Source organism: Streptomyces sp. NBC_00637 (assembly GCF_045161545.1).
GTDB lineage: Bacteria > Actinomycetota > Actinomycetes > Streptomycetales > Streptomycetaceae > Streptomyces.
Genome location: NZ_CP109049.1, coordinates 1 through 53,466, shown reverse-complemented (window position 1 = coordinate 53,466; position 53,466 = coordinate 1). Strand labels below are relative to the sequence as shown.

At 71.5% G+C, this 53,466-nt stretch carries 68 protein-coding genes and 1 pseudogene; 22 read left to right on the top strand and 47 right to left on the bottom strand.

The window, feature by feature from the left end; translation table 11 throughout:
- Window positions 1-676 precede the first annotated feature (676 nt).
- Genes OG440_RS41580 through OG440_RS41570 form a run of 3 tightly spaced genes read left to right on the top strand, consistent with a single transcriptional unit; the run spans window position 677 to window position 4,310 of the window.
- Window positions 677-3,193 carry a Helicase associated domain protein gene (locus OG440_RS41580; protein WP_331738036.1) on the top strand — a complete coding sequence of 839 codons (2,517 nt, stop codon included), beginning with the start codon at window positions 677-679 and terminating at the stop codon, window positions 3,191-3,193.
- Window positions 3,193-3,492 (top strand): hypothetical protein, encoded by a 300-nt coding sequence (locus OG440_RS41575; protein ID WP_331738034.1) that lies wholly within the window; start codon window positions 3,193-3,195, stop codon window positions 3,490-3,492. The genes OG440_RS41580 and OG440_RS41575 overlap by 1 nt, the downstream gene beginning before the upstream one ends.
- Window positions 3,489-4,310 (top strand): hypothetical protein, encoded by an 822-nt coding sequence (locus tag OG440_RS41570; RefSeq protein WP_331738032.1) that lies wholly within the window; start codon window positions 3,489-3,491, stop codon window positions 4,308-4,310. The genes OG440_RS41575 and OG440_RS41570 overlap by 4 nt, the downstream gene beginning before the upstream one ends.
- 167 nt (window positions 4,311-4,477) lie before the next feature.
- Here the strand turns inward: OG440_RS41570 and OG440_RS41565 are convergent, their stop codons facing one another.
- A complete protein-coding gene (locus OG440_RS41565) occupies window positions 4,478-6,115 on the bottom strand; it encodes a replication-relaxation family protein (RefSeq protein WP_331738030.1) in 1,638 nt (545 codons plus the stop codon).
- Window positions 6,116-6,802: 687 nt separating this feature from the next.
- On the opposite strand from OG440_RS41565, the gene OG440_RS41560 reads away from it, so the two are divergent.
- Window positions 6,803-7,246 carry a hypothetical protein gene (locus tag OG440_RS41560; protein ID WP_331738028.1) on the top strand — a complete coding sequence of 148 codons (444 nt, stop codon included), beginning with the start codon at window positions 6,803-6,805 and terminating at the stop codon, window positions 7,244-7,246.
- Here the strand turns inward: OG440_RS41560 and OG440_RS41555 are convergent.
- A complete protein-coding gene (locus tag OG440_RS41555) occupies window positions 7,210-7,371 on the bottom strand; it encodes a hypothetical protein (RefSeq protein ID WP_406011676.1) in 162 nt (53 codons plus the stop codon). The two genes, OG440_RS41560 and OG440_RS41555, sit on opposite strands and share 37 nt — an antisense overlap.
- Window positions 7,372-7,669: 298 nt before the next feature.
- The gene (gene mobF / locus OG440_RS41550) at window positions 7,670-9,640 is read right to left on the bottom strand and encodes a MobF family relaxase (RefSeq protein ID WP_331738026.1); all 1,971 of its coding nucleotides are present in this window, start codon (window positions 9,638-9,640) and stop codon (window positions 7,670-7,672) included.
- 296 nt (window positions 9,641-9,936) lie between these two features.
- Between mobF and OG440_RS41545 the strand changes: the two genes are divergently transcribed.
- Window positions 9,937-10,278, top strand: coding sequence for a hypothetical protein (locus tag OG440_RS41545; RefSeq protein ID WP_331738024.1), 342 nt, complete (start codon window positions 9,937-9,939; stop codon window positions 10,276-10,278).
- Between the two features lie 29 nt (window positions 10,279-10,307).
- Window positions 10,308-10,529, top strand: a complete 222-nt coding sequence (locus tag OG440_RS41540) for a hypothetical protein (protein ID WP_331738022.1) — start codon at window positions 10,308-10,310, stop codon at window positions 10,527-10,529.
- A 94-nt stretch (window positions 10,530-10,623) separates the two neighbouring features.
- On the opposite strand, the gene OG440_RS41535 is transcribed toward OG440_RS41540, so the two are convergent.
- The 33 genes and pseudogenes from OG440_RS41535 to OG440_RS41375 all read right to left on the bottom strand — a co-directional run bounded on the left by OG440_RS41535 (window position 10,624) and on the right by OG440_RS41375 (window position 32,257).
- Window positions 10,624-11,484: a hypothetical protein gene (locus OG440_RS41535; RefSeq protein ID WP_331738020.1), complete on the bottom strand. Its 861-nt coding sequence runs from the start codon at window positions 11,482-11,484 to the stop codon at window positions 10,624-10,626.
- Window positions 11,481-12,257, bottom strand: coding sequence for a ParA family protein (locus OG440_RS41530; protein ID WP_331738017.1), 777 nt, complete (start codon window positions 12,255-12,257; stop codon window positions 11,481-11,483). Before OG440_RS41530 ends, OG440_RS41535 begins: the two co-directional genes overlap by 4 nt.
- Before the next feature lie 236 nt (window positions 12,258-12,493).
- The gene (locus tag OG440_RS41525; RefSeq protein WP_406011675.1) at window positions 12,494-12,862 is read right to left on the bottom strand and encodes a hypothetical protein; all 369 of its coding nucleotides are present in this window, start codon (window positions 12,860-12,862) and stop codon (window positions 12,494-12,496) included.
- Window positions 12,859-13,266: a ParB N-terminal domain-containing protein gene (locus OG440_RS41520; RefSeq protein ID WP_331738013.1), complete on the bottom strand. Its 408-nt coding sequence runs from the start codon at window positions 13,264-13,266 to the stop codon at window positions 12,859-12,861. Before OG440_RS41520 ends, OG440_RS41525 begins: the two co-directional genes overlap by 4 nt.
- The gene (locus tag OG440_RS41515; RefSeq protein WP_331738010.1) at window positions 13,263-13,859 is read right to left on the bottom strand and encodes a hypothetical protein; all 597 of its coding nucleotides are present in this window, start codon (window positions 13,857-13,859) and stop codon (window positions 13,263-13,265) included. The genes OG440_RS41520 and OG440_RS41515 overlap by 4 nt, the downstream gene beginning before the upstream one ends.
- Window positions 13,860-13,922: 63 nt before the next feature.
- Entirely contained in the window at window positions 13,923-14,639 is a 717-nt protein-coding gene (locus OG440_RS41510) for a hypothetical protein (protein WP_331738007.1), read from the bottom strand.
- Between the two features lie 4 nt (window positions 14,640-14,643).
- A complete protein-coding gene (locus tag OG440_RS41505; RefSeq protein ID WP_331738005.1) occupies window positions 14,644-15,138 on the bottom strand; it encodes a hypothetical protein in 495 nt (164 codons plus the stop codon).
- Between the two features lie 2 nt (window positions 15,139-15,140).
- Window positions 15,141-15,980 carry a histone-like nucleoid-structuring protein Lsr2 gene (locus OG440_RS41500; RefSeq protein WP_331738003.1) on the bottom strand — a complete coding sequence of 280 codons (840 nt, stop codon included), beginning with the start codon at window positions 15,978-15,980 and terminating at the stop codon, window positions 15,141-15,143.
- Window positions 15,980-16,540 carry a WhiB family transcriptional regulator gene (locus tag OG440_RS41495; RefSeq protein WP_331738001.1) on the bottom strand — a complete coding sequence of 187 codons (561 nt, stop codon included), beginning with the start codon at window positions 16,538-16,540 and terminating at the stop codon, window positions 15,980-15,982. Before OG440_RS41495 ends, OG440_RS41500 begins: the two co-directional genes overlap by 1 nt.
- On the bottom strand, window positions 16,537-16,995 hold the full coding sequence (locus OG440_RS41490; RefSeq protein ID WP_331737999.1) for a hypothetical protein: 459 nt from the start codon (window positions 16,993-16,995) through the stop codon (window positions 16,537-16,539). Before OG440_RS41490 ends, OG440_RS41495 begins: the two co-directional genes overlap by 4 nt.
- Window positions 16,992-17,672 (bottom strand): GGDEF domain-containing protein, encoded by a 681-nt coding sequence (locus tag OG440_RS41485; RefSeq protein ID WP_331737996.1) that lies wholly within the window; start codon window positions 17,670-17,672, stop codon window positions 16,992-16,994. Before OG440_RS41485 ends, OG440_RS41490 begins: the two co-directional genes overlap by 4 nt.
- Window positions 17,673-17,760: 88 nt before the next feature.
- Complete coding sequence (locus tag OG440_RS41480) at window positions 17,761-18,063, bottom strand: hypothetical protein (protein WP_331737993.1); 303 nt, start codon at window positions 18,061-18,063, stop codon at window positions 17,761-17,763.
- A 101-nt stretch (window positions 18,064-18,164) separates the two neighbouring features.
- A complete protein-coding gene (locus OG440_RS41475) occupies window positions 18,165-18,593 on the bottom strand; it encodes an NUDIX hydrolase (protein ID WP_331737991.1) in 429 nt (142 codons plus the stop codon).
- Window positions 18,594-18,653: 60 nt separating this feature from the next.
- Window positions 18,654-19,451, bottom strand: a complete 798-nt coding sequence (locus OG440_RS41470) for a hypothetical protein (protein ID WP_331737988.1) — start codon at window positions 19,449-19,451, stop codon at window positions 18,654-18,656.
- A gap of 40 nt (window positions 19,452-19,491) precedes the next feature.
- Window positions 19,492-19,665: a hypothetical protein gene (locus OG440_RS41465; RefSeq protein ID WP_406011677.1), complete on the bottom strand. Its 174-nt coding sequence runs from the start codon at window positions 19,663-19,665 to the stop codon at window positions 19,492-19,494.
- 95 nt (window positions 19,666-19,760) lie between these two features.
- A pseudogene (locus tag OG440_RS41460) lies at window positions 19,761-20,003 on the bottom strand (AAA family ATPase); the annotation flags it as partial.
- Between the two features lie 88 nt (window positions 20,004-20,091).
- Window positions 20,092-20,661 carry a hypothetical protein gene (locus OG440_RS41455; protein WP_331737981.1) on the bottom strand — a complete coding sequence of 190 codons (570 nt, stop codon included), beginning with the start codon at window positions 20,659-20,661 and terminating at the stop codon, window positions 20,092-20,094.
- A 91-nt stretch (window positions 20,662-20,752) separates the two neighbouring features.
- Window positions 20,753-21,460: a hypothetical protein gene (locus OG440_RS41450; protein WP_331737978.1), complete on the bottom strand. Its 708-nt coding sequence runs from the start codon at window positions 21,458-21,460 to the stop codon at window positions 20,753-20,755.
- Between the two features lie 97 nt (window positions 21,461-21,557).
- The gene (locus OG440_RS41445) at window positions 21,558-21,938 is read right to left on the bottom strand and encodes a hypothetical protein (protein ID WP_406011674.1); all 381 of its coding nucleotides are present in this window, start codon (window positions 21,936-21,938) and stop codon (window positions 21,558-21,560) included.
- Between the two features lie 108 nt (window positions 21,939-22,046).
- Window positions 22,047-22,619, bottom strand: a complete 573-nt coding sequence (locus OG440_RS41440) for a hypothetical protein (RefSeq protein ID WP_331737974.1) — start codon at window positions 22,617-22,619, stop codon at window positions 22,047-22,049.
- A 2-nt stretch (window positions 22,620-22,621) separates the two neighbouring features.
- Window positions 22,622-22,753, bottom strand: coding sequence for a hypothetical protein (locus tag OG440_RS41435; protein ID WP_272924171.1), 132 nt, complete (start codon window positions 22,751-22,753; stop codon window positions 22,622-22,624).
- On the bottom strand, window positions 22,750-23,220 hold the full coding sequence (locus OG440_RS41430; RefSeq protein ID WP_331737969.1) for a Pycsar system effector family protein: 471 nt from the start codon (window positions 23,218-23,220) through the stop codon (window positions 22,750-22,752). Before OG440_RS41430 ends, OG440_RS41435 begins: the two co-directional genes overlap by 4 nt.
- 94 nt (window positions 23,221-23,314) lie before the next feature.
- The gene (locus OG440_RS41425) at window positions 23,315-24,004 is read right to left on the bottom strand and encodes a hypothetical protein (RefSeq protein WP_331737966.1); all 690 of its coding nucleotides are present in this window, start codon (window positions 24,002-24,004) and stop codon (window positions 23,315-23,317) included.
- A 12-nt stretch (window positions 24,005-24,016) separates the two neighbouring features.
- Entirely contained in the window at window positions 24,017-24,619 is a 603-nt protein-coding gene (locus OG440_RS41420) for a hypothetical protein (protein ID WP_406011673.1), read from the bottom strand.
- A 136-nt stretch (window positions 24,620-24,755) separates the two neighbouring features.
- Window positions 24,756-25,196 (bottom strand): RRQRL motif-containing zinc-binding protein, encoded by a 441-nt coding sequence (locus OG440_RS41415; protein ID WP_331737961.1) that lies wholly within the window; start codon window positions 25,194-25,196, stop codon window positions 24,756-24,758.
- Entirely contained in the window at window positions 25,180-25,674 is a 495-nt protein-coding gene (locus OG440_RS41410) for a hypothetical protein (RefSeq protein ID WP_331737958.1), read from the bottom strand. The genes OG440_RS41415 and OG440_RS41410 overlap by 17 nt, the downstream gene beginning before the upstream one ends.
- Before the next feature lie 145 nt (window positions 25,675-25,819).
- Window positions 25,820-26,002 carry a hypothetical protein gene (locus OG440_RS41405; RefSeq protein WP_331737956.1) on the bottom strand — a complete coding sequence of 61 codons (183 nt, stop codon included), beginning with the start codon at window positions 26,000-26,002 and terminating at the stop codon, window positions 25,820-25,822.
- Entirely contained in the window at window positions 25,999-27,405 is a 1,407-nt protein-coding gene (locus OG440_RS41400; RefSeq protein ID WP_406011672.1) for a hypothetical protein, read from the bottom strand. Before OG440_RS41400 ends, OG440_RS41405 begins: the two co-directional genes overlap by 4 nt.
- Before the next feature lie 290 nt (window positions 27,406-27,695).
- Window positions 27,696-29,837, bottom strand: coding sequence for a hypothetical protein (locus OG440_RS41395; RefSeq protein ID WP_331737952.1), 2,142 nt, complete (start codon window positions 29,835-29,837; stop codon window positions 27,696-27,698).
- On the bottom strand, window positions 29,837-30,298 hold the full coding sequence (locus tag OG440_RS41390) for a hypothetical protein (RefSeq protein ID WP_037663175.1): 462 nt from the start codon (window positions 30,296-30,298) through the stop codon (window positions 29,837-29,839). The genes OG440_RS41395 and OG440_RS41390 overlap by 1 nt, the downstream gene beginning before the upstream one ends.
- A 107-nt stretch (window positions 30,299-30,405) precedes the next feature.
- Window positions 30,406-30,606, bottom strand: a complete 201-nt coding sequence (locus tag OG440_RS41385) for a hypothetical protein (RefSeq protein ID WP_406011671.1) — start codon at window positions 30,604-30,606, stop codon at window positions 30,406-30,408.
- 254 nt (window positions 30,607-30,860) lie between these two features.
- Window positions 30,861-31,115 carry a WhiB family transcriptional regulator gene (locus tag OG440_RS41380; protein ID WP_331737944.1) on the bottom strand — a complete coding sequence of 85 codons (255 nt, stop codon included), beginning with the start codon at window positions 31,113-31,115 and terminating at the stop codon, window positions 30,861-30,863.
- A gap of 761 nt (window positions 31,116-31,876) precedes the next feature.
- Window positions 31,877-32,257, bottom strand: a complete 381-nt coding sequence (locus OG440_RS41375; protein WP_331737942.1) for a hypothetical protein — start codon at window positions 32,255-32,257, stop codon at window positions 31,877-31,879.
- A gap of 189 nt (window positions 32,258-32,446) precedes the next feature.
- On the opposite strand from OG440_RS41375, the gene OG440_RS41370 reads away from it, so the two are divergent.
- From OG440_RS41370 to OG440_RS41355, 4 genes are all read left to right on the top strand, one after another.
- Complete coding sequence (locus OG440_RS41370) at window positions 32,447-32,806, top strand: putative quinol monooxygenase (RefSeq protein WP_331737940.1); 360 nt, start codon at window positions 32,447-32,449, stop codon at window positions 32,804-32,806.
- Complete coding sequence (locus OG440_RS41365; protein ID WP_331737938.1) at window positions 32,803-34,056, top strand: helix-turn-helix transcriptional regulator; 1,254 nt, start codon at window positions 32,803-32,805, stop codon at window positions 34,054-34,056. The genes OG440_RS41370 and OG440_RS41365 overlap by 4 nt, the downstream gene beginning before the upstream one ends.
- Window positions 34,057-34,254: 198 nt before the next feature.
- Entirely contained in the window at window positions 34,255-35,292 is a 1,038-nt protein-coding gene (locus tag OG440_RS41360; protein WP_331737935.1) for an AAA family ATPase, read from the top strand.
- Complete coding sequence (locus tag OG440_RS41355) at window positions 35,289-35,858, top strand: phosphotransferase-like protein (RefSeq protein WP_331737932.1); 570 nt, start codon at window positions 35,289-35,291, stop codon at window positions 35,856-35,858. Before OG440_RS41360 ends, OG440_RS41355 begins: the two co-directional genes overlap by 4 nt.
- A gap of 7 nt (window positions 35,859-35,865) precedes the next feature.
- Here OG440_RS41355 and OG440_RS41350 read toward each other — a convergent pair whose 3' ends face one another.
- Together OG440_RS41350 and OG440_RS41345 are read right to left on the bottom strand one after the other, a co-directional pair.
- Window positions 35,866-36,705: a DUF1932 domain-containing protein gene (locus OG440_RS41350; RefSeq protein ID WP_331737929.1), complete on the bottom strand. Its 840-nt coding sequence runs from the start codon at window positions 36,703-36,705 to the stop codon at window positions 35,866-35,868.
- Window positions 36,706-36,709: 4 nt separating this feature from the next.
- Window positions 36,710-37,357 carry an HAD family hydrolase gene (locus tag OG440_RS41345; protein ID WP_331737926.1) on the bottom strand — a complete coding sequence of 216 codons (648 nt, stop codon included), beginning with the start codon at window positions 37,355-37,357 and terminating at the stop codon, window positions 36,710-36,712.
- A gap of 114 nt (window positions 37,358-37,471) precedes the next feature.
- On the opposite strand from OG440_RS41345, the gene OG440_RS41340 reads away from it, so the two are divergent.
- The 6 genes from OG440_RS41340 to tpg (OG440_RS41315) all read left to right on the top strand — a co-directional run bounded on the left by OG440_RS41340 (window position 37,472) and on the right by tpg (OG440_RS41315) (window position 44,707).
- On the top strand, window positions 37,472-37,780 hold the full coding sequence (locus OG440_RS41340) for a helix-turn-helix transcriptional regulator (RefSeq protein ID WP_406011670.1): 309 nt from the start codon (window positions 37,472-37,474) through the stop codon (window positions 37,778-37,780).
- 919 nt (window positions 37,781-38,699) lie between these two features.
- On the top strand, window positions 38,700-40,148 hold the full coding sequence (locus OG440_RS41335; RefSeq protein ID WP_331737922.1) for a helix-turn-helix domain-containing protein: 1,449 nt from the start codon (window positions 38,700-38,702) through the stop codon (window positions 40,146-40,148).
- A gap of 9 nt (window positions 40,149-40,157) precedes the next feature.
- Window positions 40,158-41,027, top strand: a complete 870-nt coding sequence (locus OG440_RS41330) for a DciA family protein (RefSeq protein WP_331737920.1) — start codon at window positions 40,158-40,160, stop codon at window positions 41,025-41,027.
- 395 nt (window positions 41,028-41,422) lie between these two features.
- On the top strand, window positions 41,423-41,692 hold the full coding sequence (locus OG440_RS41325; RefSeq protein ID WP_331737918.1) for a hypothetical protein: 270 nt from the start codon (window positions 41,423-41,425) through the stop codon (window positions 41,690-41,692).
- A gap of 249 nt (window positions 41,693-41,941) precedes the next feature.
- A complete protein-coding gene (gene tap, locus OG440_RS41320; protein ID WP_331738038.1) occupies window positions 41,942-44,143 on the top strand; it encodes a telomere-associated protein Tap in 2,202 nt (733 codons plus the stop codon).
- A gap of 6 nt (window positions 44,144-44,149) precedes the next feature.
- On the top strand, window positions 44,150-44,707 hold the full coding sequence (tpg, locus tag OG440_RS41315; protein ID WP_331737915.1) for a telomere-protecting terminal protein Tpg: 558 nt from the start codon (window positions 44,150-44,152) through the stop codon (window positions 44,705-44,707).
- Window positions 44,708-44,775: 68 nt separating this feature from the next.
- Here the strand turns inward: tpg (OG440_RS41315) and OG440_RS41310 are convergent, their stop codons facing one another.
- From OG440_RS41310 to OG440_RS41300, 3 genes are all read right to left on the bottom strand, one after another.
- The gene (locus OG440_RS41310) at window positions 44,776-45,270 is read right to left on the bottom strand and encodes a hypothetical protein (protein WP_406011669.1); all 495 of its coding nucleotides are present in this window, start codon (window positions 45,268-45,270) and stop codon (window positions 44,776-44,778) included.
- A gap of 68 nt (window positions 45,271-45,338) precedes the next feature.
- The gene (locus OG440_RS41305) at window positions 45,339-45,845 is read right to left on the bottom strand and encodes a hypothetical protein (RefSeq protein WP_406011668.1); all 507 of its coding nucleotides are present in this window, start codon (window positions 45,843-45,845) and stop codon (window positions 45,339-45,341) included.
- Between the two features lie 69 nt (window positions 45,846-45,914).
- Window positions 45,915-46,439 carry a DUF6233 domain-containing protein gene (locus OG440_RS41300; protein WP_331737907.1) on the bottom strand — a complete coding sequence of 175 codons (525 nt, stop codon included), beginning with the start codon at window positions 46,437-46,439 and terminating at the stop codon, window positions 45,915-45,917.
- An 89-nt stretch (window positions 46,440-46,528) separates the two neighbouring features.
- Here OG440_RS41300 and tpg (OG440_RS41295) point away from each other — a divergent pair, with 89 nt between their 5' ends.
- The 6 genes from tpg (OG440_RS41295) (at window position 46,529) to OG440_RS41270 (ending at window position 49,394) form a co-directional block, all read left to right on the top strand.
- The gene (tpg, locus tag OG440_RS41295) at window positions 46,529-47,119 is read left to right on the top strand and encodes a telomere-protecting terminal protein Tpg (RefSeq protein WP_331737904.1); all 591 of its coding nucleotides are present in this window, start codon (window positions 46,529-46,531) and stop codon (window positions 47,117-47,119) included.
- Window positions 47,120-47,221: 102 nt separating this feature from the next.
- On the top strand, window positions 47,222-47,995 hold the full coding sequence (locus OG440_RS41290; protein ID WP_331737902.1) for a hypothetical protein: 774 nt from the start codon (window positions 47,222-47,224) through the stop codon (window positions 47,993-47,995).
- The gene (locus OG440_RS41285) at window positions 47,992-48,264 is read left to right on the top strand and encodes a hypothetical protein (RefSeq protein WP_331737900.1); all 273 of its coding nucleotides are present in this window, start codon (window positions 47,992-47,994) and stop codon (window positions 48,262-48,264) included. The genes OG440_RS41290 and OG440_RS41285 overlap by 4 nt, the downstream gene beginning before the upstream one ends.
- A 288-nt stretch (window positions 48,265-48,552) precedes the next feature.
- Entirely contained in the window at window positions 48,553-48,825 is a 273-nt protein-coding gene (locus OG440_RS41280) for a hypothetical protein (RefSeq protein WP_331737897.1), read from the top strand.
- A 91-nt stretch (window positions 48,826-48,916) separates the two neighbouring features.
- Window positions 48,917-49,147 carry a hypothetical protein gene (locus OG440_RS41275; RefSeq protein WP_182854134.1) on the top strand — a complete coding sequence of 77 codons (231 nt, stop codon included), beginning with the start codon at window positions 48,917-48,919 and terminating at the stop codon, window positions 49,145-49,147.
- Window positions 49,137-49,394 carry a hypothetical protein gene (locus tag OG440_RS41270; RefSeq protein WP_188274014.1) on the top strand — a complete coding sequence of 86 codons (258 nt, stop codon included), beginning with the start codon at window positions 49,137-49,139 and terminating at the stop codon, window positions 49,392-49,394. The genes OG440_RS41275 and OG440_RS41270 overlap by 11 nt, the downstream gene beginning before the upstream one ends.
- A gap of 222 nt (window positions 49,395-49,616) precedes the next feature.
- Here the strand turns inward: OG440_RS41270 and OG440_RS41265 are convergent, their stop codons facing one another.
- The 6 genes from OG440_RS41265 to OG440_RS41240 all read right to left on the bottom strand — a co-directional run bounded on the left by OG440_RS41265 (window position 49,617) and on the right by OG440_RS41240 (window position 52,380).
- Window positions 49,617-50,006 (bottom strand): hypothetical protein, encoded by a 390-nt coding sequence (locus OG440_RS41265; protein WP_331737889.1) that lies wholly within the window; start codon window positions 50,004-50,006, stop codon window positions 49,617-49,619.
- 27 nt (window positions 50,007-50,033) lie between these two features.
- The gene (locus tag OG440_RS41260; protein WP_331737887.1) at window positions 50,034-50,222 is read right to left on the bottom strand and encodes a hypothetical protein; all 189 of its coding nucleotides are present in this window, start codon (window positions 50,220-50,222) and stop codon (window positions 50,034-50,036) included.
- A gap of 46 nt (window positions 50,223-50,268) precedes the next feature.
- Window positions 50,269-50,613 (bottom strand): hypothetical protein, encoded by a 345-nt coding sequence (locus tag OG440_RS41255; RefSeq protein ID WP_331737885.1) that lies wholly within the window; start codon window positions 50,611-50,613, stop codon window positions 50,269-50,271.
- A 28-nt stretch (window positions 50,614-50,641) separates the two neighbouring features.
- The gene (locus OG440_RS41250; protein WP_331737883.1) at window positions 50,642-51,124 is read right to left on the bottom strand and encodes a hypothetical protein; all 483 of its coding nucleotides are present in this window, start codon (window positions 51,122-51,124) and stop codon (window positions 50,642-50,644) included.
- Window positions 51,125-51,373: 249 nt separating this feature from the next.
- Window positions 51,374-51,769, bottom strand: a complete 396-nt coding sequence (locus tag OG440_RS41245) for a hypothetical protein (protein ID WP_331737881.1) — start codon at window positions 51,767-51,769, stop codon at window positions 51,374-51,376.
- On the bottom strand, window positions 51,763-52,380 hold the full coding sequence (locus OG440_RS41240; protein WP_331737878.1) for a helix-turn-helix domain-containing protein: 618 nt from the start codon (window positions 52,378-52,380) through the stop codon (window positions 51,763-51,765). The genes OG440_RS41245 and OG440_RS41240 overlap by 7 nt, the downstream gene beginning before the upstream one ends.
- Window positions 52,381-53,466: the final 1,086 nt, after the last annotated feature.

Below are 53,466 nucleotides of genomic sequence, written 5' to 3'. Positions count from 1 at the left end.
GGGCTGCGCCCGTCACAGCGAGCCGGGTCGCTGCGCTCCCCGGCCGCTCCCGCTCCGCGTGAGCGGATGCGGCTCGCTCCGCTCACCGCCGGGCGGCACGCGCTCCGCGCCCACCGTCAACCGCAGGGCATCCGGCCCGCGTTGCGGGCCGGGGCCGGCCTCCGGCCGACCCGTGGCCTCCGCTGCGCTCCAGCCACACCAGGCGCGCCCCGCTCTCCCGTGCGGGCCAGGCGTGCCACGCTCCGCGCGGCCCACCCACGGGCCTGCGGCCCGAGCAGCAGCAAGAGGAAGGGGAGGTGACAGGTAGTCGGGCGGGTGACGGATCGCGGGGGCCGACCACCCGCAGAAAAGGAGCGGACTGAGGGGGCGTCAAGGCGCTGGATTGGCTTGCGATAAGGCAAGACTAGCAGCTTTCGGCCACGTTAGAGGGAATCTTGCGATTCTATGTGCTTCATTTTTAGAGCCGAGATAAGCTATGGACTCAGAGCACACCACCCCGGACCGCTCCGAAGGGTTATCGAGATCCATCCCACGGCCTTGCTGGTGCTCCGGTGAGGCAAAGCAACCAGCCGATCGCGTCAGTCCAACCGTAGCCCTTGTGGCTCCCCTACGTGCAGGTTTCCCGTTTCCCGCCGCTCGAATCGACCGGACGGCATCCCAGCAGAAGGCAGGCGATATGTCGAGCACAGACCGCGTTGACCAGCGCGAGGCAGCCCAGCGAGAAGCCATTGACGCGGTCGTGCGCGCCCTCGAATTGCCTGCAAGATCGCTTGTGCCCGAACGGGGGCTTCGAACGCAGGTGATCATGGCGACCGGGTCCGGGAAGACCCGCGTGGCGGTCCGCAGCGCGGAGGAGCTCCACGCGGGCCGTGTGCTGGTGCTCGTGCCCTCGCTGGACCTGCTCGCTCAGACCGAGACCGCGTGGCGCGAGGGCGGCCGCCGGGGGCCGATGATCGGGGTGTCCTCGCTGCGGGGTGAGGAGGTGTCCTTCCCCAACACCACGGACGTGGACGAGCTGGTGGAGTGGACGCGGGGCCTGGACAAGGTGACCGTGTACGCCACGTACGCCTCGCTCGGTCTGGGCACGCTGGAGCGGGCGCACGCCGCCGGCCTTTCGGCTTGGGACCTGATCGTCGTGGACGAAGCCCACAGGGTTTCGGGCCGGATCGGGAAGCCGTGGGCGGTCGTCCACGACAACCAGAAGATCCCCTCCCTGCGCCGCCTCTACATGACGGCCACGCCCCGGCTGTGGCAGCTCGGGGACGAGGACGAGGCCGGCGCCCCCGGCGAGCTGGTCGCGAGCATGGAAGACGACCCCGAGGGCCCCTTCGGCAGCCGCTGCTTCACCCTGACCCTCTCGGACGCCATCGACAGGGGAATCTGTGCCCCCTACCAGGTCGTCTGCGTGGACGTCACCGACACCGCGCTCCAGGCCGCGCAGCTCCTGGGCGCCGAAAGCCGCTCGGCAGAGGTCCGCGGGGCCCGGCTCGCCGCGCTCCAGACCGCCCTGGTGAAGGCGTCCGCGGAGGAGAACTTCCGGCGCACGCTCGTCTTCCACCACGTCGTCAGGGAAGCCGAAGCCTTCGCGGCCGGCCTCCCTGACGTCGCTGCCCAACTGCACGCCAGCGACCCCGAGCTGTACCCCAAGACGATCTGGGCGGACTGGCTGTGCGGCGACCACAAGCCGCTCCACCGCCGTCGCCTGCTGGGCGAGTTCGCGGCCGGGATCGCCACGGACGGCACCGTGGTGGAGAAGTGCTTCCTGTGCTCGGTGAAGGTGTTGGGCGAGGGCGTCGACACCAAGAACTGCGACTCCGTGTACTGGGCGGACGTGCGCGGGTCGATGCCGGACCTGGTCCAGGCCGTGGGCCGGGCGCTGCGGATGCAGCCGGGCGAGGGCAAGGTGGCCTCGCTCGTGGGGCCGGTGCTGCTCGGGCCGGGCGAGACGGCGGACAACATGCTCACGAGCCGTGCCTTCGGCGGGCTGGCCAAGCTGCTGGAGGCGCTGCGGGCGCACGACGCGCGGATCGTGGAGAGCCTCGCGGAGCAGCAGGCCCCGAGCCGCTACAAGCCCGTCAGCAAGGACAACAGCGGGAAGAGCACGGGCGGGAGCGGCGAGGGCTCCGGAGGCGTCAGCGCCCCCGCCAAGGCCCTGCTGAAGTTCTCCACGCCCCGCGACCCGGCCGCCCTCGCAGCGTTCATCAACCTGCGGGTCCTCAACCCCGAGCACGAACACTGGCGGCGCGGCGTGGAGGCCGCCGTCATCTACGCCCGCGAGCACGGCGACCTCCGCGTGCCGTTCACGTTCCGCGTGCCCGCCGTCGACCAGGAGGCGGAAGCCACCGGGTGGCCGGCCTCACTCGCCAACTTCCCGCTCGGGCAGTGGACCGCCGACGCACGCCGGTTCTACGCCCGCGGCGACATGGACGAGGACCGCGTCGCGCAGCTGGAGAAGCTCGGCATGATCTGGAGCCACTTCGACGTCGCGTGGGAGGAGGGCCTGTCCGCCGCGCGCGGGTGGGCGGCCGAACACGGGCACCTCCTGGCCCCGCTGGACGCCACCTTCCAGGGCGCGAAGGTGGGCATCTTCCTGAAGAACGCGCGGGCCGCCGCCCGCAAGGCTGCCGAGAACGAGCAGCGGCGTGCCGAGGGGCTGCCGGTGGAGTCGTCGGCCGGGGCGCTGTCGGACGAGCGGCGTGAGCAGCTGGAGGAGATCGACGCGTCCTGGTGCCCGAGCTGGCCGGTGACGTGGCAGCGGGCCTTCCACCTGGTCCGGATGCACCTGGACGCGGGCGAGGCGCTGCCCACCGAAGTGGGCGACGTCGTGCGCCAGGGCGAGGATCTCGGACGGTGGGTGCAGTCGGTCCGGCTCGGCTGGGACGAGCTCACGGCCGTGCAGCAGTGGATGTGCGAGCAGGTTCTCGGGATCACACCCGCCAGCGAGGACGAGAAGCCCAAGCGCCGTACGCAGGCCGACAAGTGGGCGCTGAACTACGAGGCCGCCCGCCAGTTCTACGAGCGTGAGGGGCACCTTCAGGTCCCCAGAAAGCACGTCGAGCGGATCGTCGGCGAGGACCAGGAGGAGCGGGAACACAAGCTGGGCGCCTGGATCGGGAACCAGCGCAGCCGGGCGGCGACCCTGACGCCGGAGCGGATGGAGCAGCTGTCCGCGATCGGGATGCGGTGGTCCTGATGGTGGGCGTCCTCGTCACCGCGGCCGCCGCGCTCGCCGCCGGCTACCTGCTCGGGCGGCTGCGCCCGTGGCAGCGGCTGGGCGACTGGGCGGCCGATCAGGTCCGCTTCACCGGGACGTGGGTCCGGGGCGGCGCCGCCCGCCAGGCCGTCGTCGTCCTGGTCCACGCCGTCACCGCGCCGCGCACCAGCTGGCGCATCATGCGCGCCCCGGCCACCGAGACCCGAGCACCGACGCCCGTACGCGATCCGGACTGGGTCGCCCACCGCACCCACCACGACAAGGGAGGCACCGCGTGAGCACCGAGCAGCACGACGCCGACGCGTACGGCCAGGAGCTGGCCCGCATCAGCCACCACCAGCACGAGGCCACCGACGCCCGGTTCACGGTCTTCCAGGCCCTGGCCGCCGTCGGCATCGGGCACGAGCAGGCCGACGACATCGTGGCCAAGCTGGAGGCCGGGGCGGTAGCCGGCGCCCACACCTGGATCTCCGAAAGCAGTCCCCCGCACGGGTCCGAGCCGCGGTTCGAGGACGGCTGGTTCGCCGGTGTCCGCGACGTCGCCAGCTACCTGCTGCGCATCGCCGACACCACCGCCACCGCCGGGCGAGGGCGCGCCGCCTCCAGCGCCATGCTGGTCGCCCACCTTCAGCAGCCCGCCTCCCCCGCCCCGCAGGAGGCTCCCGAGCCGGAGCCGGAGCCGGGCCCGGCAGCCCCGGCGCTGGACGCGAAGGACGTCCTGGCGGCCGCAGAGCGCTTCCCGTGGGCCGTGGCCGCGCCGGGTGAGCGGCACTGGCCGGACGGCAGTGACTTCCTGGACGCCGCTCTGAGCGCAGTGCGCCCCGAGGAACGCGAGGGGTACATCGAGCGCCTGGAGGCGTTCGTGGAGCAGCACCGCGGCCGCCTGGAGGAGATGCTGCGCACACACGGGCCGGGCAGCAAGCCCGCCTCGCACGGCCGGTACGCGCTGATCGGACAGCCGGAGACCCTGGTCATCGTGGAGCGGATGGAGAGCGCCCCGTTCCTCCTGCGTGGCCAGTGGGAGAAGGAGCTGGAGACGGTCTTCCTGGACGACCTCGAGTTCGTGTGGGGGCCGCGGATCCGCCTCAGCCGGTGAGCAGCCGGGAACCAGCAGCGGGGCCGGGCAGGGTGATCCTGGCCGGCCCCGCTGTCGTCGGTCAGCGCCTCAGCCGCCCGCCGACTGCGGGCTTGCCCAGGGTCGCCTTGGGCTTGCCCAACACCGACCGTGCGGGCTTGCCCAGGGTCGCCTTGGGCTTGCCCGCTTCAGCCGCGCAGCCGGGAGAACCAGCCGGTGCCCTTCTGCTTGGGCACGGCCTGGTCCTGCTCCTGGTCCTGCTCCTCCTGCCGGGGACTCACACCCCAGGTCAGGTCCAAGTCGGCCTCGTACCGCTGGTCGCAGTCCCCGCACAGAGACGGGCGTTTCGCCGGGGACCGGGTCCAGCCGACGGGCTTGGTCGCCTTCCATCGTTCGTCGGTGAACGCCGCACCGCATTCGGTGCAGACGGGGCGCTGGGGGTCGGGCCAGAAGTCGTCCCGTCCTGCCTCGCTGCGCACCGGCTCCTGGCGCTCTCGCGTGTCAGCCGCTGGGCTGACGACGGCGCCGGCCTTCTGCTTGCAGGCGTCGCACAGGTGCGGGTGGGAGTCCTTCGGGGTGCCCCAGTCCGTCGCCTGTGCCGCCTCCCAGCGTTCGTCGGTGAACTTCGCCCCGCAGTCGGCGCACACGGGACGACGCGCCTCACGCTCGGCTGCCTTCTTCGCCGCCTGCTCCTGCGCCGCGCGCTGCACCTTCGCCTGGTACTCCCGCTGAGCACGCGCGGTCTCTTCCCGGGCTCGGGTGTCGGCGGCCTCGCGGCGGGGGTTGCCGATCGCCTCCCGCAGGGGCTCCATGTGGTCGCGGCCGAAGCGGAGGAAGACCGCGCCCGTCGGGCCGTGCTGGCTCAGGTTCTTCAGGCCGGTCGCGATGATCGGGATCCGCCCGTCATAGCGATGGTGGCCGGCCTTCTGCCGCTCGCCCTCCCACAGGTGCCGGGTGAGTTCCATCAGGCGCGGGACCGTGCGGTTGGGGTTGCGCTCGCCGACCCGGTTGAACACCAGCAGGACGGGCGGGTGCGTCTTGTCGCCGGAGATGGCGTCCGGCGCCGTCCAGCGGGTGCGCCACATCGGGCGCTCCTTGCCGTCGGTGTCCTTCACCTTCCGCTTGAAGAACCGGGCGTACTTCTCCAGCTTGGCGGCGAGCTCCTCCGCGGTCTCATGGCAGTTGTCGACCTCGATGAACAGCAGCGGCACCCCGTCCTGCGGTGCGGTGAGAACCAGATCGGCCTGGGCGCCGCCCTTGCCGGGCGCGTTCCACGTACCGGTCGCGGGCAGCGGGACCTCGGTCCAGTACGAGGCGATGGTGCCGATCCCGTCGGGTCCGTCGACGGCGGCCTGGGCGGCTGCCTGAACGTGCGGCGGGTCGTCGGCGAGCTTGGCCAGGTTCGGCTTCGGGCGCAGCATCGCGATCACCGTCTCGTTGACGGCCATCGGGTGGGAGGCGCCGCTGGAGCCCGCGCCGCGCGCGGTGGAGCCCATCTCCGTCGCCGGGCGCCGCAGCTCGTGGGAGGCGGCTTCCAGGCCCTTGGTGGTCAGGTTCCGCAGGGCGTCGCCCGTCTCGGTGGAGCCGCCGTTCTCGGACAGGCCGTGCTTGCGCATGTCGGAGAGCGCGCCGGTGTGCGAGGCGGTGCGGGCCTGCTTCTGCTTCGACGGGGTCTCCTTGTCGGCGTGCCGGAACGTCAGGTGCGGAGCACCGATCCGCTGGATCTGATCAGCCGTCGCGACCTTCAGCGCTCCGAGCACGCGCAGCACGTCGCCGCGGTAGCTGTTCGTCGACCCCGCCGGGTTGGTCTTCCTCTTCCCCGCCATCAGCTCTGCTCCCTCGTTGCTCGCGACCGGTCGCCGGCCGACCGGCGCCGCTGCTGGCCGCGCCTGGCCTGGGAGGGCGTCCGGGCCCCCCGGAACCCGATGATCTCCTCCACTACGGACATCAGGAGGAGAGAAGAGGGTTGTGACGACGCAGTTTTCGCGCGGATTACGGCCCTGACAAGGGGTTTTCCCCCGACCCCGGGTGCCGGGCACCAAAGGGGGTTCCCGAGTGCCCTTCGAAGGGGGCACCCAGGGAGTCCCCTTGGGCTTGCCCGCCACGGGCCAGCCTTCCGGTGTGATCGGCCCGAGCGGAGCCGGTGCCCGGCCCTCGGGTGGGTGTTCGCCATCGTCTCGTCTCCTTCGCTGCCCCGGCCAGGGCAGTCGTCGCGAAGGAGCAGCGTGCAGGGGACCCCCTTGTCCGCGGTCTAACCGTGGCCGGTAGCGAGCCTGGTCAAGGAGAAACGCGGCGGCGGTCGGGCGGTAGCAGAGGTGGACAAGGGGTCAGGGCCGGGTGCGTAGTCGGGCCGACCATGCTGGACAAGGGGGCCCGGTTTGGCCCTTGCAGCCCCAGTTCGTCCCGTTCTCTTGCAGCAGGGAGAAATCTCTGGCCTCTGTCCACAGGCCCGCACGCCAACCATGCGATGAGCACGCCGCGAGTCGCGCGGCGGCCATCGTGAGGAGAGCTTGATGCCGTACCTGATCCCGTCCCGTACTCCGCTGACGCCCGACCAGGTGGAACGGGGCTTCGACTACCTCCTGGCGCTCCAGATGGGTGGCGGCGGTGCCGTCGCCGGGCGGGCAGAAGCCGACCCGGAGCTGGCGTTCATCCTGCTGCGGCTCGCAGAGGACATCGTCTGGCCCGTCACGGCCGTGGACGCAGAGACCGACCTGTGCGCCGACTCCTTCGCCCTGGACGAGGTCGGGTGCGTACTGCTGTCCACGCTGCGCGACTGGGCGCGGGACTCTCCCACCACGGCGGTGCCGGGCATCGCCCGCAGCATCATCCGGTTCATGGTGAGCGTCGTCCCTGACCCCGACCACGAGGACTTCGCCGACACCTTGGAGGCGTCGCGCGACGCGCACCTGGGGGTGGCTCACGCGGTGCTCTCCGCACCCGGCGCGCACCGGTAACCGCACCACCGCACCAGCTGGGTGCGCACCGGTGCGGTGGTGCGGTGCACCGGCGCGGTGCGGTGGTGCACCCGGGTCCATCCGGTGCGCACCACGATGCGCACCACCGTCCATCCGGTGCGCATCCACTCGGTGGGCGGTGCGCACCGGGTGGGGTCGGTGCGGTGGAGTGGAGCATCTGGGGGCGGCGCGTTTCCCCTTGACACGGGCCGAGGTCAAGGGGAAATGCGGCAGGCGCGCACCGGGTGGATGCACGGCATCGTCCCCGGCGATGTTGTCCACTCCCGCCCGATGGCGTCCGCTCCACCGAGTGGGCTCCACCCGGTGGAACGGATGCCGCGCACGGTGGTCTCCACTGCGGTGCGGTGGCCTCCACTCGGTGGAGTGGGGTGCACCGCACCGGGTGCGCACCACCGGGTCCACTCAGTGGCCAGCCTCGCGGCCGCGGTGCGGTCCGGGCTCCTGCGGGCGGTGCGCCTGCTGGTCGTCCGGGCGCACCGGGCGCACTACGTCGGCGTCGGCCTGTGCGGTGTGGCGGTCCGCGCGGACGCGGGAGTCTTCGGCCATCTTGGCGGCCACCTCCTGGAGGCGGCGCAGTCGGTCGGCTGTGAGATCGAGGGCTTCCACGTCCGTACGGGACTCCCGCAGGGCCCGCACGGACGTCATGTCGATCGCCTCCTGGCGGCCCGGCTCCGGCTCCTGGTCGTCGTGCTCGGCTTCGGCGGCCGGGGGCGCGAGCAGCTGCTCGGGCATCGCCGCCTGCTGGTGGGCGACGACGTCGTACGCCCGGCCCCGCACGGCGGCGGTCGTGGTGGCGCGCAGCTTCTCCCGGACCACCGCACCGGCGAGGACGGCACGGTCGTACTGGAGCGGGATGCGGGGTATCTCCCACTCTCCCGCGTCCTGGCCCGGCGGCCGGAGCGCAGCCGGCTCGCCGGGATCGGCCGGGGGCTGCCGGTCCAGGTCGGGCGCGGGAGTGGGTGGGCGGGGCCGGGCGGGGAGGTCGGCCATGTCCCACCGGGCGGTGTAGAGGCGGTAGTCCGCCAGCAGACCGATCGTGGTCTTCGGCTCGCTGATGTCCAGGCAGTGCTTGGAGATGGCGGCGGCCACGATCTGGTCGTCCAGGCCGGGGTCGCGGCGGCGGCCGCGCAGGACCAGGGCGAGGTGACGTCGGGCTTCGGCGAGCAGGTGCCGACGGTGGAAGCGCCCGCCCTCGTTCATCACGAACACCGTCGCGGTGACGTCGACGGCCGCCAGGGCGACGTCGACCACGGCGGCGACCCGGGCCCGGATCGCCACGGCTGCGGCGCGGGCGTGCTCGAGGAGGGAGTTGATGACGTCGGCGGCGACCTTGGAGGTGAGGATTGCGCTCACCTTCCACCAGACGCGCAGCTGCGCGAGCGGCTGGGTCTTCCGCTTGGGCGGGCGGGTCTTGCGGGCGGCGATCTGGTTCATCTTGGCGCGGGCCCGCTCGGAGACCACAGGCAGGAACTTCAGCTCACCGTCGTCGTCGACGGCGGTGACGTACTCGTGCTCCAGCTCTTCCAAGCAGGCGGCGATCTGGTCACTGCGCCGGGCAGTCCAGCGGATCAGCTCGTGCGGCACCCCCGCAATCTCCATCACAGGCCGGCGCCCCGGGGTGACGATCCGCGGCTCGGTCGCCAGCCCCAGCGCCTCGCAGACCTCCGCAGCAACGAGCTCGTTGTAGAGCGCGGACGCGGCCACGGTGTTCTCGTACAGGGCCGTGGAGTGGATCGACCCCCACCTCCCGTCCAGACGCTGCCCCTTCACGGACAGCAGCAGATGGTCGTGGAGCAAGGGCCGCCCGGAGCGCGCCTCGTAGTGGCGGAAGCGCGCGGCGACCAGACCGCCCGGCGGCCGCACCCGGTAGATGCCGTCCTTGCCGTACCGGATCACCGCGACCTCGTCCTCGATCCACTCCAGCACCCGCTCGATCGCCCGCTCGTGCGCGGCCTCGATCACCCGCCGGGTCTCCTCATCCCCCAGAGCCCACAGGAGGTAGATCGTCGGCTGCGGCCGGAACACGAAGTCGACGCCGGTGACCGTGACCCGGCGTCCGAGGGCGCCGGCCTTGAACGCCTTCTTCGCGGAGTCGCCCGCGGCGAGCCGGTCGGCCTCGATCCGGTCCGCGTACGGGTGGCGGCCCCGCTCGCCGAACAGGTTCCGCAGCTGCGCCTCGGTGACCTCCTCACCCGGCGCCAGTCCGAGCACGGCCAGGCCGCGTCCCATCCATCGCCCGACCGGGACCCCGGCTTGCTCCTGGGCGACGCGCAGCGGTGTGCGGGCCGGGCGCCGGCCGTCGCCGACGACAGTCTGACGCAGGTAGTAGCGGTACATCTGACCTGCCCGGATCACCTTGATATCCACTGTCATGGAGACCACGCCACACGGCTCTGACCTGGAAGAAAAGGCCGATCAGCGGTACGTCCCGCCAGGCGGGAGCAGCAGCCGAACTTTCTTCTCGGGTGCCCGCCGGGCGGGAAGCGGCCCCGGGCCGAACGCAAATGTCATCGCTCTCCGGCAGCACTCACACCACGGCCCGAACGACACCATCCAGCACCGCCGAGCACCATCCAGCGCCACCGAACGAACACCACCAAGGAAGCACCGCCTACAGCAGCCCCCGGCACCCGCCGGGGGCTTCGTCGTGCTGCCCGGAGGAGACCACCGTGCCCACCTTCGAGACCTGCCCCCGCTTCACCGCCGACCTCCAGCACCTCACCCCCGCCCAGCGCCGGCGCTTCCGCCGCGTCGTCCTGGACGCCTTCGTCCCCGACCTGCGCACCGGCCGCCAGTTCCGCCCCGGCTTACGGATCAAGGGCGTGCGCCGCGCCCCTGGCGTCTACGAGCTCACCTGGGCACCGGACGGGCGCGCGACGTGGTCGTACGGCGGGGAGAAGGTCGCCGGGCTCCCCCACGTCATATGGCACCGGATCGGGACCCACAGCATCCTGGACCGCCCGCTGGCCGAAGGCCGTCTTGTGGGCGCGGGTCACCAGTTGGTTGGCTGATCGTCCCGTACACCAGGAGGGGACACCGCGTGGCAGCGAACGAGACCGTGACCGAGTCGGATCATCTGAAGTCGTTGATCATCAGCACCGCCCAGGAGCTGTGGGAGGACAAGGACGCGCTGGGCAAGTTCCTCAACGTCGTCCGACGCAGCGAGGGGTTCGCCCCGCTCGCCGACACGCTGGAGCAGTCCGAGGTCCGCCCCGCGAAGCCCACGTTCTACGGCGTCAAGAGCACCGAGTTCCAGGACTGAGCAGGGAGCGCACAGCTCCCCAACCAGCCGTACCCTCAACGCGACGGCCCCGCATCCTTCCTCGATGCGGGGCCGTTGGCGACTGAACAATTGTTTAGTCGCTCGGGGGCTGCTGAGGGAACGCAGCGGCGGCGGCCGCCATGTGTCCCCGGATTTCCGCGAGCAGCTTCTCAGCTGCTGGGGCGTCCTTCTTCGCAGCGTCGGCGTACGCGTCAGCGAGTCCTTGTACCTGCTGGGCGAAGGTCTCGACGTGGCCGACGTACCCGGCGAGCCGCCGGACAGGGTCGACCGGCGCAGGTGCCGGAGCCTTCCTGCTGCGAGGCACCGTCCGCTCAGCGTCGTCGACGGCGACCTTGATGTTGAGCTCATCGCGTGCGGCGGCCAGCGCCTTCGCGGTGACCTTGCCCTTGGACTCAGCCGCGCGCCAGATCTTCTGAACCGTGGCGGCGTCGTGATCGCGGGCGACCGGCGCGAGCTCGCGGCACTGCCCCTCGTTGATCTTCACGGTGGCAACACCCTTGAGGGCCGCTATCACCGGCACAGCCCTGATGAGCTGATACGCCCGCTGCTCGGTGTACTTCCACTTCTTCTCGAAGTAGTCCTTGAAGCTGGTGTACCCGCCCGCCTGCCACAGATCGTCTTCCTTGATCTTGATGAGGGCGGGGCCGGCCTGCATGACGAACTCGTTGTGCGCGACGATCAGGCTGGTCTCAGCTGCCGACTGCGCCGCGGAGATGAGCGCTTCGAGCTTGGCCAGCCGTTCAGCCGGGGAGCCCTGGTCGTACTCGGGAGAGAGGAAGACCGGGTTCTGGTGGCTCTTGGGACGGCCGCCGGGGCGGTGGGTGGCCACCGCCTTCTTCGCCGCGGCCTCGTCAGCCTTGTAGTCGGGCCGACGTCGGCGGCTACCGCGCCGCGCGGCGGGCGCAGCAGGCGCAGCAGTGTCCTTCTCGGTCACGCGTTGTTCTCCCGCGCCTTGGTCAGGTACGACACCAGCTCGTCGTAGGTGGTGTCACGGGTCTGCCGGATGCCGAGTTCGACCAGGAGCTGGTCGTACTCGCCGCCTCCGGCTTCGATGGTCTTGCCCCAGGCGCCCTGGAACTCGGTGACCATGGGGATGGCGGTATCGAAGACGTTCCACCCTCCAGAGACCAGGATGTTCCGGTAGAGCCTGTTGTGCCGCTTGGCCTGGGGGATGCAGCGGTTGAGCAGGACTCGGGCGCAGATGCCGTTGAGGGTCAGCGGGCCCAGGTCGTTGATCTCGTCACGGATGTCGCCCATCCGCTCGGTCTCCATAGACGACGGAGCGACGGGGATGACGCTGAGGTCTGCGTACCGCATGGCAGAGCGCGCGATGCCGGGCTGGTTCTCCAGCGGCGGGGCGTCGATGACGATGCGGGTCTTGGGGTCGGCGAAGGTCTTCGGGATGTCCTGGTGCAGGGTTACCGACGGCATCTGGAAGACGCGGAACGGGAAGCCGCCGATCGCGTTGTGCCAGCCCATGACGGACTTGCCGTTGACGTCGCCGTCGATGAGGACGACGTCCTGGCCGTCCTCGTGGAGGGCGAGCGCAGTGAGGACGGCAGAGGTGCTCTTCGCGGTGCCGGGCTTTTCGTTGACGAAGACGATGCTGCGCGGGCCGCCGTCGGGGTGGGTGTTGGGGATGGGCAGGTTACCCACGGGCTCGGCAGGCACCGGGGCGTCCTCTTCGGACGGGAATGGTTCGGTCATGACGGGCACGATAGCGCTGCTTCAAGGGCGCCAAGCCCTCCGCGGGCGGTGTCGATAGGAGCAGCGGCGGGGGCCGTGGCACGGGACAACCCGAACGAGGGAGAGCAGGGTCCAGAACTGCGGGACGCCCGTGCGGCGTTCGCGTCGGGGGCCGGTTCTTCCCCGTGGAACGCAAAAAAGCGGCCCTCGCCCGCCCGAACCGAGGTCCGGGAAGGCGAGGGCCGCTTCGTGTGCACTCAGGCGCTCAGGTCGATGCCGACCGGGAGAACGCGCCCGGCGAAGGCGTGGGTAAGGAGCCGGTAGGGGTCGGTCCAGGCGCCGTGGATTCGGGTCCGGGCGCAGTGGAGTGTGCTGGTGAGGGCGGTCTCGGTGTCGGGGTGGATGAGGACCAGGGCGAGCGGGTCGGTCTCGGGCTGCTGGTCGGGGAGCGGGCGTCCGCGCTCCAGGCCGCGCTCGCCGATCTGTACGGCGATGTCGCCGCGGCCGGTCCACGGGGCCGGCCGCTGGCGGGCGGCGAGCATGGCGGTGAACTCCGCGACGGCCTTCTGGTCGCCGGGGTGCATCGGTCCGCTGCCGTGGCCGCATCTGCGGAAGCGGGCGGTCATGAGCGCGCCTCCTGGTGGCACAGCCACTCCTGCCCGTCCGGTCCCAGCGCGTGATGCGGGAACGGCTCGTGCTCCACGACCTGGACGTCCGGGTCCCAGAACCACCGGAAGGGGAAGGAGCGCACCCCCAGTTCGAGGGCGATGACGGCCCGGTGGTGCCCCTCGAAGACGAAGACGAGCCGGTCGGCGGCGCGGACGCCCAGCAGGAGCGGCTCCCGGATCCCGTCCCTGGGGATCGAGGCCCGCAGCTTCTCCAGCACCTGACGGTCCCGCCTGTGCCGCTCGTGATAGCGGCGAGCACCGGCCCACGTAGAGAACTCGGCAGGCCGGACCAGCCCCGGCCGGAGCGCCGCAGTACGCATGCGCCCGGTCCAGGGCTTGCCGTCGACGACGCGGGCCGTCACGAGCGCATCCCCCGGCGCCGCAGCAACGTCCCGAGCCGGTAGCGGAGGGAGGCGCGCTCCTCGCGCTCCTCGATGGCGTCGGCGAGCAGTTCCTCGAGCTCGGTCATCTGCTCTTCGGCGAACCACTCCGGCTGGAAGTCGTCGCCGCGGCAGACCGGGCACACGTGATCGTGTCCGGCGAACTCAAGCCACGACGCGCAGCCGACTTCACCGCAGGTCGGCTGAGTGGGGTCCTCGCCGATGCCGGAGCAGTACGGGCAGCGGGTGAAGCGGTAGTCGATGCGGGCGCCCGCGTGGAGGTCGGAGTGGAGCTGGGCGAGGCCGCGGACTCCGAGCTCGCGCAGCAGGGCGTCGGCGGCGAGGACCTGGCGGTCGATGCCGGTGTGGTGGTGGTCGGCGAGCATCGTCACGGCGGTGCACCAGGCGAGGCTGGAGCGGTCGACCGGCACGGCGTAGTTGCTGGCCCACGGGTCGGCCGGGTTGAGGTCGGCGGGCGGCGGGGCCGGCGCGGTGAGCGGGATGCCGAGGGTGGTGAGCTGGGCGGTGACGTCGGCGGTGCGGCGGGTGAACTGGTCGAAGACGGTGGTGGGCATCGGCCCTCACATTCGACGGGGCCGCCGGGACCATGGTGGTCCCGGCGGCCGGAGCGGGTGGGGTCAGCGGGAGGCCGGGGCGAGGGCGGCCTTGTGGCTGTCGCGGTGCGCGCTCTGCGCCGGTTCGGCGAGGACGCGCAGGCCGTGCGGCTCGCCGACCGTGCCGCAGGAGCTGCACACCACGGCGTAGTTGCGGCGGCCGGCGCAGCCGGAGTCGGCGTCGCGGGGCTTGCCGGAGGGCCGGACCGCGTGGGTGCACTCGGTGCCGTCGGGGTGGAGCGGGGCGATCTTCACGCTGATGCGAGCCATGGGCTTCTTCTCCTGGTCGTGGTCCGGGAAGGGCAGCTGGTGGAGCGTGGCCGCAGGGGCGCGGCCCCGGGTGGGGCGCGGCGGGGTGGGCGGCTCGGTGCGGACGAGCGTGGTCTCGGGGAGGAGTCCGAGCTGTCCGGCGGCGGCCGCGCGGGCGGCGAGGGTGATCGAGCGGGTGACCCGGTGATGTCCGTGGTCGATCCGCAGGTGGCAGAGCTGGCAGGCGGCGAGCAGGTTCTCGTCTCGCACGTCTTCGGGGGTGTGGTTGAGGTGGGCGGTGGTGAGGCCGACCACGGACCCGGTGTCCGGGTGGATCTCCTCATGGACGGCGGGGCAGCGGCCGCCCAGGTGCGTCAGGCCACAGTGGCCCGTGCACTCGCAGCGGCCGCCCGCTCGCTCGAACCGGATCCGCGCGCTGATCTCGTTCCAGTCGCGCGGATAGCGGTGCAGGTTCTCGGGACGGATGGGCACGGGCTCACCCGCCGTCGGCGGCCTGGCGCTGCTCGAACGCCTCGATCAGTTCGCCCAGCGCACCCGGATCGCCGGCGGTGCCCACCCAGACTCCCGCCTCGGTCCACACCGGCACCTCACCGGAGTCCTCGGAGTCGAACCAGCAGACGTACGGGCCGTACCGCTCGATGACGGCCGTGGCGACGGCGGCCGGGTCGGACAGCTCCGGCGCGGTCTCCAGCACGGCGAGCGTGCTGACGGCCAGCCACATCGGCTCGTCCGGCGTGCGGGGCAGCCGGAGGTAGCCGGTGACGCGGAGCTTGTCGCCGGGGACCAGGTCGTGGATGACCGCGTGCGCAAGCTCAGAGTCGGTGACGCTGCAGGGCAGGATCATCTCGTCCGCGCGCTCGTCCGTCGGGGAGACGGTGAGGCGGAACCGCGCCGTCGACCCGTGCAGGTCGCCGGGCACGGTCTCCTCGTCCAGGAATCCGTCCAGGGCTATCGCGTCGTCGTCGGCCACGGTCAGCCGGCTTTCCGGACCGGCGCCTGGTGCGCGGCGTCGTACGCCTCCAGAACCCGCTTGGGCACCATGCCCGCGTCGGCGACCTGGTGGCCGTTGGCGCGCGCCCACGTCCTGATGGCGGCGAGCTCCTCCCGGCTGCGGCCGCTGCCCAGGCCCGCCCGGATCGGGGTGGGCGCGGCGGCCGCCGTGGTGGTGCGGGTGCCGGCCTTCACGGTGCGCAGCTCCTCCTGCGCCTTCTCCAGGTCGGCCTTGGCCTTGGCGACCTTCTCTTCGGCCTCGCGCTGGGCGGCCTCGCTGTCGCGGCGCTCGGACAGCTCGGAGAGGTCGGCGGTGATGCGGTTGGCGCGGCTGCGGACTCCGGCGGCCGGGTGCGCGGCCGCCCAGTCGAGCAGCTCCTGGACCGCGTTGGAGACGGGCAGCGCGACGACCGGGACGTCGATGGCCGGGGCGTCGGCGGCCGCGCGGGGCAGCCCGAGGACCCGGTCGGCGATGAGGTCGCTGAGCTCGCTCTCGCTGAGGCCGGTGGCCTCGCGGATGGCCTGCTCGCTGTCGCCGTTGTTGTGCATGGAGATCGCCATGGCCTCGTGCGCGGACAGGGCCGGGGCGGCGGGGGTGTTCGTCATGGTGGGTGCGTCTCCGGTTTCCGGGATGAGGGGGAGCAGGGCGGTGACGGTGTCGGTGTCGGTGGGCAGCCCGAGGACGTCCAGGAGCAACGCCATGTCGTCCTTGTCGCGGGAGCTGCGGGCGGTGACCCGGGCCGCGGCGGCGAGCTGCTGCGCCGGGTTCGGGTCCAGGGGCAGCGATTCGGCTTCGAGGGCCTCGGTCCAGTCGGTGAACATCACGCGGCCTTGCCGCTGGCGACCAGGGCCAGCACGCGCAGGTTGGACGCCGCCTGTGCGGGGGTGATCGGCTGCTTCCAGCGGTTGTACGGCGCGGGCCGGGTGGGGATGGACTCCAGCTGCAGCCGGGCGAGGGCGATGTCGCGGGCGGTCGGCGGCACGACGCGCGCCGCGCGCTGCCGCTCCCTGCGGAGCCGGTCCTGTTCGGCGACCACGCCGACCCAGTCCTCACCGAGCCTGGCCACGAGCTGCTTGCGCAGCTGCGTGCGGTCGCGCTTGGTGGTCGCCGCCCACACGCCGGTGTTGGTCAGGCCGGGGTTGGCCAGCGCCCACTTCAGGCAGTCCTTGACGATCGGGCAGCCGGAGCAGGCGTGCTTGGCCTGGACGAGCGCCTTCTCGCGGGCGCGGGGCTCCTTGTCGGTGTTGTGGACGTCCTCGATCGCGAACAGGTCCGGGCTCGTGCGGCAGCGCAGGACCTGGTCGGTCTCGGGGAAGGGGATCCGGTCGTCGGCGAGGACGATGGCCGGCGAGTTGGCGACGCCGGTGCGGTTGCCGCTCATGAGGTGCCCTCCGGAGCGAGGTGGGGGAGCTGGAGGAGGACCTGGTCCACGAGGTCCTGCGGCGGGCGCCACGGCCCGAGCTGTCCGCGCAACCACGGGATGGGCAGCGCGAGCTCCTGGACGTCGGCGAGGACCAGGTGGAACGCGTCGGCCTGCGCCCACTTCGAGCACGGGGCGGTGCCGGCGGCGTCCTGGTGGCAGTCGGTGAGGCGGGCGACGCCGATGACGGCCCGGGTGTGCAGGGCGCGGCCGCGGATGGCGGTGGCGACCAGCGGGTCGCGCATCGGGGCGCGCTCGGTGGCCTGCCCGGCGTGCAGCAGCACCAGGCCGCGCCAGGACCAGGGGGCCGGACGGTTCTCCACGTCCTTCCCGGCGAGGATGCAGGTCGTCCAGGGCTGGCGGATCGTGATGCCCCGGATCCAGGTGCCCGGGTCGACGGTCGGGGTCTCGCTCATGCCGCCCGCCCCAGGGAGTTGGTGCCCGGCCGCCCGGCGCGGCGACCGTTGATGGAGGGCACCGTGGCGTGCTGCGGTCCGGCGAGGACCGCGCGGCCGGTGTGCTTGCCCGCGTACATCGCGGCGTCGGCGGCCCGCTGGAGCACGGACAGGTCCGTCGTGCCGAGCACGTCGGGACAGGCCGCGCCGACCGACGCGGCGACGTCGACCAGGACGCCGCCCTCGACCTCCACCGGCTGCGCGAGCAGCTGCGTGAGCTGGGCGAGACGGAGCTCGCGACGGGCCGGACCGATCCGGACCGCGACGGCGAACTCGTCCCCTCCGAGCCTGCCGACCGCCCCGCGGCTGCCCGCCCATGCGGTGAGCCGGGTCGCGGTCGCGGCCAGGACGCGGTCGCCAGCGGCGTGCCCGCCGGGCCCGTCGTTGATCGCCTTGAAGTGGTCCAGGTCCACCAGGACCACCAGGGCGCTGTGGCCGTACCGGTCGGTGATCTGCCGGGCCTTGGCCGTGTAGCCGTCGCGTCCGAGCAGCCCAGTGAGCGGGTCGCGGCGGGCGGCGGACAGCTTCCGGTGCAGCGCGAGCGCGTGCACGGTCCAGCCGGTCAGCGGCACGGCGAGCGTGGTGATGAACAGGGCGCGATTTCCCGAAGGGGCCTGTACGCGCACGGTGGAGGCCATACTGGTCTCTCCCTCTCGTCTTGTACGGGATGGGTGGCCCGAGGCAGGCGACGGTTTCCACACCTGGTGCGCCTGCCTCGGGGCGTATCTACAGCTCGTAGGGCTTCGTGCGGGTCCAGCTGTCCGGGTTGGACCAGCGGCCGGCCTTCGCCGCCGCCCAGTCCAGCTCCCAGCCGTCGCGGACCCCGCGCGCTCCCCAGCCCCCGTCCTGCTGGCCGGGGATCTCGAGTCCGGCCTGCCGCGCGGCGTTCGCCGCGTCGTAGACCTGGTGGGCGCGGGCCAGGGCCTCGTCGACCGAGGACGCCTTGCCGGTGAAGACGTGCACACCGTGCTGCGCCCGGCTGGTGTCGTGTATCGGGACGTCAACCTCGTAGAACTCCAAGTGCGGCATGACGCCCTCTCCTTCCTGTCGCTGGTCGTGGCGGAACACCGCGACCGCCCCGGCCGGGAAGGCCGGGGCGGCACGGAGGAACGCCGCGTGCGCGGGAGGGGTCAGCGCTTCACGGCCTCCGCGACGATCAGGGCGTGGTCGAACGCGAGGTCCGGGAGGGCGGCCAGCGGCCACCAGCGGGCGGCGGTGGCGTCGTCCCCGGCCGTCGGCTCGACCAACTCGGGCAGGGTGGCGGTGTAGGCGACGCTGACGTAGCGGCCGCGCGGGTCACGGCCGGGAGCGTCGTAGGCGCCCACCTGCCGCAGGTCGGCGGCCGGGACGCTGATGCCGGTCTCTTCCTCCAGCTCGCGCGACCCGGCGGCCAGGCTGGTCTCTCCCCTGTCCACATGACCACCCGGCAGCGCCCAGCTGCCCTTGAACGGGTCCCAGCCCCGCTCGATCAACAGGACGTGCCCGGCGGCGAGCAGGACGACGTCGGCGGTGTAGCGGATCGTCTCGTCGGTGGTGACGGTGGTGGTGTCGGTGCTCAAGAGGTGTCTCCTGGTTTCGGGTCGGGGCCCCGGCCTGGTGGCCGGGGCGGGGCAGCAGCGTCAGGCCGGGACGGGGGCCGGGGTGTCGAGTGCGGCACCGAGCAGCAGGGCGCGGATCGACTGCTCGTACTCGCCGTTGCGGATCCGGTCGAACATGAGCTGACCGGCGACCAGGCAGCGGGCCCGCAGCTGGATCAGGGCGACGGCGTGCGGGTCGGCGCCGGCAGCGGTCGCGGCCTGCGCGGCGGCGTCCCCGGCGAGCTGGTTGGCCGCCTGGAGGCCGGCCTCGCGCCGGGAGTACTGCGCCCGGCAGTACGCCCAGGAGGTCAGGGCCCGGGTGTCGTCCACCCGCGTCTCCCACGCCTTGTACGTGCGGCGGGTGCCTTCGGGGTCGGCGGCCCACTCTTCGGCCCACTGCCGGGCGAGGTCGGGCAGTTGGGCGAGGACGGCCAGGGTCTGCGCGCCGCGGTGCCCGAACGCCCGCCACGCCTCGGTCTCCTCGACGACGCGGATCTGCTGGGACATCAGCCAGTACGGGTAGTAGTCGCCGCCCCAGTTGCCGGTCTCCCCGAGCGGCTCCACGATCCAGAGCCGGACCGGCCAGCCGTCCTCGATGCGCTCCAGGATCTCGCCGGGCCGGGTGTACATGTGGAAGTAGCTGAACGGCTTGTCGGTGTACCACTTCTGGCCGGGGCTGGGGTGGTCGATGGTCTCGCCGATGTGGTCGGCGAGGTTGACGGTCGGGATGGTCTCGCCCAGGCCGCTGTAGTAGCGGGCGAGGTGGTTGTCGGTGGGCGGGACAGTGCCGTCGGGCCGGGTCGCCATGTAGTGGACGACGGGGCGGGCGCTGCGTGCCATGGGTTCCTCCAGGTCGGTCAGGACGTGCAGGTGGGTGGGGTCAGCGGCGGGTGCCCAGGCGCAGGGCGCCGGACGTGGCCAGGAGTTCGGAGATCGGGTGCACCGCGGTGAAGCCCTCGCGGTGGAGCTGGTCGGCGTCGGGCAGCAGCTGGTGGTGCTCGCGCACGATGTGCAGTGGGACCACGCGGTCGCGTCCGGCGTTCTGGGCTTCCACCGTCGGCAGCGGGACGTCGAACAGGACGGCGACGGCGGGCCGCTGCCAGTAGCGGGCGCGGGCGAGCAGACCGGCCCTGACGTGCGGAACACGTTGGTTGAGTCCACCAGCGCGTTCAAGCCTCGGGAGAGGCGGGCGTCCAGGAGCAGGTTCTGGATCTCGGCGGCGACCGGGGTCGCGGACTGGTCGGCCTCGGAGTCGGTGGCCAGGCGCCGGTAGACGTCCAGGCAGACGCGCCAGCTGTCGGGGTAGCGGGCGGCGAAGGTGGACTTGCCGCTGCCCGGAGGCCCGACCAGCGTGCAGAGGACGCCGTCGGGGAGGTTCAGCAGGTCGTTCATCACAAGGGGCCTCCTGCGGGACTGCGGCTGATGGGTCACCGCGCCGTCCCGGCCGGGAAGGGCCGGGGCAGCACGGTGGCGCGTCAGATCACAGGCGCCGGGCGAGGTCGGCGGTGATGCGCTCGGCTTCGGCTCCGTCGACGAGGATCTGCGCCTGGAGCTTGTTGGCCTGCCGCTTGCTGAGCGGGTTGACGTTCATCTCGTGCCGGACCCAGGCGATACGGCGTTCGCGGGCGCCGGAGCGGATGAGCTGGTCGACCTCGACGAAGCCGCGCAGCAGGCTCAGCTTGAGCTGCTTGGGGTCGCGCATCTTCGGGGCGTTGATCAGCATCCACATCGCGCCCTTGGGGGCGATCACCGTGGCGACGCGGAAGTCCTTGGGCTTGCCGATGATGCTCTGCTGCACGCCGACGGACTTCCACGTGTTCTCCGGGACGCCGGCGGCTTCGCCCTGCGCCTCGTTGGCGAGGGAGAGCAGCAGGCGCGGCTTGGTCAGGATGATCGTGACCGCGCCCAGCGGGCGGCGTCCGAATTGGTCGTGGACCAGCTTGCGGACGGACGGCGCGTAGGAGGTGACGCGCTGTTCGGCGGTGCGGGAGACGAACGCGCCGTAGCGCAGCACGCTGAGCTGGGAGGGCCTGCTCTTGGTCGCGGGCATGGTCGGTCCTCTCGATGGCGGGGCAGGGGGTGGGCTGATTGGCCACCGCACCGCCCCGGCCGGGAAGGGCCGGGGCGGAACGGGTAGCCCGTCAGGCTTCGAGGGCCTTCAGGTGGTTGTCGAGTTCGGCGATCGTGTCCGCGACCGTGTCCTCGGTGTCGCCGGTCACCGGGACTGCGGGGAGACCGGCGGCGCGGGCGGCGAGGCGATGGCGGATCTGCTCGACGTGGGTGATCGGCACCGGCTGGTCGCCGTCACCGGTCAGCAGCGTGAAGCGCGCCGCGTCGCGGCCGTAGTCGTTCTTCTCGGTGCGGTAGTGCAGCCAGACACCGGGGGCGAGGAAGAAGGACGCCGTGGCGTCCTCGTAGCCGCGCCACCGGTCCTCGGTCCGCAGGAAGCCGTCACCCTTGTCGATCCCCCACGCGTCGTCGGCGGCGCGGGAGGCGGCGTCGTTCTCGGTGGCGGTGGCGACCTGCGCCAGGCCCTCGGAGAGGGTGGCCGGCGCGGCCGGGGCGGTGCGCCTGCGCGTGGTGATCGGCTGGGCGGTGCTGCGGGCCTTGGTGAGCAGGCGGCGCAGCGGGGTCAGGAACAGTTCGGCCAGGGAGTTGACGGCGACGGCGGCCACGACCGCGACGCCGCCGGCGAAGGCCAGGCGCCAGTCGCCGGACCAGGTGTCGGGCGAGTAGGTGTAGCCCGCCCAGGCGCCGATGGCGCCGCCGATCACGACGGTGACCATGTCCAGGCCCTCGGTCGCGGCGTCGGCGACGGTGAGGGTGGCGCGGCGAACAGCTCGGTTCATGATGGTGGGGCTCCTTCTTCTGTCGGATGCGCTCTGGTGGGGGAGGGGGCGTTGCTCCGGGGCGGCCGGGTTCGATGCCTGCGGCCGCCCCGGGCGCTCAGCTGGCCGCGTGGAGAGCGGCGGTGGTGCGGACGGTGTCGGCGAGCAGCACGGTCATCTCGTGGCCGTGGTCGACGGCGTCCTCCAGGCGCTCGATGAGCTCCGGGGGCAGGCCGCGGTTGCGGGCGCCGACCAGCAGGCCCTCGAGGTAGAGGACGTCGGCCAGGACGCGGCCGCGGACGTCCAGGACGCAGGGCTGCACGTGCAGGACGTCGCCGTTCTTCGCGGTCGCCAGCTGCGCGTGGTCGGCGGCCTCGGTATACGCGGCCTCGGTCTGCTCGATCAACAGGCCGTCGGCGTCGGTGGTGTCGGCGTAGGCGCGGCGCCAGCCGAAGCGGGCGGCGGCGGCTTCCATGAGGGAGCGGCGGGCGAGGGACACGGTGACCTCCGGGGGAGGGCCGGTCGTCCGGTCTCTGCTGACCGGACGGACACCGCGTCGCCCCCGGCCGCCGTCGTGCGGCGGGCGGGGACGCGCGGAGAGCGCCGGTCAGTTCTCCGGGAGGCGGCGGGCGTAGTAGGAGACGTAGTCGCTGTACTGGCTGCGCTCGATGCGTGCGATCTCCGGCTCGTCGACGACCAGCTGGTTGAGCACGGCCACGATCCAGTCGTTGGTGCGCTGGAGGGTGAGGCGGATCAGGTCCAGGTCGGACACCCACAGCTGCGTGTCCTCGTCCCGGCGGCGGGACCTGCGGACCCAGGCGTGCAGCTGCTCGCGGACGGTGTCGTCGTCCGGGCGGGCGGGGATGTCGCGGGGCAGCGCCCGGCAGGCCGTGGCGTGCTCGTTGGCCACCGTCGCGGCGTCGGGGAGGCCGTAGCGCGTGCTGCAGGTGCGCTTCCGCTTCGCGGTGGCGTAGTGGCAGCCGAGGCAGGCGACGGAGTAGTAGGTGCCGGACGGGCCGTCGTCGGTGGTGTACACGAGGACGACCGCGTGCGCCTGGTTGTAGTACCGCTGGGCGATGGTGACGCCCTCGGGCTTCCAGGTCTCGCCGATCTCCGGCCACGGCTCGGGGGCCGGCGCTTCGACGGGCTCGGGGCGGCGGGCGAACAGGGCGAGGGACATGGTTACTGCTCCTTCTGGTCGGCCTGGGCGTGGATGCGGGCGGCGGTGCGGCGGGCGGCGGCGATCACGAACGGGATGGCGAGCGCGCCGGCGATGCTGGCGTAGCTGATGACGAAGCTGGCGGCGGTGCTCACACCAGCACCCCGATCGCGGCGACGGTCAGCAGGGCGAGCGCGGCGAGGATGACATCGACCGCGAGGGCCAGGCGCCGGAACTTGCGGACCGCGAGGGTCGACAGCGCCTTCACACGGGCGGGGCGGTGGTCCTGGCCCATCGCCTCCTGGAGCTCGTTCTCCTCCAGGCGTGCCCACTGCGGGAAGGTGCCCGGCGCGGGGCGGCCAGGCACGGTCAGGCAGGGCCGGACGACCAGGAGCAGTAAGACCGCAGCGGCGGCGAGGGCGAGGACGGCCAGGGCGCCGACGACCTTCGTGAACACGGGCAGGTCTTTGTCGGCGACGCTGGCCAGACCCGCGAGGACCGCGCCGTTGAAGGCGAGCAGCAGGCTGGCCTTGCTGTCGGTGCGGGCGATCTCGCCGCTCACGGTGGCGCAGGCGGCGTCCAGGTTCCGGTCGCCGCTGATGGTGAGGGGGGCGGTGGTCACGTGCGACTCCCATCCGGGCCGGGCTGTCCGGCTCCCCGTCACCACCCGGCCCGCAGCGTGCGGGGCGGGTGGATCAGGCAGCCGTCAGACCAGGTCAGGCGGCGCGCTGGAGAGGGAGGGCGACGGCCCGGCATGTCTCCGCGTGCTCCTGCGCCCAGCGCTTGAGCTTCCCGCCCTCGTACGTGTTCTCCAGGAAGCTGGTGCGGGCGTCGGGGGAGTCGCAGACCTGCTCGCGGGTCTCCTCCTCGCGGTAGCCGCAGCCGGAGCAGAGGCTGATCAGCTTCAGGTCGACGCACTTGGAGGAGTACCCGTAGCTGGGGGCCTCGTTGGTGTCCTCGGTGACGAACAGGGTCAGGTCGATGGGCGCGCCGACCAGGTTCTGGTACCGGGCGACGACTCCCTGCGGGTTGGGCGTCGGGTGGGGCAGCTTCGCCTTGAGCTGCTCGATCTCCGCGTTCAGCTCCCGGACCTTCTGGTCGGCCCGGCGTTCGATGTCCTTCGCCCGCTTCGCAGCCCCGTCGATCAGGGCGGTGGCCTGCTGCTGCGCTCGTTGCACCGAGGTCCTGGCTTCGGCGACGCGGGCGTCGGCCTGCTGGTTGAGGTCGGCGAGCTCCTGGTGGAAGCGGGCGGTGTCCTGCTCCGCTTTCGCGGTGATCTCCTTGGTGCGGCGCTGCGCCGTCTCCAGGTCCTTCTCCAGGCGGTCGCACTTGCTCCGGACCGTGGGGAACGCGGAGGCGAGGTTGTCCAGCTCAGCGAGCCGGGCCGTGCTGATGATCCGGAACATGACGACGTCCTCTCAGCGAGCCGGGTGGTTGTGGTTGTGGTTGTGCAGGTTGATCAGCGGGCGCAGGGACAGGCCGCGCAGGGCGAAGAGGCTGCCGATCGTCCAGGCCAGGACCGCGAGGGCGGCGGCGACGGGGCGGCCGGCGGCGGGGGCGGCGTCCCAGACCATGAACACCGAGCAGGCGCCGTGTGCCGTCCAGGTCAGCCGGGCACCGACGGCGCCGGTGATCCAGGACAGGACCAGGGAGACGATGCCGACGCCCTGCCAGATGACGAACGCGCTGCTCGCCGTCAGCGGCAGGCCGACCGTGTGCGCGCTCAGGTAGGCGTGGACGGGGTCGGCGACGGTGGCGGTCCACTGTGTGAACCACGCCCAGTCCTGGTGGTGGTACCAGTCGATGCCCTTGGGGATGCCCCACTTGAGGGCGAGCAGCAGGGCGACCAGGGCGACGATGCCGAAGGCGGCGATGGCGCCGGGCGGGACGTCGGCGGTGGCCTTGATCGGCTGAGGCCGGGGCGGGGCCGGCCGCCGGGGCGGCGGGATGCGCTGGCTGTCGTCGATGGTGTCCAGCGGCGGGATGGCGGGGTCGGGCTCGTGCTTGTCGGGCTCGCTCACCGGGTTCTCCTTCACGGTGGTCGACGGCTGCGGGGTGAGGTGGTGCTGTATGTGGGCGGGCCGGGCTCACCGACTCCCCTTCACCACCCGCCGACGGGCGGGTGGATCAGGCAACCGGCAGACGCGGGAGGGAGGTTCAGGCCGCGGCGGCGAAGTGCTCGCCGGGCGGGCGCATGTAGCTGCCGGGCGCGGCCGGGGTGCCGTCGTGGCACTCCAGGCACGAGCCGAGGGTGCGCAGAGGGAGGCAGTGGTAGTACCGGCGCGAGCACTTCGGGCAGGTCTGCCGGGCAGCCATCGCCTTGTCGAGCGCGACCTCCTTAGCGAAGGTCATCGGCCGTATCGGCTTGGCCTTGGCGATCTCGTACAGGAAGGCCATGCGCTTGCCGCCCCGGCACTCGATGACCGCGACCGGGTCCTGGCCGCCGGGCCGTAAGCGCCGCTCCCTGAGTTGCCGTCTGGTCGCGAGCCCTTTCGGGGCCTGCCTCCAGCGGTGTACGGGGAGGGCGCCGGTGGGGTCGGCGTAGATGTCGACGTCCCGGACGGCCGGCGGGGACGCAGGGTCAGCGGCGGCGGCCACGGTTGTGCCCGCGGCCGGTGTGGACCTGCACCTTGGCGCGGCCCCGGGCGTTGACGTTGATCGACCGGCCAGCGCCGGGCCCGGTGACGAGCATCTTCAGCAGGACGAAGCCGACCAGGGCGACGCCGACGATGATGGCGAGCGCCTTGGCGAGCTCGAGGATGGCGGCGGCCAGGAAGTAGACGCCGACCCCGGCGACTCCGACGATGAACGCGACCAGCGCGGCCTTCACCAGGAGCGGGGAGATGTAGGGCTGCGGGGCCGGGGCGGGCGGCGGCATGTAGTACGCGACCGGCTGGCCGTTCGGGCCGGGCATCATGACGACGCCGTCCAGGCCGGCGGTCGGCGGGTAGACGACCGCGCCCTGGGGGAGCGGGACGACGTGCTGCCCGTACGCGGGGGCGGGCGGCTGCCCGTACTGGGGCGGCAGCGGCGTCGGGTAGTAGGTGGGCTGGGGCTGCTCGCCGTGAGACGGCATGATGGGGTCTCTCCTCTGCTTGGGGAGCTCGGGCGAATGTCATTTGGCGTGAGATCGCCCGGGGAGGCTTCGGCCTCTTCACCGGCCCCCGAGGTGCTTGATTCATCTCGGGGGCCAGTGGAGCCGTCGAAGCTCGGGGGCTGCGTCAGTCGGTGAGCTGGCGCCACCGCGTGGGCAGCAGCGCGTCCCGGCGCAGCAGGATCGTGGGCGGGTGCTCGGGGCCGGCCTTGGGGAGCAGGGCGACCGGCTCGGTGCCCAGGTGGGTGAAGTCGAACTCGAAGTCCGTGTCCACGGTGTCCTCTTCCTCTTCTTCGGGCCGGTGGGTCATGCCGCACCGGCGCTGTCGCTGTCGTCCTCGAAGACGTCCAGGGCGTCGGCGATGACCGACTCCTCGAATCCGTCCTCTTCCGCGAGGCGGCGCTTCGCGGTGCGGACGCGGTCTCCGACCCACGTCTCGCCCTTGCCGTACTGGTTTGCGAGGCGCTCCAGGTCCGGCGCGATGCCGGACAGCGAGCACTTCGCGATGTACCGCTCGGCTTCGTCACGCTGCTTCTCGCGCACTTCGCGAGGGACCCGGCCGCCGTTTTCCGAGGCGGTCAGGGCGGGCACCGCGCTGAGCGCGACCCCACTTTCCGAGGTACGACCGGAAGAAATCGAGGCGCGGGCGCCTGCACTTTCCGAGGTTCCGCGAGACTTGGCGGCGGCCCGCTCCAGGGCGCGCTGCCGCTTGATCTTCTCGGCTTCCTCCAGGGCGCGGGCCTCAGCCTCAGCCCTGATCCGCTCAGCCTCAGCGGCGGCTTCGGCCTCCTTGCGGAGCGCCTCTGCCTGGGCTTCGGCTTCCTTGCGCAGCGCCTCTGCCTGCGCTTCTGCCTTGACGATCTCCGCCTGGCGGGCGGCCTCACGGTCCCGTTCGGCCTGCTCCCGCTCCCACTGCTCGCGGAGGCGGCGGTCCTCGATCTCGGCTTCGGTCTTGCGACGCGTCGCCTCGATTTCTGCGGTGCGCTCGGTCAGTGCGAGCCGCTCGCGTTCTGCCTCGATTTCTTCGCGGCGGGCGCGGGAGGCGGCCTCGATTTCTGCCTGTCGACGCTCGTTCTCGAGCCTCGCGTTTTCCGCGCGTTCACGGCGGTCGGCCTCGCGTTGTGCCTCCTGACGCTTCGCGGCGGCCTCGCGTTCTGCCTCCTCGCGTTTGGCGGCGGCCTCGCGTTCTGCCTCCTCGCGTTTGGCGGCGGCCTCGCGTTCTGCTTCCTCGCGGGCTCGCTTTTCGGCGGTCTCGCGTTCCGTGGCCTTCGCGCTCTCGAACGTCGCGATGATCGCGGTCAGTTCGCCCCGCCGCCGAGTCGCGTACTTGCGGTAGCCGGTGGCGGCCTCCGCGAGCAGGATCAGCAGGGCCGGGGCGACGGAGTGGAGCAGGATGCCGCCGGCGTCCGGCTTCTGCGGGATGAAGTGGAAGTGGCCGTCGGGGTAGAGCGACGTCCAGCAGTTCATCACCCAGGTGGAGAGGCCGGCGGTCCAGCGCAGCAGGAACGGCCAGCCGCCGGGCTTGTAGTCCCCGCCGTGCTCCGCGAGGACACCGTCGACGTACAGGACGGTGATCAGGGCGAGGCTGGCCAGCGGGTCCAGCATCCAGGCGATGTACCAGGGGATCTCGTGGGAGACGCCGAACCGGGTCACATTCACACAAGTGAAGATCAAAGCGCCGCCCCCGAGGGTCAGCAGCGCCTTGGTGACCATGGCCAGGACCTCGTCCAGCTTGGCGATGGACTTGCGGGCCTTGTTGGCGTCGTCCGCACTGACGGGCGCGGCGATTTTGGGCGGCCCGGCCTGCTTCGGCCGGGGAGCGGTCGGGGCGCTCATTGGCTACCTTCCGTAGTGTGCGGAGGGAGTGTGCGGCGCACACTGCACAGGGTGCAAACCGGGATCAATCACCTGTGTGCGGGTCTGCACACTGGAAATTCCCTAGGGGAGGGAGGGGCCGCACAGTGCGGTGTGCGCTGTGCGACCCCTCCCGGGGATGGTGACTCTCAGTTGCCGTTTTCGAGCGGGGAGCGGATCAGGTCGTACGATCCGTAGCCCTCCTCGGACTCGTCCTTGGCGATGACGCCGTCGTCCAGGAGCTGCTTCTTCAGGCGGTTCCACCAGTCGCGGGCGCCCTTCTTGTTGACCCGCATCCACAGGTCGTTGAGCTCCTTGGGCTCGAAGTTGTCTTTGCCTTCGCGCACCCAGGAATCCAGTCGGGCAAAGATGGCGTCCCTGGTGTCCTCGGGGGAGAGCTTCTCCTCGTCGGCGACCGCGCCGGGCAGCTGGAAGACCGGGGCGTCGGCGGCCGGGGCCTCGATCTCGGTCTCGACGCTGAGGTGGTCGTACGCGCCGGGCTCGGGGTCGGCCTCCAGGATCTTCCGCAGTTCCTCGTCCAAGTCCTCGGTCTCCTTCGCGAGCAGGTCCGGGTCGATCTCCACGTCCTCGTCCTCCTCGTACTCGTCGGCGTCGTACTCGGAGGCCGTGTCCGTCGCCGGGGTGGCGGGGGCGGCCGGCTGCTGGGGGAAGGCGCCGGATCCGTCGGCGTCGCCCTCCAGGAGCGGGGTGGTGTAGAAGGTGCGGTTGGTCCACAGCGCGCCGAACGCCTCAGCGGTCGTGGCGTCCATGGGGGTGCGCACGTTCATGCCCGCGGTGACGGCGGCTGCCAGGGTGGGGCGGTCGGCGTTGTAGGTGCGGGCGGTGACCGCCCAGCGGTCTTCGGCGATGCCCATCCCGGCCGCGTACAGGTAGCCGGGCTTCCTGTTCGCCCAGCCGGGGAAGGCGCCGGCGTCGATCGCCTCGGGCGGCAGGACGTACTGGGCTTCCGCGCCGTCGGACAGGCCGTAGGCCATACCGGCGGGGTGGTTGGAGCGCGCCGTGGTGTCCATCTGGTCGTGCGTGGCGCGCTGGATGGAGGAGAGGAACCAGCCGCCGGTGGAGCGCAGGGTGCGCAGCACCTTGCCGTACGCCTCACCGTCGGCGAAGTCGGCGGCCTCCTCACCGATGATCAGCAGGAAGTTCAGGCCGCAGCCCGGCTTCCACTTCGCCAGGCCCTTGGCCGCGAGGTACTCGCCGCGGGCCTTGATGACGGTGTGCATCTGCTTGAAGAACCGGCGGGCGTCCTTCTCGTTGGTGATCACCATGTCGGCGGCGTGCCGGACGTGCCCGTAGTCCTGCATGAACTTCGAGCAGTTGATGACGATGACGGACACCTCGGTGCGGGTGGCGGCCTCGGTCACGATGATCGAGTTGCCGACCGTCTTGCCCGCGCCGTTGACGCCCTGGGCGACGCAGTGCTCTACGTTCTCGCCGCCCTGGACCTCCTGCGGGTCGTTGAGGATGCCGGGCAGGTTGAGCTTGAGCGTCTCGCCGTCCTCGTACCGTCCGAGGTTGATCGGCAGGTCACCGAAGCCGGCGCCGAACGCGGACGGGCCGGGCCAGGCGAAGCCCTCCTTGAGGAGGTCGGCGACCTGGACCCGCATGGTGATCAGCGAGGCGTCGTCGTCGTCGACGGTGTGGGTGATGCGGCCCTGTCCGAGCTTGAGCGCGGAGGTCATGGCGGGGATACGGCGGGCGAACTCGTCCGCCGTGGCCCCGTCCTTCGCCTCGATCTTGGCGACGACCGTGCCCTTGCCGTTGGACTTGGCCTCCTGGAGCTCGTGCTTGGCCAGTCCGATCTCGGATTCGAGCTTGGCCCACTTGCCGTCGGCCTTCTCGCCCGAGCCCTTCTTGTACAGCGCCGACCAGAGGTGGTTGGCGATGCACAGGCCGGACCCGGCGAGCATCCAGGCGCCCATCGTGGCGCCGGACTCCAGGCCCACCACGGTGCCCAGGGTGACCCCGGCCGTGGTGGCGACGGCGTTGACCTGGTGGAGGTAGCGCACGTCCTTGTCGCGCTTGGCCTTGTGGTCCATGTGGTTGATGAACTTCGACAGGGCCGCGCCGGTGCCGGCCAGACCGAGCGCGGCGAGCGCCAGGGAGGCCGGGGTGGTGGCGAGCAGCACGTGGGCGGTCTCAGCGACGATGCAGCCGCCGATGTTGATGCCCCACGGCCCGCCGTAGGTGACCCATGCCTTCTTCGAGGACTCCTGCTCCTCTTCGGTACGGGTGTCGATCTTCTTCGCTCGTGCGGAGATACGGCGAGCCATCACGCTGCCCTTCCGGCCTCGCCCGGACGCCCGGCGGCGCCCTTGGGCTTGTCACCGATGGAGAATCCGGGCTTCTTCGAGCCCTTGCCCTCGCGCGCCTTCCGCTCAGCCTCGATCTCGGGCTGGATGAAGTGCTTGACGAAGGAGGCGTACATCTTCACGCCGCTCAGCCCGAGGACCTTCGCGGCGGACGCGCCGCCCTTGAGGTGGGCGGAGACGAGCTTCGCGCGGATCTTGGACTGGGCACCGAAGGTCCACCACTTGCCCTTGTACTGGGCGAGGATGGCGCCGACCATGTCCGCGTCCATGCCGATCCGCATGTGGAGCTCCAGGCCGATCGCCCGCAGGATCCGGGCGTACTGGTAGAGGTCGCGGTCGCTCGTGAACTCGATCTTCTCCAGCTGCTTGATGAGCTCCGAGAGGTTCGAGCCGAGCTTCTCGCCGCTGTCGCTGTCACTCATGTCGGGGTGGTTCCTTCCAGGTCGGGAGTTGTGCGGGCGGGTCGGGGGCTGTCACCTCCCCGCGGTCCCGCACCTCGCGGTGCGGAGCCACGGGCAAGCGGCAGGAATCACTTGCTGTCAGCGGCGTTGGCGTTGGAGATCGCCGTACCGATGCCGTGGCCCATGCCGTCGATCGCAGCCGCGAGCGGCGACGTCGCCAGGGCGTAGCCGCAGATGAGCGCGGCGATCAGGACGCCCGCTCGCATGTCGGAGCGCCAGAACAGCCAGGTGGCGCCACCGGCGAGCAGGAAGAGGGGCAGTGCAATCACGAGGTCCTCCAAGGACGGGGAGTCGGGGAAGTGCTCTCCAGCCGCGAGGGCCGAACAGAGCTGGGGAAGCGGGTGCTCCTTCGCTCTCCACCGCCACCGGACCGCGCGGGGCGGGCCGGTGGCGACTGGGCAACGCAGGAAGCGGAGCGGGGTCAGCGGGCCAGGAGGACCGCGGCGATGACGATGAACGGCCCGGCCATGCCGAGCAGGTAGAGGAACCGCATGTCGCCTTCTTCCAGGGGGAGTTGACGGGGTCAGGCAGCGGAGCGGGCCCGGTTGCGGGCGGCGCGGCGCTTCATGGCGCGGCGCTCGTCCTCGGACAGGCCGCCCCAGACGCCGTCGTTCTGGCCGGCCTCCAGCGCCCACTGCAGGCACTGCTCCATGACCGGGCAGCGGCGGCAGACCGCCTTGGCCTCCTCGATCTGCAGGAGCGCCGGTCCGGTGTTGCCGATGGGGAAGAACAGTTCGGGGTCTTCTTCGCGGCAGACCGCGTTGTGGCGCCAGTCCATCGCGGTCACTTCCCGCTGCGGGCCCGGCGCAGGGCCTCTTCGATGATCGGGTCGGTGGGCTGGTCGTTCTGTGCGACGCTGAGGGAGTTCAACAGGGCCTCCATACAGGTCCTGGACAGCCCCGGGGGGTCCGATCCCTGGGGCTGTCGCGGTTGGTAGAGCGGGGTTCCTCCGCGCTCTCCACCGCCCACCGAACGACCCGAAGGCCGGCGGTGGGCGACTGGGCAGCGCGTGGCTGCAAAACAGGGGGCGCGGCCTCTGCCGCCGCGCTGCTCGCCTTGTGTGCTGAGAGGGAGAACGAGGTTCCCTCAGTCCCGACGCGGCTCCTCGCCTCGGCTGGGACCGGGTGCCGAGGGTCTGGGAGTGTGTCGCGTCGTTCTTTTACGTCGTGGGGATGTCTGCCCTCCGTGCTCTCCATCAGTAATGAGCGCCCGGTTGGTACTGCACCGGGCCGCCCCCAGGAACTGAGCGCCTGACGGGTCATCGCACGTGCTGACTGCCACCACCAGCGGTAATGGCGCCACACGACGGGTTTCCACTCACCTCCGGCCGGTGTGGACACGGCCGGTACTGCGGTGGTGGATCACGCTGTTGAGTTCTCAAGGACCAGCCGCTGCCTTCCAGAGCCAGCCCAAGGGCTGGATGTCCGGGCGGATGTTGTCGGGAGTCGCGCTTCCGGCTCCCTCATCCGGCGCCGCCCGCAGGGGCGGTTCCGGGTGGGGGAGCCGGGTCCGAAGACCCGGCGGGTGGGGCGGGGAGGATCAGGCCGCGATCGGCAGGGGGGCCGCGGCGGCCGGCCGCGTGATGCGCAGCTGCGCGGCGTAGGGGAGGAGCACGTCGACCAGGCGCTCGCGCACCAGCTCGGTGGCGGTCGGGTCGGTGGCGAGGATGTCGCGGGCGGCGAGCATTCGGTTCTCGCGGGCCTCGATCGCGGCGACGGCGGCGGTGATGTCCAGGCCGTCCAGCCGCTCGTGGGGGAGGGGGCCGGCCTCGAACATCTCCAGCGGCGTACCGAAGGCGACGTCCAGGTCCAGGTCAGCGAAGTCGGGGAGCGGCACCTCCACCGCCTCCAGGAGCGCGAGCGTCTCCGCGTCGAAGGTCTCGGTGGCGAGGCTGGCGGCGGGGCGGCTGGTGGTGTTCATGGGGTGGTGCTCCCTTCGGTAGGAGCCCGCACAGAAGCGGGTCAGGTGCGTTTGAGCAGGCCAAATAAGCGCCTTCTGGCGGTCCATCCCTTGCGGGGTGGAACACCTTGGACAGTAGTAGCACTGCGAGTGCGAGTCAACACTATGGCTGCGACCTAGCACCCTGGCTTTAGGTGTGAGAATGTGTGCATGCTTACGCGACGTGGAGAGGACGACTTCGTGACCAGCGGATACGCACTCGTGGTGCGCTTCACCCTCCGAGACACTTCGGCAGCCCGGCAGTTCGACGACCTGGTCGCCCAGACCATCGAGGGGATCCGGACCGAGGCCGGCACGCTCGTCTACGCGGTGCACACCCCGGTGGACGAGCCCCTGGTGCGGGTCTTCTACGAGCTGTACGCCGACCGCGACGCGTTCCAGGCACACGAGGACCAGGCCCACACCCAGCGCTTCCTCGCGGCCCGGGAGGAGCTCCTGAGCAACGTCGAAGTGACGTTCCTCAACGAGCTGGAGGCTCTGAGCAAGCGCCCCGGAACGGAGCAGTCGTGAAGCCGAGCGGCAAGGACGTCGATCCGCAGGATCGGGCCTTCGGGCAGCGTGTCCAGAGATTCCGGAAGGAACGGGGACGCACGCAAGCCGAGTTCGCGGCATCGCTCGGGAAGACCAGCAGCTGGCTCTCCCAGGTCGAACGCGGTGTGCAGCCGGTCCAGCGAATGGACCTTCTCCAGCAGATCGCAGACGAGCTGGGCGTGTCCGTCCAGCAGCTGCGTCCCGGCGTTCCGGCAGACGGGCCATCACAGGCACCCACCGCCCAGTCGCTCTCCAACGATCTGGACGAGACGCGCCGGCTGCTGTCCGGCCACCCCGCGCTTCAGACTCTGCTGGCCGACGCGGACGATTCCGGGCCGACGCGATCCCTTGACCTTCTGAAGAGCGACGTTGATGACCTCTGGGACCTGACCCACGCCGGTCAGCTGGCGCAGGTCAGCACCCTTGCGGTTCAGCTGCTTCCCGAGTTGGAGCGCACGGTCCGGATTGATTCCGGCGAGCACCAGGGCGAGCTGTACCTGCTGCTGTCCCGGGCCTACCAGGCTCTGTCCGCGGCGTTCGTGCGACAGGACGAGGCGGATGCCGCCTGGGTAGCCGCTGACCGCGCGGTCCTCGCGGCCGAACGGTCCGGCGATCCCCTGCACGTCTGTGCCAGCGTGTTCCGCATGGTGCAGGCGTTCGTCCGTCTGCGCAGCCTCGGCCAGGCCGAACACGCTGCCCAGACCGCGATCGACGCCCTGGGAGAGCAGGGCAGCCAGTCGCCGGAGTCCTTGTCCGTCCTTGGCTCCCTCCACCTGGCCCTGGCGCTCGTCCGAGCCCGTGCCAGCGCGCGGACCGAAGCCAAGGAAGAAATCGACAAGGCCCGCGCCATCGCCGCGCAGCTCGGTGAGAACCGCAACGACTTCAATCTGGAGTTCGGCCCGGTCAACGTCGAGATCCAGGCCGTCAGCACCGCGGTGGATCTGGGCGACGCTGGCGAGGCACTGGACATCGGTCTCGCCATCGACGCCACCGAACTCTCGCCCGAGCGTCAGGGCCGACTCCTGATGGACTTGGGTCGCGCCCACGCGCAAAGGCGACACGGCGGCGAGGCTCTCCGCTGCCTGCTGGACGCTGAGACCATCGCTCCCGAGATCATCCAGACCCACCAGGCCGCCCGCGCAGCCATTCGAGAGCTCGTCTTGGTGGCAGGTCCGAACGCATCGCGTGAACTGCTGGAACTCGCGGAGAGGGCGGCCGCCTTGGACTAGTTCGGATCCGCTGTGATGGTCGATAGCCACTGGTCTGCACCCCCTGCCAACCGCGTCGTTGTGTGGGGGCAATCACACCGGCGGCGGCAGAGATGGAACATCACAGAGGCTTGTCGAAGCCCGTGCACACTTCCGTTCACGGGTTTTCAACATCCACGTACACATGGGATTTGGGGCCCGAGCTCTAGGCTCGCGCCCATGACGATGACGGAGGGGCAGAGGGTGGGGAAGCAGCGAGCAGGGTGGAGGCCGGACCGGCTTCGAGAGCAACGTGAGGCCCACGGCCTGACCCTGGAGAAGGCCGGCGAGCGCCTCCGGGCGGTTGCCGAGCAGGCCAAGCTCAAGGGCATCCCCGCCGCGAATCCTCAGACCCTGTGGCAGCACGAACAGGGCGAGGTCTTCCCTGGCCCCCACTACCGGCGCGCCTACTGCCTCCTCTACCGGGCCACGGAACCCGACTTGGGGTTCCGCACTGCCTTGCCCGGTGAGGAGTCCTCCTTCAAGCTCACGCCGCTGGACGACCGCCTCAACGGATCGCACGTTTTGGCTGTTGAGCGCGCAATTCATCGCATCGCGCCGGGCTCCGACGAGGCCGACCACTTCGACCTGCAGCAGCGAATCATCGACGCATGGAAGCGCCGGCACACGGGTGGGGACCCGCACCGCCCCGTACTCATCCTGGTCGGTGGCTTCGCCGGGAGCGGCAAGACGGAGCTGGCGAGGTTTTTCGTTCAGCTCACCGGCTGGCCGCTGCTCGACAAGGACCCGCTCACCCGCCCGCTGGTGGAACGCCTCCTGGTCGCGCTGGGCGGCGACGCGAACGATAGGCACACCGACCTCTACCGCGAGAAGGTCCGGCCGGTGGAGTACGACTGCCTGATGCAGTCGGCCATGGCCAACATCAAGTGCGGCATCTCCACCGTGCTGACCGCTCCGTTCATTGCCGAGATGACCGACCCGGACTGGATGCAGCGCCTGGCCAACCGCGCGGGCTCGATGGGAGTCGACGTCTTCCCCGTATGGGTCCGCTGCGACGAGGAGTCGATGCGCGAGTACATCGGATTCCGCTCCGCAGCCCGGGACGCGTGGAAGCTCCAGCGGTGGGATGAGTACATGGCCACGATCGACCTCGACCTGCGCCCGGCAGTTCCGCACCTGGTCGTCGACAACCGGCTGGGCACCGCGGTGACGCTCGCGGACCAGGCCCGGCAGGCGATGGGGGCGATGTACTCATGACCGGACGTCAGGGCGTGATCCTGTACGGCCCGCCGGCGGCGGGCAAGGACACCGTCACCGCCGCGCTCACCGAGCTGAACTCGCGGTACGCGCAGTTCGCGCGGCTCAAGGTCGGGTCCGGCAAGTCGGCCGGCTACCGGATGGGCACCGCGGAGCAGCTGCACGAGCTGGAGGCCGCGGGCGACGTCGTCTATGCGAACACCAGGTACGGCAACACCTACGTGATCGACCGGCCCGGCGTCGACGCGGCGCTCACGGCCGGGGTGCCCGTGGTGCACCTCGGGCAGATCGACGGCATCCGTGCGCTGGTCGACGGCTACCCGGCCGACTGGTCGGTGGTGCTGCTGTGGTGCCCGCGCGAGGTGACCGAGCAGCGGTCGGCGGGGCGCGGCGACAGCGACACCGCGGCGCGCTTGGCGGCGTGGGATGCGACCCGCGAAGACCTGGATGCACACCCGGATACGGCCTGGGACCTGACCGTGGACACCACGGCGGCGGCCCCGCAGGACGCGGCTCGACTCATCGACCAGCTGCTGGCGCAGCGAGCGGGGGCCGCGTCGGCATGAGCGCGGGCTACGGGTGGGCGAGTCGGTCCAGGGCGTCGGTGAGCGTGAGCTCGCTGTCGTCCTTGACCTCATGCCACCGTGCCAGCGTGGACGCGGCCGCGCGCAGCATCTCCGGGGGGAGGCCGGCGGCCGCGAGGGCGTCGGCAGCTTCCTCGAGCTCCGGCCCCCAGCGCCAGGCGCGGGCCGCGGTCTTGGCGACGTACTGCGGCTCGGACAGGTACGAGTCGGTGCGCTTCGAGGCAACCTCGATGAGCTCCTGGTCGACGCCGTGCTCGCGCGCCATCCCGATCGCGAGCGCCACCAGTACCCGGCTCGTCTTCTGGAAGCTGGCGTACGCCAGCTTCAGCGCGGATGCCTTCCCGATCTCCGTGCCCAGCACCGTCGTCTGGACGGCGGTGCCTGTGAACAGCGCCTCGATGCGCTCCGTCGCGGCGGCCGGGCCGGACAGGTACAGGGTTGGCGTCTTGCCGCGCACCGGCGGGGAGCCGACGACGCCGCCGTCCACGACGGTCGCGGTCGGTTCGAGCAGCCCGGCGATCCGCTTCACGCGTTCGGGGTTGATGGCGTTCGCCTCCACGTACACCCCGGCGAAGCGGTGCCCGGCGACGTCGCGGGCCAGGTCCTCGGCTGCGGCCGGCGGGCAGAGGCTGATGGCGATGTCGCTGCGGTCCAGCAGGTCGGACAGCGTGGCCACGGGCGTCAGGCCGAACCGGGCGGCGCGCTCTTTCGACGCGGCGCTGCGCCCGGTCTCGCACCACAGGACCTCCACCGCGTTGGTCGCGGCGCAGGCGGCGACGGCGGCGCCCATGCTGCCCGGATGGAGGATGCCGACAGTCGGCTGGTCCACGGCGCTACTCCCAGGTCTCGTTGAGCAGGATGGCGATGGCGTCGGTGACGTCGTCGACGACGTGGTTCGCGGCGGGAAGTCCGTCGGGCCAAGGGCGGCCGCGCAGCCAGATGGTGCGCAGACCGGCCTGGTGGCCACCGCCAATGTCTCCGGCCGGGTTGTCGCCGACCATCCAGCCGCCCTCAAGGCTGACGCCGCACCGCGCGGCCCCGAGTTCGAAGAGGCGCCGGTCCGGCTTGCGGATCTCCAGGTCGCCGGAGGCGGCGACTCCGTGCACCAGGTCGGCGAGGCCAGTCCCGGCGAGCTTGGCGCGCTGGATGTCACCGGCCCCGTTGGTGATGACGCCGATCGTCCACGCGGCCGCGCGCAGACGAGCCAGGCCCTCGAGGACCGCGGGGCGACAGGTGACGGCGGCAGCCATGAGGTGGACGTACTCCTGCCACAGATCCCCGGCCGACACTTCCAGGCCGAAGACTTCCCGCAGTCGGGCGAAATCGTCGGCGGTCGCGCGGTCGGCCAGCGCGGCGCGCAGCCACTGTTCGGCGTCTGGGGAGAGCGAGTGGGAGCGGCAAAGGCACGTCAACGCGTCGCTGAGCGCCGACTGTCTGTCGGCCAGCGTGCCATCCAGATCGAAGAACACGAGGCGGGCCACGGGACCGGACCCTACCGGGCAACCAGCGAAACCCAGTTCGCGGCGACCGCTTCGCACACGCGGAGATCAGATCGTGTATCTTTCGTAGTTACAACGATCATGGAAGGCGTGGCTATGTCCGACTCGGACCGCTCGCAGCGGGTCGACGCTCTGCTGAACGGCCTGCCCGAGGCTCTGCCGTCTCCGCAGGTGTGCGCAAAGCTGCGCCTCGCGGCCGGCCTCACTCAGCAGGACGTCGCGGACGCCGTGGGCGTGAAAAGGGTCGCGGTCACGCGCTGGGAGTTGGGCCAGACCAGCCCTCGACGCCCGCAACGCGAGAACTACTTGCGTCTCCTCAAGGGCCTCGCGGAACGCTTTCCCGAAGCCGCGAAAGCGGATGAGGGCATGCCGACGCCGGCCTCTGAATCCAGGGGGTCGGGATGACCTAGTGGCCATCGGCCGCGCGCGCCAAGAAGCGGATTAACCACCCGCTGGCCTCGCGCGGCCCGTCTACCGACCGGCTAACCACCGTGTCGGTCGCCCAGGTCCCAGTTACCGCTGGTCCTGAGCCGCGGCTCACCGAGCCGCTCGTTTCACCTCGGCCCCTAACCAGGGCCTCTTGCACCACCGGCCACTAACCACGGCCACCACAGCCAGATCAGTACCGCCCCGCATCACCCGCGGTGCCCCCACCACAGGGGCCACGCGGTTCAGCAGGACCGGGAGGGACGGAGAAATCTCCCCCCACCCGATCGGTGTCCGCCCTCTTCTCACGAAGGGGGCGGCCCCTGACACATCCAAGGAAGGTCGGTCCAGCCCCGAGGGGCTCTGGTCCGTCCAGCTATATGGAAGGCAGGTCGTTTCTCATAGTGCACGAGAGTGGTGTCCCCTGTCAGCTTGACCTTGTCCGTTTCACCCCGGTTCAGGCGCGGCGGTCGTCCCGTGTGACGGGATCGGCGTACGGTTCCTCCTTCTTTTTCCGTTCCGTACCGGAAGTTGGATTTCCGGTAGGAAGCTACAAGCGCGGGGCTTTCGGAGCGGTCTCGCCGGGCTCGGTCACGGCACCCGCCGCCCGGCTCGTGCACCGGCTCGCGGACGTCGTCCACAACTCCGTCGACGGGGGCGTCCTCGCGGGCGGCTTCCCGTGTGGCGGGACGCGATCTGAAGTTGTTGCCCGCCGTGCGGGAGGGCCGGGGGCAATCGGGGCTCGCTGGCCTCTGTCCACAGGCCGACTCGTGCAGGGTCGTCGGATGGATCACGAAGCACGCGTTTTGCCTGCTGAGGGGGGTGTCCGCTTTGGCGTGTACACCAGCCTGATGACGACACAGGCGATCTTCACCACCCCGGCCGGGACGGTGGGCCGATGAGCAGCACGGCGGCACCGGCCGTCGCGCTGATTCCTGCCCCGCGTCCGTCGGTCGACGACGACGCGGTCTCGGTGCTGCCCGCGACGCTGTACGTGCCGGAGGCGTCCCAGTGGCTGACGACGTCGACGGGCCGGATCGCGCTGGACGGCTACTCCTGGATGCAGGCGGTCCACTGGGTCGCCGAGTCCGGGCTGTACGAGCCGCGCCGCTACCGGTCGCACGGGCCGCGCTCGTTCGGGCCGACGACGGTGCGCGTCGCCCAGGAGCTCGCGCAGCTGTTCCCGTGCCGTCCGGGGATCGAGTACCTGGTGCGCCGCACCGGGCTGTCGGAGCGGTCGGTGGAGTACCACCTGGGGATGCTGCGGGAGGCCGGGCTGCTCGCGTACGTCGTGCGGGGCACCCGGGTCCGCGGTGCGGCCGCACAGGCGTCGGAGTTCGCTCGGATGGTGCCGGTGGAGTTCGACGTGGCGCTGGGCGTCCGTACGGCCGGTGAGGGCACCGGGCGGCGGATGACCGGGATCGCGGAGGCCGGCCGGGAGCTGATGGCGGCGCTGTCGAAGAAGGCGGCCCGCAAGGTCCGTAAGCGGCGGGCGAAGTCGTCCTCGAAGGCCCCGTCGAAGGGTGCCCGGAAGGGTGCTGACCAGGGCGCTGTGACGGCTGTTTCGGATGAGGTCCGTTGCACCCCAATGGGGGGTAGTTCCCGCAGTGTTTCTTCTGCGGGTACTACTTCCTTCCCCCCTGAGAGCAAGCTCGCAAGCGGGCAGAGCGATTCCCCCACCCCGAAGAAGGTCAAGCGCGGCCGCCGGAAGCTCAACAGCGTCGGGCGCCGTTTCCAGCTGGCCTCGGAGCTGATCCGCCAGGTGCCGTGGATGGGCCGCGCTGCGGTGCCCCGGATCGCCTGGATCCTCAAGGAGGTTGCGGACGCGGGCTGGACGGCCGACCAGGTGATCGCGTTCCTGGACTGCGGCGACGCCCCGGGCATCGTCCACCGGCCGTCCGGGTTCCTCGCCGGGCGGCTGAAGGGCGCGGTGGCGCTGTGGCCGACCGAGGAGGGCCGCGAGCGCGCCGTCCAGGCGTACCGGGACTCCCGCCGCGCGGAGAAGGCCCGCCACCAGGAGTGGGAGGGCGCCTGGCAGGCCCCGCGCAGCATGGCGGTCCGGCGCATGGTCGCTGAGGCGTTCGCCCCGCAGACGCAGACGCAGCCGTCCAGCCAGGGCGAGTCGCTGCCCGAGCTGGGCGGTGTCGAAGACCTGAGCGAGCAGGACGTGGCGGACATGCGGGCCACGGGCTGGGGCGAGTTCATGGCGGGCGACATCACGCTCGTCATGACCACCTACGACGCCCTCGGCCCGGCCGCCGCTGAGTACGTCTTCGGCGCTGACCTGGTGCGCCGTGCTCGCAAGCTGGCGAGCGGCAGCTCGCTGATGACCGTCGGACGCCGGTAGGAGGCCGTGATGACCGAGACCCTGAACACCACCACCAGCAGCAGCGAGCAGCCGGCCCCGGAGCTGTCGGGCGTCGACCTGGCCCGGGTCGCGCTGCACCAGGCGCGCGAGGCCGCCAAGACCCGCGGTGAGGGTGGCACCCGCAAGACGAAGCGCCCCTTCCGGACGACGGTGCAGCGTGACGGCCGGGAGCCGAGCGGGTTCGCCGCCGTGCTCCAGGGCCTGATGGCCGACCGGGCCTGGGACATCCCGGCCGCCGGCGGAAGCATCCTGGACCAGTGGCCGGCCATCGCAGGCGCCCTCTCCCCGAAGCTCGCCGCGCACGTCCAGGCGGTCGCCTTCCACGCGGAGTCCGGCCAGCTGGACCTGCGCCCCGACTCGCCCGCGTACGCCACGCAGCTGCGCCTGATCACCTCCCGGATCGTCGCTGCGGCGAACGACGCGGTCGGCACTCAGGCGGTCCGCACCGTCCGGGTCCTGGCCGTGGGCGCCCCGGCCGCCCCGGCCCGCGAGGCGGTCACCGCGACGTCGGCGGCGGCCGCGCCCGAGGCGCCGGTGAAGACCCGCGACATGGCCCCGCCCGGCTTCCACCGCGCGCTCACCGCTCACCAGGCCGTCCCGCGCGTCCAGCACGTCAGCTCGGGCGTCACCGAGGCGATCGAGCGGCAGAACCGGGCGATGCGCGAACTCAGCCGCCGAGCCTTTCCCGAGCCCGACGTCGTCCCGGACGACGGCCCGACTCCCCTCGAGGACGCGCGTGCCGAGCGGCGGCGAGTGTCCGACGCCTCCCATGCTGCTGCACTGCGTCGGGCGCGAGCCGAGCGGGCGGGCGTAGCGTCCGGCACGACGGTGCCCCAGAGCTTCGCCAAGACCGCGTAGGATGGCGCCCCGCACCACGGCAGAGGTTTCAGAGGCTCTTCCAACTCCCTCACCGCCGGCACCAACCCGTTTCGTCGTGCATTCGGCGCGGGCCCGTGACCACCCGGTTTGACCGGACGTCACGGACGCTGCAACGATGCCGCCCCACAACCGCATACAGAGGCACTGAACGTTCGAGGTCGTAGCCGAGCTCTCTCACGTACGGTGCAAGCACCAAGGCGAAGGTTGATAGCTCCACCAAATCCCTCGCTGGCTCCACCCGCTCGAAGGCACACCCGCGCCCGGACTCTCCGGGCGCGGGTCTCTTTGTATGCCCCGCCCCCTCCCAGCCCTGCTCGTCCCGTGTCCGAAAGCCCCGGCAGCCGCCGGGGCTTTCCCTATATCCGGAGGTCCCCGTGACGGAACTCGCTTCCGCCGTACCCGCCTACGTCCTGCTCGCCGCGCTCGCGGTCATCGTCGTGCTGCTCACCGTGGTCGCCATCGTGGCGCGGGCGGTCGTGGCGAAGGCGCGGCCCGAGGACTTACAGCACATCCTTCCCGGCCTAGGCCAGGTCCTGGCCGCGCTGTCCCTCTTCCTCCCCTGGGGGCGCGGCACGCGGGGCCCGACCGTCGCGCCGCCGCTTCCCGCCCGGTCCGAGCGCAGAGGAGGCCGGCGCCGGGGATGAGCCGGGGGCCGGACTCGCTCGGCCGGCTCCCGTTCTGCAACGTCGCCATCGCCTTCCGCCGCTGTAGGTGCAACGCGCAGTGCAACAGAGGGCTGCAACACACCCGTGTTGCAGCCCTGACCTGCACAAACGCCTGTTGCGCCGCTTACCCGCCCGCGTGTTGCAATCCTGCCAATCGCGCGATTCATGCGCGATTAAGTGCGCGAATCAATGCGCGATCCGCTATGATGTCTATTGGAGGTGACCTCTGTGTCCACTGAGAACGAGCTGTTCAGCGCCGTCGATGCGCTGCTGGAGCAAGTCGCGCAGGACGACCTGCCGGTCCCTGCGGAGCGCAAGCGTCTGCGTGAGGCGGCGGGCCTGAGTCAGGCGCAGATCGCCACGGCGCTGGACGCCCGCCGGGAGGCCGTGGGGAACTGGGAGACCGGCAAGACGGAGCCGCGGCCGCCGAAGCGCGCCGCGTACGCCCGGCTGCTGGAGGGCCTCGCCGCCCGCTTCCCCGCCCCGGCCGACGACGCGCCCGCCGCTGCCCCGGCGCCGGTGGTCCCGGAGTCGTTCACCGGTCCCGCTCCCGTTCCCGCCCCGGCGGCCGAAGCGCTGGCGCCCCCGGCTGCTGCCGTTCGACCGGCGCCCGCCGCGAAGCCCGCTGCGTCGTCGCGGCGCCCGGGTGCGAAGAAGGCGGTGGCGAAGAAGACCACGGCGTCGGCGGCCGCCGTCGACCCGCGCTTCGAGAACGGTCCGCTCGCGGTCATCGACGCCGACGCCGACGGGCAGGTGTCGGCGTACTGCGTCGGCGGCCTGGTCCTGGACGTGCCCGCCAAGACGATCCCGGCGCTGGTCGACTGGACGCTGACCGAGGGCCGCCTCGGGCAGGCCCGGCTGCACCGCAACGGCCGCGACGCCGACCCGATCCTCGTCCTCACCACGTCCGCGCTGGAGCGCTTCGGCCTGCCCGCCGCGCTGTCGGAGCAGGAGCGGCACGCGGGCCGACTCCCCTCCGGCCACAAGGTGGTCAAGCAGATCGAGAAGGCCGGCCTCAAGATGAGCCAGCGCGGCTTCGGCCCATGGGCCCGCGTCTACCGCGACCCCGAGGGCTCGAAGCGGCGCTGTGTCCAGCTGTGCATCCTGCCCTGGAACGCCCTGGAGGCCCGCGAGTGGGACGAGAAGGACAACCCGCAGCTGCCGACGATGCACCCGGCCGACCTCGTCCAGTACCTCGGTCTGTACGCGGCCCGGGTGATCACGCCGCGCGGCAGCACCGCGACGACCGGCCTGGAGCTGATGACCGCGCTGCGCCCGCCGACCCGCGCGGAGAAGAACCCGGCGACCGGCGCGTTCGAGCCCGCGTTCAACGACGACGCGATCACCGCCAAGTACGACGTCGTCCCGTGCGAGGTCCCCGACGAACACCCGAAGCTGAAGGGCAAGTTCGAGCGGCACTACATGCGCACCCCGGCAGAGATGCTGATGGAGGAGCCCTACGACTGGTGCCGGCCGCTGACCGATGAGGAGTGCGTCAACCCGTACCTGGTCGTCGTCGACATCAACATGTCGTTCGCCGCGGCCGCGAACGGGCTCACGGTCGGGCTGAACGGACCGACCCACCTGGAGAACCACCCGGCGTTCGATCCGGCGCTGCCCGGCTCGTGGCTGGTCGACCTCTCCCACGTGGACCTGTCCCGCGTGCGGATCAACGGCCGCACCGTCGACGGCTCCCGGCTGCCGTCCCCGTTCACGCCGAAGGGCGACCACCCCGAAGGCCCCGCCTGGTACGCCACGCCCACCGTGCAGTACGCGGTGGAGCTCGGGTTCGATGTCGCGCCGATCGAGGCGTACGTGCGCACCCAGACCGGCCGCTACCTCGACTCCTGGTACAAGCGGCTGCGCGACGCGTACGTGGAGACGATGGCCGACATGGGCGTCACCACCGACCTCCAGGGCCAGGAGTTCCTCGAGGCGATGGCCCGGCGCAAGCAGGTCGACCCGACCATGAAGCTGCTGGAGACCGCGATCAAGGCGACGGCGAAGGGCGCGATCGGGAAGCTGCGCCAGCGCTCCCGGGGCCAGGTGCCGTACTACGAGCCGTACCCGGCGCTGGACCGGTGGACCTGGCGCCCGGACATCCGGGCCGCCGTGCTCGCGAACCAGCGCACCGGCCTGCACCGCAAGCTGATGAAGACGGCGGCCGCCGCCGACCTGTACCCGGTCGCGATCGGCACCGACGCGATCGTCTACCCCTCGCCGGGCCCGTCCCCGCTGGACGTCCTGCCGCAGACGCCCGAAGGCAAGCCGGTGCCGGGCGGCTTCCGGCTCGGGGTCTCGCCCGGGATGGTCAAGCACCAGGGCACCCAGACCGTCCTGTGGGCGGAGCAGCAGTTCGAGGAGCGCGGCGGTGTCTTCAACATCTCCAACCTCATCAAGACCGACCAGAGCGCCGGAGAAGGGGAGTAGCAGGTCATGGTCGATTCGCTCGGGGACAGCCTGGACCGCGCACTGGAGGGGGCGTTCACCCGCCGCATCCCTCAGTCCGCCCAGGCGCAGATGAAGTACCTGGTCAAGCAGCTCAAGGGCACCAAGGCCGCCGCCCAGGCGCTCGGAATCTCCCAGCGCACCGTGGAGCGGTACGTGACGGGCAAGCTCAAGCGGCCCCGCCAGGAGCTGCGCGCCCGCCTGGAGCGCGAGGTCAAGAAGAGGTGGCAGCCCCAGGTGAGGGCGAAGGCGAAGAAGAAGGCCGCGACCACCGGCGGCATCGTCGTCTCCACCCGCGCCCGATTCGGGTTCACCGCGGCCTCGGGCACGACCGACGACGCCCGGATCCGCGACATCACCCAGGCTCTGCCGCCCACCTTTGCCGACCAGCTGTTCACCGCGCGGGAACAGGGCGCCAATGAGGACCAGCTTCGGCAGATCGCCGCCGACGGCCTCGCGAAGATGTACTTCCGCGCCAACGACAGCCGCGCGCACGGTCTGGGCGTGGAGTTCACCGACGTGGAGCGGCTCGACATCGAGTTGTGATCACCCGCCCATGACAAGGGGCCCCGAACCGCCGCGGTTCGGGGCCCCTTCCATATGTCGCCGCCGGGTCAGCCGGCGGCGGCCTTCTCTTCGGCGAGCGCCTTCTTGGCCTGCTGGTAGTCCTCGTACGTCACGGCGTTCAGCGCCTCGATCCGGGCGAGGGTCTCCACCATGTCGTCCTGCTTCATCGCGGTGTCCATGAACTTCAGGAACAGCTCCACCATCGCGTGGCTTTTCCAGGTGCGCAGTTCCGCCTCGTTCAGCAGCTCCGGACCGCCGGCCTCCATCATGTCGACCAGCCGCTCCCGGGCCTTCCACTCCCGGCGCCGACGCCACCAGCTCCCGCCCGGCCGGTTCAGATCCCGTAGCTTGCGGATCTGCTCCACCATGGCTTTGATCTGCGTCTCCTGCTCGGGCGTCCATGCCTTCCCAGAGCCGTCAGCGAGCGCCTGGACGGCCTCCTGGACGGCTTCGCTGCCGTCGCCCGGCCCGTCGCCGCTCAGCTGCTCCACGGCCTTCCTGAGCGCCGCTTGTGCCGCCGCTGCGCCGTCATGTTCGGACACGTTCTCCCCTTCCTCCGGAACGCGCAGCATGCCTGCCGCTCGGCGCCCCGGGCAATCGGACGGCCGGACTACTGGGGGTCCACCTCGCCGGGCGCGGCCGCCGTTCGGCGGGAGCGCCGGCGGATGACGTCGGGCAGCTGGCGGGAGGCGGCGGCCGGGATGAAGAACAGCCCGATCATGCCGAGCCCGGTCACGACGGCGCTCAGCAGGCCCACCGACACCGACGGGTCCTCGACCGAAGCCACCCCGCAGAACACCGAGCTGACGACCACGAACGCCAACGACGCGACGATCCACCGATCCCGCAGCGGCGAGCGGGTGCCGGCCACCACCGCGCCCCACCACACCCATCCCGCCGCCACGCAGAACAGCACGGCTGCCGGCGGCAGCAGCACCGGCGGCGCCCACCGCGCGACGTCGCCGCGGGGCAGCTCCTGCCCGGCCTGGTAGCCGACCTGGACCAGCCACACCAGATACACCGGCACCTCGACGGCGATCACCACCCACATCAAGATGCGCAGCCCCCGTAACGCGCCCCGCTGCTCGCCCATCCCCACGTCTCCCCCCTCGGTCATCAAGTCAGGGGGAACGTACTGGTCGGCCGGCCTCGCCCACCAGGGCGCCCTCACCCGAAGGGGTGGAGATCAGCCGCCCTCGATGTGGTCGAAGCCGCGCAGCACAGGGTCCAGCTCCTGCGCTGCGCCGCACAGGGAGCACAGGCGGGTGCCGGGCTGCTCCGCGACGTCCAGCGCCCGCTCCAGGGGCAGCAGCGGCGCGCCCTGCGGGGCCTCGGCGCAGTCGACAGCGTGCAGCACGGCGCGGCCGGGCCCACGGCCACCCGTCTTCTGCAGCACCCAGCCCGAAGGCCGGCGGGGCCCCAGCACCTCGCGCACCGACGACGGCGGCGGCAGCCGCTCGGTGGGCACGGCGTCGTAGGAGACGCCGTCGACCGGCCGTACGTGCTCGGGGGCGCGCACCCACACCCGGTACTCCGCAGCCTGGACGTCGCCGTCGGCGGTGTTGCGGTACGCGGGCAGCCCCACCTCGTACAGCCAGCCGCGCGGCGTCTCGCGTCGGGCCCACAGCCGGGCGGTGAGCTCCTGGCCGTCCGGCAGTACCACCAGCACCGGCACGGGGGCGGCCGGGCCGTCCGAGGGCGTCGTCGTCATGCCGACCACGGTAGGCAGACCCGGCCGCGACCCGGCGGTCCGCCGGGCGCCGGACTCTGTCCACAGGCCCGGCCAGGCGGAATGATCACATGACTGCTGACGACGTGACGCGCGCGGCCAAGACCCGCGCCAAGATCCTGGACGGCTTCGCCCGCGCGGAGCGGGCCCTGTTCACCCGGCCCGCACCGAAATCCGCGCGAGCACAGATGAAATTCCTTCGCACGCGGGAGAAGGGCTCCACCAAGTCCCTGGCGGAGCGCCTGGGCGTCTCCCGCAAGACAGTGCAGCGCTACCTCTCGGGTGCCTCCACCAAGCCGAACAAGCGCCTCCAGGAGGCGCTGGTGCAGGAGACCGAATCGGAGTGGCAACCGCAGGTCAGGGCACAGGCCAGGCAGCGCGCGGCGTCCTCGGGCGGGCTGGTCATCTCCTGCCGGGCGTACTTCGGATTCGGTCCGGAGGGCACCTCGGACGCGGGCCGGGTGCGGGACATCAGCGTGGCCGTCAGCCCCTCCCACGCGGCCGCCATCATCGCCGCACAGGAGGAGGGTGCGACGGAGAGCGATCTGCATGACGCGGTCGCGGAGGCCATCGCGGACGCCTATTTCCGTCAAGGCGGTGGCGGCCGTGCGGGCCTGGAGGTGAAATTCGCGGACGTGGAGTGGTTGAACATAGCGTTTTAGCAGCGCGTAATTCGGGCGTGCTGTAGACCTGTGTGACCGGCCCACCGAGTCGCATTACCGGCCGGGCCCTCATTTCCGTATCCGAGCTGAAAGCGAGTCCTGATGAACACGTCCGACGGGTGGCGGCCGCGCCGTGTCCCCGAGGCCCGCGGCCGCGCCGGCGCTCCGCGCACGCCGATCGACTACGCGAAGGTCGGCCGGTCCTCGGTACGGCGACGGGCGCGGGGCATGACGCACAGCGAGGCGCTGGCGGCGCTCGAAGAGGCGGAACTGCAGGCGCACCTGGACCGCCGCGACGAAGCCGCGTCCGACGACGGCGGCCGCCGTGCTGCGGAGCTCGCGGAGTGGCAGCGCGTCGTGCAGCTGCTCGCCGCGACCGGCGGCCCGTACGACCCGGACGCCGACGCGGTCGTCCAGGAAGAGCTCGCCGAAGACCGGCGCCGCGAGGAAGCCGAGCAGCAGCGCCGCCAGGAGCAGCAGCGGGTAGCCGACCGCGCCGAAGAACTCGCCCGGCTGGGCGGGGCCGGCCGACTCGATCGCAGCGTGCCGAGCCAGGCCGGGGACGAAGCCGCCCGCGACCTCCTGGACGAGAACCGCGACTACCGCGCCCCGAAGGTCGACGCCTGGCTCGCCCGCGCCCTCGCCGACCACTCCGGGCACTACGCCGACCCGGCCGCCCGCGCCGCCGCCGTCGGCCTGCTGCCCGTTCCGGTGCGCGCCCGTGCCGCGCTGCTCGCCGCCCTCGCCCGCACCGGCGCCCCGGTCGACGGCGACCTCGAGTTCGTCGGCCGCCTCGCCCAGGCCGACCCGGACGCCACGAACGCGCTCGCCGCGTGGCTGGAGACCGCCCCCGCGGTGAAGGGCGGCCCGGCATGAGCGCGGCGGACGAGGTGGTGGTGGCCACCTGGAGCGAGCACAGCGAGATCGGGCACCACTACGAGGACCTGCTCGCCAACGGCTCCGTTATCGCCTGGACCGAGCCGCCGTTCGGCGAGAGCCTCTACCCCGGCGACGACGACCCCGACTACAACCCGATCTGCCACTGCCCCGGGCAGTGGCCGCGCCAGTTCTGCATGGAGTGCGCCAGCTGCGCCGCCTGCGGGCAGTGCACCGGCCCGCACGTCTGGCCCCCGCTCAAGACCTGACAACCAGTTGTCACGCTCACCGAGAGTGATAGTCGGCTGTCACGTCGCCCTGTCACGCCCCCTGTCACGTTGCCGGAAGACCGCGTGACAGCCCACACTCGAAAACCCTTCAATTCGGACATACGGGCGTGGAAACAGCCCGGATACCCCCCTCCGGGCCGTTTCCGCGTGACAGGCGCGACAGCGTGACACCCCACCGGCGGGTGATCACACTCTGTTCGCCAACGAAGCCTGACGAGCGCTAGTTAGTGTCGGCGAAGGTTGAGCACCGCAGGCCAAGGAGACGCGATGTCCGAGCCCATCCCCGACGATCTGCGCTGCCCTCGCTGCGGTGACCTGCCGGAGCCGCTCCTCTGCCTCGGCCACAAACCCGACGGCACACCCTCCACCGATACACCCGCTGCGATGCTCGCGCTCGAAGCCGAACTCGGCCTCGCCGATGACGCGCGCCGCCGGGCCACCGGTGCCGCGCTTACCGATGCCCAGACCGCCGCGATTCTGCGCGCCATGTCCGACGACCCCGGACTGGGCACTGGTGGCAACGGGGAGCACGGGCACTGACCAAAGGGCCGGTTCGTCCGTACCCGGCTCCCGCGCCCCGCCCCGGCGCTACCGTGGTGACACACGCCAGATGACAGCCAGGAGCCCCCGGATGAGCGAGCAGCCGGCCCTCGTGCCCGACCGCCAGCCCCTCGATGAGCACGCCGCCGCTTCCGCCCGCGCCTACGCGGCCGACCAGCGCGCGCGAGTCGACGTCCTCGCCTCGGTGCTGGAGGACATCGCCGCCAACGGCTACCCGTCCCCGGAGACGGGCGTGCTGTGGGAGGAAGCCCGCGACGCCCACCTGGACCGCCTCGCCGGTGAGCAGCCCCGTGTCGCCTGACCACGCCCCGCGCCGCTCCCAGGTCGTCCTGGTGGAGCCCGCGCTGAGCCAGCTCGCGAAGCTCACGGCGAGCGAGACGCACCGCCTGGACCGCGCGATCGTCGCGATCAGCGTCAACCCCGAGCTGGGCACCCCGGTGCCCGACACCCTGCTGCGCGACTACGTCGACGACATCGACGGGGTCCGCGTCATCTACTACGTCACGGCCCTTCGACAGATCACGATCGTCGCGTACGTCGAAGCCTGATCAAGTAGCAGCGCCCCGGATCCGCTTGGGTCCGGGGCGCTGCTGTGTCTGCTGCTCGGTTGCTGTTGTGGGTGGTTCGGGGTGCCGGAGAGCGATGACATTTCGAAGGCCGGCCCCAGGCGCCGCACGGCTGCTGCTCGGGTAGCAGGCCGTGCTACCCCAGGGCAGCGGGGCCGTGCAGCAAACGGCCGTTCGGCTGCTGCTCGACCCCGCTGCATCCGGTCAGTCGGTGCTGCCGGTGGCCCACCGCTCCAGGTTGCCCACCGGCTTCTTCAGCAGGGTGCGACGGCGGGACTGCGCGGTCGCGCGGCTCTCCAGGTGCATCGCCTTCGCCAGGTCGGCGTGCGAGACGTCCTTGGCGGCGGGCTGGCGCAGCGAGGCGTCCCGTACGGCCTCCAGGCGCTCCAGCAGCCCCGTGGTGCCCTCGATGGCGGCCGCGAGCTCCGCGGCGCTCGCCCCGCCCGCTCGCAGCAGCGCCAGGCCGTGCAGCGAGGCGGCGAACAGCGCGGCCAGCTGCTCGCCGTCGCTGCCGAGCGCGGCGACATCCTCGGCGGCGAGCGGGACCAGGAGCTGCTCCTGGTGGTCGTCGTGGTGCGCGGGATCGGTGCTCACCGCGGTCTCCTTCCTCGGGTGGATCGGTCAGCGGTCGGCGACGGTCCAGCCCTCGCCGGGCCAGTTGCGGATAACGCCGCCGGGGGTGTGCAGCTGCCCGCCGCCCGCGCCCAGGCCCAGCGCGTCGATCTGGTCCAGCAGCATGGCGGCCTGCTCCGCGAGCTCGCGGGCCTGCGCCTGGCGGGCGCGGAGTTCTTCGGCGGTTCCGGTGAACACGGTGTCTCCCTGATGGTGTCGGGTGGGGCCGGCGGGCGAGGGCGGTCTACAGCCAGCGGAAGAGGTCGCGAACCTGGGAGGCCGCGCCCGAGAGGTTGTCGGCGTCCAGGCGCGCGTCGAAGTCGAACGGGTCCTCCGTCTCCTCCATGACGTCCTCGGACGCGGCCGCCAGGACGTCGGCGAACCGCTCGTGGACGGCCGCTTCCTTCAGGGCCTGCACGACGGACTCGCGGTCAGCGGTGCCCCGCTTGATGGCGTCGGCGAGCAGCCCCAGCGCGGCGGCCGCCGCCGGGGCCAGGTACGCGAGCTCGCTGTCGACGGCGCCCCGGTCGGCGCGGGTCTCGATGGCGGTGATCTCGGCCTTCACGATCTCCGTGGACGTGCGCTCCATGACGGGCTCCTGTCTCGGCTGGCGGGGTTCAGGCGGTCCGGCTGAGGTAGCCGGCGGCGACGTCGACGAAGGCGTCGTGGGCGACCTTCGCGGCCTCGCGGGCGGCGGTCAGGGCCTCGGTGGTGGCGTAGGCGTCGCGCAGCGCGTACGTCCGCGTGACCATCTCGTCGGCCGCGGCGCGCACCGCCTGGTCCTCGATGAGCACCCGCAGCGCGACCAGCGGGCGGGTGACGGCGGACCGGGTCATGTGGCTCTCGCCGCGCAGGGCCTCGATCCGCTCGGAGCCGACCTCCTTGAGGACGGCGTCGCCGCGCATCCACATCGCCCGCCGGTGGTCACTGACGGCGCAGGCGAGCGCGGTAACGGCCTCCAGGCGGTCGCGGCGGATCGCCTCGCCGTGGCTGACGCGGACGGACCGTTCGGCGGCCCGCTCCTGGAAGCGCCCGCTGACGATCGAGCCGAGCAGCGTGCCGACGATGGCGAGGGCGGCGGTGACGAGGGTGACTAACACGGTGGATTCCTCCCCTGGTGTATGACTTTCAATACAGCCACTGTATGGAACTTCATACACCTAGGGAAGGGGGCCGCTCATGATTCTTTTCGCGCTGCTCCTGACCTGCGCGTTTCCCGCCTGCGGGAAGCGTGCGTACGGATCTGACACTCGCTGCCCGCACACGAAAGCGGCGCCGCACCCCTCTCGGAGGGGATGCGGCGCCGCTGATGTCGTGTCACCCGGCCGGGCGGGCGGCCGGGCGGCCGGTCAAGCGCTGCGACGTGTAGGCACGGCGGCCAAGTGCCGCTGCGGAGCGGGCAGAGCCGGAGCGGGCAGGGCGCCGGCCTTGATGGCCTCGGTCGCCTCGCGCAGCGCATCCTCCATCTCCTCCTGGGAGGCGTACCCGGCGAAGTACGGGTGGATGAAGTAGCTGCGGTAGCGGCCCTCGGGCCGCAGGACGATGTTCCGTTCGACCAGGTGGTTCATCGCGATGGACGTGCGGTTCTTGCTGAGGCCCACGCGCGCCCGCAGTTCGGCCTGTGAGGCGTTCACCTCGCCGCCGGGGCGCTGGACCTCCGTCATCGCGCTCAGCAGGTCGTAGTCGGCCTTGGAGAGCTCCAGGCGGTGCAGCTGCGCGTACCCGAGGTGAGCTTGGATCAGCATGCCTGCTCCTCCACGTCGTTGTCGCCGAACGCCAGCTGCCGCGTGCGCGGGGCCGGCGCGGCCGGGGCCGTGAACTCCGGGAAGCTCTCGCTCGCCGCCTTCTCCAGCGCGACTACATCTTCCCGCATCTCCGGGAAGTGCTTCCTGAGCGCGGCCCTGGCGTCCTGGCGCAGCTGCTCCAGGGCTTCCTGCTGGAGGTCGCCGTTGCCCTTGAAGCAGATCAGCGGGTTGACCACGATCAGCGAGTTGGCGCGGCGCTGGAGCATGTGCCAGTTCTCCAAGTTGCCCAGCGCCCGGGTGACGTTCGCGCGCTCGACTCCGAGGTGCCGGGCGACCTTGATGTGGGTGATCTTCAGGCGGCCCTCGACCTGGCGGCCCATGCAGAACAGCAGGACCGCCGACTGCACGGGCGACATCCCGTACCGGGCGATCAGCACGGCCAGGACGTCGGAGAGGAACGCGTTGCTGACCATGCTGTAGCCGCTGCGTCCCCACGCGTTGTGGGGCGCCCGGTACGTGTACTCGACGTTCGCGGACCGCACCGGCCGACCGGGCTTCGGCGGCGTACGGTCCAGCGCCTGGGCGAAGCTGTCCGCCAGCGGCGACGTCACGGGCTCACCGCGGTCCACCGACCGCCGGCCCCTGTTGGTGGAGCGACTCGCGTCCCCGGGCACCCTGGCTCCTGCTCCTCGATCTCGTGTGGTCCCGGGAACCCTAGCCGAGATTGTCCCCGTGCAGAGGGACCTTTGTCCCTGTCGGCGTGGCCCCCTGGTGTCGACGCCGACACACCGCCTCCCATGCGCAGAGGACCGAATGTGGGCCTGACCAGGCCGAACGTTTTTTGTCCCTCTTTCCGGGACCAAATCAGGTGCGGCTGTGTCGGAGGAGGCACAAAACCGCAGGTCGATGTGTCAGGGCTAACACATCGCCTCTGACAAAACCGCAGGTCAGCGCACCTTTCCGCCCGGTGCCCTTTTATCAGTAAGACGCGCACGCGCGCGCGAGGACCACCACGACTCACCTGGCGCTCACCGACCCGCCCGCTGCCGACGGCTCCGATCACCCATACCCCACCGTGCGCATCTCTCATCACCACCCGCACTCGAACGCCACCCGGCCCATTTCTGCTAATCACCAGCGAGCGCACCCAATCGAATTCCGCGCCGTTTTTTGCCCTGCTATTCTGGGGCCACCATTCACTAATCGCGCGCCCTTTCTCTATTCCTCGCGCGCTGCACGCGTGAAGTAATCCGCAACCCTATTTTTCCTGGTCAACGGTGGTGCGGGCCCATTCCAGTCTTAAGCTAGCTGGTATCTTTGAAGCACGCGCCCGGATCGCCCACCCCCGCCCTCTCCTACCTCTGTTCGGCTCGTCACCCGCCCGACTGCCTGTCACCTCCCCTTCCCCTTGCTGCTGCTCGGGCCGCAGGCCCGTGGGTGGGCCGCGCGGAGCGTGGCACGCCTGGCCCGCACGGGGGAGCGGGGCGCGCCTGGTGTGGCTGGAGCGCAGCGGAGGCCACTGGTCGGCCGGAGGCCGGCCCCGGCCCGCAACGCGGGCCGGATGCCCTGCGGTTGGCGGTGGGCGCGGAGCGCGTGCCGCCCGGCGGTGAGCGGAGCGAGCCGCATCCGCTCACGCGGAGCGGGAGCGGCCGGGGAGCGCAGCGACCCGGCTCGCTGTGACGGGCGCAGCCCGGAGG

Coding starts and splice junctions, on each gene's coding strand:
- OG440_RS41580 (WP_331738036.1), top strand. CDS start 677: ATGTCGAGCACAGACCGCGTTGACCAGCGCGAGGCAGCCCAGCGAGAA.
- OG440_RS41575 (WP_331738034.1), top strand. CDS start 3,193: ATGGTGGGCGTCCTCGTCACCGCGGCCGCCGCGCTCGCCGCCGGCTAC.
- OG440_RS41565 (WP_331738030.1), bottom strand. CDS start 6,115: ATGGCGGGGAAGAGGAAGACCAACCCGGCGGGGTCGACGAACAGCTAC.
- OG440_RS41560 (WP_331738028.1), top strand. CDS start 6,803: ATGCCGTACCTGATCCCGTCCCGTACTCCGCTGACGCCCGACCAGGTG.
- OG440_RS41555 (WP_406011676.1), bottom strand. CDS start 7,371: ATGCGCACCGGATGGACGGTGGTGCGCATCGTGGTGCGCACCGGATGG.
- mobF (WP_331738026.1), bottom strand. CDS start 9,640: ATGACAGTGGATATCAAGGTGATCCGGGCAGGTCAGATGTACCGCTAC.
- OG440_RS41530 (WP_331738017.1), bottom strand. CDS start 12,257: ATGACCGAACCATTCCCGTCCGAAGAGGACGCCCCGGTGCCTGCCGAG.
- OG440_RS41525 (WP_406011675.1), bottom strand. CDS start 12,862: ATGACCGCCCGCTTCCGCAGATGCGGCCACGGCAGCGGACCGATGCAC.
- OG440_RS41515 (WP_331738010.1), bottom strand. CDS start 13,859: ATGCCCACCACCGTCTTCGACCAGTTCACCCGCCGCACCGCCGACGTC.
- OG440_RS41500 (WP_331738003.1), bottom strand. CDS start 15,980: ATGTTCACCGACTGGACCGAGGCCCTCGAAGCCGAATCGCTGCCCCTG.
- OG440_RS41495 (WP_331738001.1), bottom strand. CDS start 16,540: ATGAGCGGCAACCGCACCGGCGTCGCCAACTCGCCGGCCATCGTCCTC.
- OG440_RS41490 (WP_331737999.1), bottom strand. CDS start 16,995: ATGAGCGAGACCCCGACCGTCGACCCGGGCACCTGGATCCGGGGCATC.
- OG440_RS41485 (WP_331737996.1), bottom strand. CDS start 17,672: ATGGCCTCCACCGTGCGCGTACAGGCCCCTTCGGGAAATCGCGCCCTG.
- OG440_RS41480 (WP_331737993.1), bottom strand. CDS start 18,063: ATGCCGCACTTGGAGTTCTACGAGGTTGACGTCCCGATACACGACACC.
- OG440_RS41470 (WP_331737988.1), bottom strand. CDS start 19,451: ATGGCACGCAGCGCCCGCCCCGTCGTCCACTACATGGCGACCCGGCCC.
- OG440_RS41455 (WP_331737981.1), bottom strand. CDS start 20,661: ATGCCCGCGACCAAGAGCAGGCCCTCCCAGCTCAGCGTGCTGCGCTAC.
- OG440_RS41450 (WP_331737978.1), bottom strand. CDS start 21,460: ATGAACCGAGCTGTTCGCCGCGCCACCCTCACCGTCGCCGACGCCGCG.
- OG440_RS41440 (WP_331737974.1), bottom strand. CDS start 22,619: ATGTCCCTCGCCCTGTTCGCCCGCCGCCCCGAGCCCGTCGAAGCGCCG.
- OG440_RS41425 (WP_331737966.1), bottom strand. CDS start 24,004: ATGTTCCGGATCATCAGCACGGCCCGGCTCGCTGAGCTGGACAACCTC.
- OG440_RS41410 (WP_331737958.1), bottom strand. CDS start 25,674: ATGCCGTCTCACGGCGAGCAGCCCCAGCCCACCTACTACCCGACGCCG.
- OG440_RS41405 (WP_331737956.1), bottom strand. CDS start 26,002: ATGACCCACCGGCCCGAAGAAGAGGAAGAGGACACCGTGGACACGGAC.
- OG440_RS41400 (WP_406011672.1), bottom strand. CDS start 27,405: ATGGTCACCAAGGCGCTGCTGACCCTCGGGGGCGGCGCTTTGATCTTC.
- OG440_RS41395 (WP_331737952.1), bottom strand. CDS start 29,837: ATGGCTCGCCGTATCTCCGCACGAGCGAAGAAGATCGACACCCGTACC.
- OG440_RS41390 (WP_037663175.1), bottom strand. CDS start 30,298: ATGAGTGACAGCGACAGCGGCGAGAAGCTCGGCTCGAACCTCTCGGAG.
- OG440_RS41380 (WP_331737944.1), bottom strand. CDS start 31,115: ATGGACTGGCGCCACAACGCGGTCTGCCGCGAAGAAGACCCCGAACTG.
- OG440_RS41375 (WP_331737942.1), bottom strand. CDS start 32,257: ATGAACACCACCAGCCGCCCCGCCGCCAGCCTCGCCACCGAGACCTTC.
- OG440_RS41370 (WP_331737940.1), top strand. CDS start 32,447: ATGCTTACGCGACGTGGAGAGGACGACTTCGTGACCAGCGGATACGCA.
- OG440_RS41360 (WP_331737935.1), top strand. CDS start 34,255: ATGACGATGACGGAGGGGCAGAGGGTGGGGAAGCAGCGAGCAGGGTGG.
- OG440_RS41355 (WP_331737932.1), top strand. CDS start 35,289: ATGACCGGACGTCAGGGCGTGATCCTGTACGGCCCGCCGGCGGCGGGC.
- OG440_RS41340 (WP_406011670.1), top strand. CDS start 37,472: ATGTCCGACTCGGACCGCTCGCAGCGGGTCGACGCTCTGCTGAACGGC.
- OG440_RS41335 (WP_331737922.1), top strand. CDS start 38,700: ATGAGCAGCACGGCGGCACCGGCCGTCGCGCTGATTCCTGCCCCGCGT.
- OG440_RS41330 (WP_331737920.1), top strand. CDS start 40,158: ATGACCGAGACCCTGAACACCACCACCAGCAGCAGCGAGCAGCCGGCC.
- tpg (WP_331737915.1), top strand. CDS start 44,150: ATGGTCGATTCGCTCGGGGACAGCCTGGACCGCGCACTGGAGGGGGCG.
- OG440_RS41305 (WP_406011668.1), bottom strand. CDS start 45,845: ATGACCGAGGGGGGAGACGTGGGGATGGGCGAGCAGCGGGGCGCGTTA.
- OG440_RS41300 (WP_331737907.1), bottom strand. CDS start 46,439: ATGACGACGACGCCCTCGGACGGCCCGGCCGCCCCCGTGCCGGTGCTG.
- tpg (WP_331737904.1), top strand. CDS start 46,529: ATGACTGCTGACGACGTGACGCGCGCGGCCAAGACCCGCGCCAAGATC.
- OG440_RS41290 (WP_331737902.1), top strand. CDS start 47,222: ATGAACACGTCCGACGGGTGGCGGCCGCGCCGTGTCCCCGAGGCCCGC.
- OG440_RS41285 (WP_331737900.1), top strand. CDS start 47,992: ATGAGCGCGGCGGACGAGGTGGTGGTGGCCACCTGGAGCGAGCACAGC.
- OG440_RS41280 (WP_331737897.1), top strand. CDS start 48,553: ATGTCCGAGCCCATCCCCGACGATCTGCGCTGCCCTCGCTGCGGTGAC.
- OG440_RS41275 (WP_182854134.1), top strand. CDS start 48,917: ATGAGCGAGCAGCCGGCCCTCGTGCCCGACCGCCAGCCCCTCGATGAG.
- OG440_RS41255 (WP_331737885.1), bottom strand. CDS start 50,613: ATGGAGCGCACGTCCACGGAGATCGTGAAGGCCGAGATCACCGCCATC.
- OG440_RS41245 (WP_331737881.1), bottom strand. CDS start 51,769: ATGCTGATCCAAGCTCACCTCGGGTACGCGCAGCTGCACCGCCTGGAG.